The organism is Flavobacterium sp. PL12, from assembly GCF_039123485.1.
Taxonomy (GTDB): Bacteria; Bacteroidota; Bacteroidia; order Flavobacteriales; family Flavobacteriaceae; genus Flavobacterium; species Flavobacterium weaverense.
Genome location: NZ_JBANDI010000003.1, coordinates 57,672 through 115,342 on the forward strand (window position 1 = coordinate 57,672; position 57,671 = coordinate 115,342).

Annotated in this window: 57 protein-coding genes and 1 tRNA gene (2 of these 58 cut by a window edge); 20 read left to right on the forward strand and 38 right to left on the reverse strand. The window is 32.8% G+C overall.

Annotated elements, in window-relative coordinates; translation table 11 throughout:
• The 3 genes in view from RCH19_RS02265 to RCH19_RS02275 are tightly spaced (at most 8 nt apart) and all read right to left on the reverse strand, a layout consistent with a single transcriptional unit that may run on beyond the window.
• Positions 1–77: the beginning of a M56 family metallopeptidase gene (locus RCH19_RS02265; protein WP_343021850.1), read on the reverse strand. It extends 1,453 nt beyond the left edge of the window; the window shows 77 of its 1,530 coding nt (coding positions 1–77); the start codon lies at positions 75–77; its stop codon lies off the left edge, out of view.
• Positions 74–448, reverse strand: coding sequence for a BlaI/MecI/CopY family transcriptional regulator (locus RCH19_RS02270; RefSeq protein WP_343021851.1), 375 nt, complete (start codon positions 446–448; stop codon positions 74–76). The genes RCH19_RS02265 and RCH19_RS02270 overlap by 4 nt, the downstream gene beginning before the upstream one ends.
• A gap of 8 nt (positions 449–456) precedes the next feature.
• On the reverse strand, positions 457–882 hold the full coding sequence (locus RCH19_RS02275) for a hypothetical protein (RefSeq protein WP_343021852.1): 426 nt from the start codon (positions 880–882) through the stop codon (positions 457–459).
• A 403-nt stretch (positions 883–1,285) separates the two neighbouring features.
• Here RCH19_RS02275 and RCH19_RS02280 point away from each other — a divergent pair, with 403 nt between their 5' ends.
• Entirely contained in the window at positions 1,286–1,858 is a 573-nt protein-coding gene (locus tag RCH19_RS02280; RefSeq protein WP_343021853.1) for a hypothetical protein, read from the forward strand.
• A 380-nt stretch (positions 1,859–2,238) separates the two neighbouring features.
• On the opposite strand, the gene RCH19_RS02285 is transcribed toward RCH19_RS02280, so the two are convergent.
• The gene (locus RCH19_RS02285) at positions 2,239–3,627 is read right to left on the reverse strand and encodes a dipeptidase (RefSeq protein ID WP_343021854.1); all 1,389 of its coding nucleotides are present in this window, start codon (positions 3,625–3,627) and stop codon (positions 2,239–2,241) included.
• Positions 3,628–3,733: 106 nt separating this feature from the next.
• Between RCH19_RS02285 and RCH19_RS02290 the strand changes: the two genes are divergently transcribed.
• Positions 3,734–3,815, forward strand: a tRNA-Leu gene (locus tag RCH19_RS02290).
• Positions 3,816–4,054: 239 nt separating this feature from the next.
• On the opposite strand, the gene RCH19_RS02295 is transcribed toward RCH19_RS02290, so the two are convergent.
• The 8 genes from RCH19_RS02295 to RCH19_RS02330 form a co-directional block, all read right to left on the reverse strand.
• Complete coding sequence (locus tag RCH19_RS02295; protein ID WP_343021855.1) at positions 4,055–7,243, reverse strand: type I restriction endonuclease subunit R; 3,189 nt, start codon at positions 7,241–7,243, stop codon at positions 4,055–4,057.
• A 1-nt stretch (position 7,244) separates the two neighbouring features.
• Positions 7,245–8,789, reverse strand: a complete 1,545-nt coding sequence (locus tag RCH19_RS02300; RefSeq protein WP_343021856.1) for an ATP-binding protein — start codon at positions 8,787–8,789, stop codon at positions 7,245–7,247.
• Positions 8,774–9,499: a DUF6088 family protein gene (locus RCH19_RS02305; RefSeq protein WP_343021857.1), complete on the reverse strand. Its 726-nt coding sequence runs from the start codon at positions 9,497–9,499 to the stop codon at positions 8,774–8,776. The genes RCH19_RS02300 and RCH19_RS02305 overlap by 16 nt, the downstream gene beginning before the upstream one ends.
• A 72-nt stretch (positions 9,500–9,571) precedes the next feature.
• Positions 9,572–10,417 carry a DNA damage-inducible protein D gene (dinD, locus tag RCH19_RS02310; protein ID WP_343021858.1) on the reverse strand — a complete coding sequence of 282 codons (846 nt, stop codon included), beginning with the start codon at positions 10,415–10,417 and terminating at the stop codon, positions 9,572–9,574.
• Between the two features lie 28 nt (positions 10,418–10,445).
• Positions 10,446–11,984, reverse strand: a complete 1,539-nt coding sequence (locus tag RCH19_RS02315; protein WP_343021859.1) for an RNA-directed DNA polymerase — start codon at positions 11,982–11,984, stop codon at positions 10,446–10,448.
• On the reverse strand, positions 11,981–13,270 hold the full coding sequence (locus tag RCH19_RS02320) for a restriction endonuclease subunit S (RefSeq protein WP_343021860.1): 1,290 nt from the start codon (positions 13,268–13,270) through the stop codon (positions 11,981–11,983). The genes RCH19_RS02315 and RCH19_RS02320 overlap by 4 nt, the downstream gene beginning before the upstream one ends.
• Positions 13,254–14,822 (reverse strand): class I SAM-dependent DNA methyltransferase, encoded by a 1,569-nt coding sequence (locus RCH19_RS02325; protein WP_343021861.1) that lies wholly within the window; start codon positions 14,820–14,822, stop codon positions 13,254–13,256. The genes RCH19_RS02320 and RCH19_RS02325 overlap by 17 nt, the downstream gene beginning before the upstream one ends.
• Positions 14,823–15,277: 455 nt before the next feature.
• Positions 15,278–17,041, reverse strand: coding sequence for a DUF885 domain-containing protein (locus RCH19_RS02330; RefSeq protein ID WP_343021862.1), 1,764 nt, complete (start codon positions 17,039–17,041; stop codon positions 15,278–15,280).
• A 179-nt stretch (positions 17,042–17,220) separates the two neighbouring features.
• On the opposite strand from RCH19_RS02330, the gene RCH19_RS02335 reads away from it, so the two are divergent.
• Entirely contained in the window at positions 17,221–19,368 is a 2,148-nt protein-coding gene (locus RCH19_RS02335) for a M3 family metallopeptidase (RefSeq protein WP_343021863.1), read from the forward strand.
• 82 nt (positions 19,369–19,450) lie between these two features.
• On the opposite strand, the gene RCH19_RS02340 is transcribed toward RCH19_RS02335, so the two are convergent.
• The 6 genes from RCH19_RS02340 to RCH19_RS02365 form a co-directional block, all read right to left on the reverse strand.
• A complete protein-coding gene (locus tag RCH19_RS02340) occupies positions 19,451–19,813 on the reverse strand; it encodes a nuclear transport factor 2 family protein (protein WP_343021864.1) in 363 nt (120 codons plus the stop codon).
• An 83-nt stretch (positions 19,814–19,896) separates the two neighbouring features.
• Positions 19,897–20,805, reverse strand: coding sequence for a pseudouridine synthase (locus tag RCH19_RS02345; RefSeq protein ID WP_343021865.1), 909 nt, complete (start codon positions 20,803–20,805; stop codon positions 19,897–19,899).
• 271 nt (positions 20,806–21,076) lie between these two features.
• Complete coding sequence (locus RCH19_RS02350) at positions 21,077–22,030, reverse strand: geranylgeranylglycerol-phosphate geranylgeranyltransferase (RefSeq protein ID WP_343021866.1); 954 nt, start codon at positions 22,028–22,030, stop codon at positions 21,077–21,079.
• 112 nt (positions 22,031–22,142) lie between these two features.
• A complete protein-coding gene (locus tag RCH19_RS02355; protein WP_343021867.1) occupies positions 22,143–23,081 on the reverse strand; it encodes a mevalonate kinase in 939 nt (312 codons plus the stop codon).
• A 50-nt stretch (positions 23,082–23,131) separates the two neighbouring features.
• Positions 23,132–23,326: a hypothetical protein gene (locus RCH19_RS02360; protein ID WP_343021868.1), complete on the reverse strand. Its 195-nt coding sequence runs from the start codon at positions 23,324–23,326 to the stop codon at positions 23,132–23,134.
• A gap of 37 nt (positions 23,327–23,363) precedes the next feature.
• On the reverse strand, positions 23,364–24,467 hold the full coding sequence (locus RCH19_RS02365; RefSeq protein WP_343021869.1) for a diphosphomevalonate decarboxylase: 1,104 nt from the start codon (positions 24,465–24,467) through the stop codon (positions 23,364–23,366).
• Between the two features lie 247 nt (positions 24,468–24,714).
• Here RCH19_RS02365 and RCH19_RS02370 point away from each other — a divergent pair, with 247 nt between their 5' ends.
• On the forward strand, positions 24,715–25,194 hold the full coding sequence (locus tag RCH19_RS02370) for a TspO/MBR family protein (protein ID WP_343021870.1): 480 nt from the start codon (positions 24,715–24,717) through the stop codon (positions 25,192–25,194).
• Positions 25,195–25,242: 48 nt separating this feature from the next.
• Here RCH19_RS02370 and RCH19_RS02375 read toward each other — a convergent pair whose 3' ends face one another.
• The 5 genes from RCH19_RS02375 to RCH19_RS02395 form a co-directional block, all read right to left on the reverse strand.
• Positions 25,243–25,974: a carboxypeptidase-like regulatory domain-containing protein gene (locus tag RCH19_RS02375; protein WP_343021871.1), complete on the reverse strand. Its 732-nt coding sequence runs from the start codon at positions 25,972–25,974 to the stop codon at positions 25,243–25,245.
• Between the two features lie 92 nt (positions 25,975–26,066).
• Positions 26,067–27,278 (reverse strand): NAD(P)/FAD-dependent oxidoreductase, encoded by a 1,212-nt coding sequence (locus RCH19_RS02380; protein ID WP_343021872.1) that lies wholly within the window; start codon positions 27,276–27,278, stop codon positions 26,067–26,069.
• Positions 27,275–27,850, reverse strand: coding sequence for a glycerophosphodiester phosphodiesterase family protein (locus RCH19_RS02385; protein ID WP_343021873.1), 576 nt, complete (start codon positions 27,848–27,850; stop codon positions 27,275–27,277). Before RCH19_RS02385 ends, RCH19_RS02380 begins: the two co-directional genes overlap by 4 nt.
• Positions 27,825–27,953, reverse strand: a complete 129-nt coding sequence (locus RCH19_RS02390) for a glycerophosphodiester phosphodiesterase family protein (protein ID WP_343021874.1) — start codon at positions 27,951–27,953, stop codon at positions 27,825–27,827. The genes RCH19_RS02385 and RCH19_RS02390 overlap by 26 nt, the downstream gene beginning before the upstream one ends.
• Before the next feature lie 90 nt (positions 27,954–28,043).
• Complete coding sequence (locus tag RCH19_RS02395) at positions 28,044–28,655, reverse strand: hypothetical protein (RefSeq protein WP_343021875.1); 612 nt, start codon at positions 28,653–28,655, stop codon at positions 28,044–28,046.
• Between RCH19_RS02395 and RCH19_RS02400 the strand changes: the two genes are divergently transcribed.
• Complete coding sequence (locus RCH19_RS02400; protein ID WP_343021876.1) at positions 28,634–28,855, forward strand: T9SS type A sorting domain-containing protein; 222 nt, start codon at positions 28,634–28,636, stop codon at positions 28,853–28,855. The two genes, RCH19_RS02395 and RCH19_RS02400, sit on opposite strands and share 22 nt — an antisense overlap.
• 194 nt (positions 28,856–29,049) lie before the next feature.
• Here the strand turns inward: RCH19_RS02400 and RCH19_RS02405 are convergent, their stop codons facing one another.
• Complete coding sequence (locus RCH19_RS02405; protein ID WP_121923887.1) at positions 29,050–29,481, reverse strand: TerB family tellurite resistance protein; 432 nt, start codon at positions 29,479–29,481, stop codon at positions 29,050–29,052.
• Positions 29,482–29,659: 178 nt separating this feature from the next.
• Between RCH19_RS02405 and RCH19_RS02410 the strand changes: the two genes are divergently transcribed.
• From RCH19_RS02410 to RCH19_RS02420, 3 genes are all read left to right on the forward strand, one after another.
• Complete coding sequence (locus RCH19_RS02410; protein WP_343021877.1) at positions 29,660–30,253, forward strand: HupE/UreJ family protein; 594 nt, start codon at positions 29,660–29,662, stop codon at positions 30,251–30,253.
• Between the two features lie 2 nt (positions 30,254–30,255).
• The gene (locus tag RCH19_RS02415; RefSeq protein WP_343021878.1) at positions 30,256–30,687 is read left to right on the forward strand and encodes a dCMP deaminase family protein; all 432 of its coding nucleotides are present in this window, start codon (positions 30,256–30,258) and stop codon (positions 30,685–30,687) included.
• 70 nt (positions 30,688–30,757) lie between these two features.
• On the forward strand, positions 30,758–32,326 hold the full coding sequence (locus RCH19_RS02420) for a S41 family peptidase (protein ID WP_343021879.1): 1,569 nt from the start codon (positions 30,758–30,760) through the stop codon (positions 32,324–32,326).
• A 229-nt stretch (positions 32,327–32,555) separates the two neighbouring features.
• On the opposite strand, the gene RCH19_RS02425 is transcribed toward RCH19_RS02420, so the two are convergent.
• From RCH19_RS02425 to RCH19_RS02435, 3 genes are all read right to left on the reverse strand, one after another.
• Positions 32,556–33,161, reverse strand: coding sequence for an FAD-dependent oxidoreductase (locus tag RCH19_RS02425; RefSeq protein WP_343021880.1), 606 nt, complete (start codon positions 33,159–33,161; stop codon positions 32,556–32,558).
• Positions 33,162–33,166: 5 nt separating this feature from the next.
• Entirely contained in the window at positions 33,167–33,367 is a 201-nt protein-coding gene (locus RCH19_RS02430; RefSeq protein WP_121923891.1) for a hypothetical protein, read from the reverse strand.
• 117 nt (positions 33,368–33,484) lie between these two features.
• Positions 33,485–34,063: a MarC family protein gene (locus tag RCH19_RS02435; RefSeq protein WP_121923892.1), complete on the reverse strand. Its 579-nt coding sequence runs from the start codon at positions 34,061–34,063 to the stop codon at positions 33,485–33,487.
• 606 nt (positions 34,064–34,669) lie between these two features.
• On the opposite strand from RCH19_RS02435, the gene RCH19_RS02440 reads away from it, so the two are divergent.
• The 5 genes from RCH19_RS02440 to RCH19_RS02460 all read left to right on the forward strand — a co-directional run bounded on the left by RCH19_RS02440 (position 34,670) and on the right by RCH19_RS02460 (position 41,618).
• Positions 34,670–35,242, forward strand: a complete 573-nt coding sequence (locus RCH19_RS02440; RefSeq protein ID WP_343021881.1) for a DUF3109 family protein — start codon at positions 34,670–34,672, stop codon at positions 35,240–35,242.
• A gap of 256 nt (positions 35,243–35,498) precedes the next feature.
• The gene (locus tag RCH19_RS02445; protein ID WP_121923894.1) at positions 35,499–36,476 is read left to right on the forward strand and encodes a ribonucleotide-diphosphate reductase subunit beta; all 978 of its coding nucleotides are present in this window, start codon (positions 35,499–35,501) and stop codon (positions 36,474–36,476) included.
• Between the two features lie 333 nt (positions 36,477–36,809).
• A complete protein-coding gene (locus RCH19_RS02450) occupies positions 36,810–39,224 on the forward strand; it encodes a ribonucleoside-diphosphate reductase subunit alpha (RefSeq protein ID WP_343021882.1) in 2,415 nt (804 codons plus the stop codon).
• Between the two features lie 774 nt (positions 39,225–39,998).
• Positions 39,999–40,700 carry a toll/interleukin-1 receptor domain-containing protein gene (locus RCH19_RS02455; RefSeq protein WP_343021883.1) on the forward strand — a complete coding sequence of 234 codons (702 nt, stop codon included), beginning with the start codon at positions 39,999–40,001 and terminating at the stop codon, positions 40,698–40,700.
• Between the two features lie 171 nt (positions 40,701–40,871).
• Positions 40,872–41,618 carry a hypothetical protein gene (locus RCH19_RS02460; RefSeq protein WP_343021884.1) on the forward strand — a complete coding sequence of 249 codons (747 nt, stop codon included), beginning with the start codon at positions 40,872–40,874 and terminating at the stop codon, positions 41,616–41,618.
• Between the two features lie 76 nt (positions 41,619–41,694).
• Here RCH19_RS02460 and RCH19_RS02465 read toward each other — a convergent pair whose 3' ends face one another.
• The 3 genes from RCH19_RS02465 to RCH19_RS02475 form a co-directional block, all read right to left on the reverse strand.
• Positions 41,695–41,994 carry a type II toxin-antitoxin system RelE/ParE family toxin gene (locus RCH19_RS02465; protein WP_343021885.1) on the reverse strand — a complete coding sequence of 100 codons (300 nt, stop codon included), beginning with the start codon at positions 41,992–41,994 and terminating at the stop codon, positions 41,695–41,697.
• Complete coding sequence (locus RCH19_RS02470; protein WP_343021886.1) at positions 41,994–42,239, reverse strand: type II toxin-antitoxin system ParD family antitoxin; 246 nt, start codon at positions 42,237–42,239, stop codon at positions 41,994–41,996. The genes RCH19_RS02465 and RCH19_RS02470 overlap by 1 nt, the downstream gene beginning before the upstream one ends.
• A 122-nt stretch (positions 42,240–42,361) precedes the next feature.
• A complete protein-coding gene (locus tag RCH19_RS02475; protein ID WP_343021887.1) occupies positions 42,362–43,060 on the reverse strand; it encodes a carbohydrate-binding family 9-like protein in 699 nt (232 codons plus the stop codon).
• Between the two features lie 260 nt (positions 43,061–43,320).
• On the opposite strand from RCH19_RS02475, the gene RCH19_RS02480 reads away from it, so the two are divergent.
• The 3 genes from RCH19_RS02480 (at position 43,321) to dgt (ending at position 45,774) form a co-directional block, all read left to right on the forward strand.
• On the forward strand, positions 43,321–43,668 hold the full coding sequence (locus RCH19_RS02480) for a hypothetical protein (protein WP_343021888.1): 348 nt from the start codon (positions 43,321–43,323) through the stop codon (positions 43,666–43,668).
• A 173-nt stretch (positions 43,669–43,841) separates the two neighbouring features.
• Positions 43,842–44,309: an RDD family protein gene (locus RCH19_RS02485; protein WP_343021889.1), complete on the forward strand. Its 468-nt coding sequence runs from the start codon at positions 43,842–43,844 to the stop codon at positions 44,307–44,309.
• Between the two features lie 121 nt (positions 44,310–44,430).
• Positions 44,431–45,774, forward strand: a complete 1,344-nt coding sequence (gene dgt, locus RCH19_RS02490) for a dGTP triphosphohydrolase (RefSeq protein WP_343021890.1) — start codon at positions 44,431–44,433, stop codon at positions 45,772–45,774.
• A 57-nt stretch (positions 45,775–45,831) separates the two neighbouring features.
• Here the strand turns inward: dgt and RCH19_RS02495 are convergent, their stop codons facing one another.
• Positions 45,832–46,869, reverse strand: coding sequence for a DUF3078 domain-containing protein (locus RCH19_RS02495; protein WP_343021891.1), 1,038 nt, complete (start codon positions 46,867–46,869; stop codon positions 45,832–45,834).
• A gap of 37 nt (positions 46,870–46,906) precedes the next feature.
• On the reverse strand, positions 46,907–48,688 hold the full coding sequence (locus tag RCH19_RS02500) for a 1-deoxy-D-xylulose-5-phosphate synthase (RefSeq protein WP_343021892.1): 1,782 nt from the start codon (positions 48,686–48,688) through the stop codon (positions 46,907–46,909).
• A gap of 144 nt (positions 48,689–48,832) precedes the next feature.
• On the opposite strand from RCH19_RS02500, the gene RCH19_RS02505 reads away from it, so the two are divergent.
• From RCH19_RS02505 to RCH19_RS02515, 3 genes are read left to right on the forward strand one after another with little or no spacing between them, the layout of a single operon-like run.
• On the forward strand, positions 48,833–49,072 hold the full coding sequence (locus RCH19_RS02505) for a hypothetical protein (protein WP_343021893.1): 240 nt from the start codon (positions 48,833–48,835) through the stop codon (positions 49,070–49,072).
• Positions 49,069–49,362, forward strand: a complete 294-nt coding sequence (locus RCH19_RS02510) for a type II toxin-antitoxin system RelE/ParE family toxin (RefSeq protein ID WP_343021894.1) — start codon at positions 49,069–49,071, stop codon at positions 49,360–49,362. The genes RCH19_RS02505 and RCH19_RS02510 overlap by 4 nt, the downstream gene beginning before the upstream one ends.
• 42 nt (positions 49,363–49,404) lie before the next feature.
• Positions 49,405–49,848, forward strand: coding sequence for a nucleoside deaminase (locus tag RCH19_RS02515; RefSeq protein WP_343021895.1), 444 nt, complete (start codon positions 49,405–49,407; stop codon positions 49,846–49,848).
• A 152-nt stretch (positions 49,849–50,000) separates the two neighbouring features.
• Here RCH19_RS02515 and RCH19_RS02520 read toward each other — a convergent pair whose 3' ends face one another.
• The 3 genes from RCH19_RS02520 to ahcY all read right to left on the reverse strand — a co-directional run bounded on the left by RCH19_RS02520 (position 50,001) and on the right by ahcY (position 54,928).
• Positions 50,001–52,769, reverse strand: coding sequence for an outer membrane beta-barrel protein (locus tag RCH19_RS02520; RefSeq protein WP_343021896.1), 2,769 nt, complete (start codon positions 52,767–52,769; stop codon positions 50,001–50,003).
• A gap of 366 nt (positions 52,770–53,135) precedes the next feature.
• Positions 53,136–53,468, reverse strand: coding sequence for an SMR family transporter (locus tag RCH19_RS02525; protein WP_343021897.1), 333 nt, complete (start codon positions 53,466–53,468; stop codon positions 53,136–53,138).
• A 143-nt stretch (positions 53,469–53,611) separates the two neighbouring features.
• Positions 53,612–54,928, reverse strand: coding sequence for an adenosylhomocysteinase (ahcY, locus tag RCH19_RS02530; protein WP_343021898.1), 1,317 nt, complete (start codon positions 54,926–54,928; stop codon positions 53,612–53,614).
• A gap of 252 nt (positions 54,929–55,180) precedes the next feature.
• Between ahcY and RCH19_RS02535 the strand changes: the two genes are divergently transcribed.
• Positions 55,181–55,813: a 4'-phosphopantetheinyl transferase superfamily protein gene (locus tag RCH19_RS02535; RefSeq protein WP_343021899.1), complete on the forward strand. Its 633-nt coding sequence runs from the start codon at positions 55,181–55,183 to the stop codon at positions 55,811–55,813.
• 847 nt (positions 55,814–56,660) lie between these two features.
• Here RCH19_RS02535 and RCH19_RS02540 read toward each other — a convergent pair.
• The 3 genes from RCH19_RS02540 to RCH19_RS02550 all read right to left on the reverse strand — a co-directional run.
• On the reverse strand, positions 56,661–57,050 hold the full coding sequence (locus RCH19_RS02540) for a group III truncated hemoglobin (protein ID WP_343021900.1): 390 nt from the start codon (positions 57,048–57,050) through the stop codon (positions 56,661–56,663).
• Positions 57,050–57,337, reverse strand: a complete 288-nt coding sequence (locus RCH19_RS02545; RefSeq protein WP_343021901.1) for a hypothetical protein — start codon at positions 57,335–57,337, stop codon at positions 57,050–57,052. The genes RCH19_RS02540 and RCH19_RS02545 overlap by 1 nt, the downstream gene beginning before the upstream one ends.
• 162 nt (positions 57,338–57,499) lie before the next feature.
• Positions 57,500–57,671 carry the final stretch of a Crp/Fnr family transcriptional regulator gene (locus RCH19_RS02550; RefSeq protein ID WP_343021902.1) on the reverse strand. 425 nt of this gene lie beyond the right edge of the window, so only the last 172 of its 597 coding nucleotides appear in the window; the start codon falls outside the window, past its right edge — the gene reads right to left on this strand; its stop codon occupies positions 57,500–57,502.

Here is a 57,671-nt window from a genome sequence, read left to right on the forward strand (position 1 = left end):
TCGTTTTCTAATACTAGATGATAAATAACTAGTAAAACGAATAATGATGCGGTTGATTTGATTAGGAAGTCTATCATTTTTTCTTATTTTGGATGGCACGGTCAACTATTTTTTTAAGTTCTTCCAATTCTTTTTCAGATAAATTAGTTTCTGTAGTGAAGAAAGAAGCAAATTGTGAAGCGGAATCATTAAAGAAATTCTTTATTAATCCGTTGACATGTTTAGAGAAATACACCGTTTTTAAAACTAACGGATAGTATTCTCTTGAGTTTCCATATTCAGTGTAAGCGACAAAATTTTTATCAATCATCCGCTTTAATAAAGTGGCGACAGTAGTCGTCTTAGGTCTTGGTTCAGGATAGGCTTCGAGCAAATCTTTCATAAAAGCTTTATCTAGATTCCAAAGATGTTCCATCAATTGTTCTTCGGCGTTAGTCAGTTGTTGCATTGCTGTTTTTATTTTGTGTATATTTCTTCTATTGGCATTCCGTTTTCATAAATCTTTGTTCCAAGCAGAACTCCTTCTGAATCATAAAAAGTCCATTTTCCAGTAGGCAGCCATTCTGCTTTTTTTCCAATCATTACTTTTTGTGAATATCCTATTTGCTGAATTTTTCCTGTATTGTGATATTTTATAATATGACAACTATTTTTTCTAAATTTTTCTTCGGTCACTAATTTTTCTTCGGTATATGATTTCCATTTTCCAGTTTTATTTCCTTTTTGATATCTTCCTACAGTGGAGGACTGAATTGTCATGAAGTTTTTAGTTTCAATCCATTTGCCTTGTTTTATACCATTTCGAGTCTGGTTTATTTTACAACTTGTAAGACTGAGACAAAATATAATAAATACTATTTTGGGTATAATTTTAAATTTCATTTCTACAGATTAAAACATTGCTCTACAAATGTAGAGTTATTTTTTTAATTCACAACTATTTTTTAAATTAATTGATATTTAATGTTTTACAGTTTTAAAATATTAAATAAAGATTTGCTTTTTTAATTTTGATAAAAATGTAAAGAGTATTTGCAATGATTTTATCTTAGCTATTCAGTGTAAATTACTATTTAAGAAGTTTAAATTCTCACTATTTTTTTTCGAAAATTATTTTCACAATTTATTATTTCTGTAATCTTAAATTTTATACTCCGTCACTATCGTAACATATTTAAATAGTCCTAAAGTCTACAGAAATGCCCAATGATATAAATGTCAGAATTGTCTCCAAATGGCATAATTTGTGCTAAATTTGTATGTACTATCAATTAAAAATAATATTATGAAAACAAAAATATTACTTGTTGCTATTGCATTTTTCGGCTTTCAGTTGGGATTTGCTCAAGAAGCCAAACCAGTTGCTAATGATTCTACAGGAGTGCTTCCAGTAGCTATTTCAGCACAAACCATGGTAGAGAAAGACGCTCTTAAAGAAAAAGCTCAAGCAGAAAAGGCGTTAAAAGATGCTGAAAAGGACAGGAAGAAAGCTCATAAAGAGCAAGATAAAGCAGAGAAAAGCCGTAAAAAAGCCGAGAAAGCAAAAAATAAAGAGGAAAAGGCTAGAGATAAAGCACAAAAATCGAGAGATAAAGCTGCTAAAAAAGCAGAAAAGCAAGAGAAGAAAATTGGAAAAGCAGACAATTTAATTGATAAATTAAATAAAAAACTCGACAAGGAAGAAAAGCAACTAAGTAGAATGCAGGATAAATTTGATAAAGCAACTTCCAGAGGAAAAATTTCCGAAGTTAAGTTGGGAAAAGAAAATGTCAAAATTACTAAGCAGCAACTTAAAATTAAAAAGCTAGAAGCTGATCTAGTAGATGCGCAAAGAAAATTAAAGAAATTAGAAAGATAATTTTATAATCCTCAATTCAGGTTGGGGATTTTTTTTGGAGTGCGATGAAAAGGAGTTTAGAATTTTAAAAGTTTATTTTGAAAAATCTTCCATGTTAAGGATCACTTCATGGTGCTTTTATTTTCACAGCAATTAAGAGAACCTCGTTTGGAGCGAAAAGCATTTTTATGAGAAGTTACGAAGCATAAAAAGATTACTTCATGATGATTTTATTTGGGTATTCACTGAATTTCAATTGTAATGAAAAGTCTGACTTTAGTAGTAGCTCAAGTGCAAATTTGGAAATCAATTTTCAGCAATAAAATAATTTCTAATCTTAAATAAAAAGTCCGTTTATTCAGTAGAGAATAAACGGACTTTTAATACATTTTTGAAAAGCTTTATTTGCTCAATTCCACAAAATACTTATAAAACAATGGAATGGTTTCGATTCCTTTCAGGTAATTGAAAATTCCAAAATGTTCGTTTGGTGAGTGAATAGCATCGCTGTCTAATCCAAATCCCATTAATATAGTTTTGCTTTTTAGTTCTTTTTCGAATAAAGCTACAATTGGAATACTTCCTCCAGAACGAACTGGAATCGCAGGAACTCCAAAAGTCTCTGTGTAAGCCATATTTGCGGCTTTGTACCCGATGCTGTCAATAGGTGTTACGTAACCTTGGCCACCGTGATGCGGTTTTACTTTTACGGTAACACCAGCAGGAGCAAGGCTTGTGAAATGTTTTGTAAATAATTCTGTTATATTTTCCCATTCTTGATTTGGGACTAAACGCATTGATATTTTTGCAAATGCTTGACTTGCAATAACTGTTTTAGCACCTTCACCAGTATAACCACCCCATATTCCGTTTACATCAAGAGTTGGACGAATTGAGTTTCTTTCATTAGTCACATATCCTTTTTCGCCATAAATGTCGTTTAAGTCGAGTGCTTTTTTGTAATTATCTAAATTAAATGGTGCTTTTGCCATTTCAGCTCTTTCTTCAAGAGATAACTCTTCAACATTGTCGTAGAATCCAGGAATCGTTATGTGATTGTTTTCATCATGAAGTGAGGCAATCATTTTAGCTAAAATATTGATTGGATTAGCGACAGCTCCGCCATACAGTCCAGAGTGTAAATCACGGTTAGGACCTGTGACTTCAACTTCCACATAACTTAGTCCACGAAGACCAGTTGTTATTGATGGTTGTTGGTTTGAAATCATTCCAGTATCTGAAATTAAAATAACATCGTTTTTTAATTTCTCGTGATTGTTTTCGACAAATGTTTTTAGGTTGACACTTCCTACTTCCTCTTCACCTTCAATCATAAATTTTACGTTACAAGGCAAGGTGTTGGTTTGCATCATTAGCTCAAAAGCTTTTACGTGCATATACATTTGGCCTTTATCATCACAAGCACCACGAGCGAAAATAGCTCCTTCTGGATGAATTTCGGTTTTTTTAATGACTGGTTCGAATGGAGGAGAAGTCCATAACTCGATAGGATCTGGTGGTTGAACGTCATAATGACCGTACACAAGAACGGTAGGTAAGCTTGGGTCAATTATTTTTTCTCCGTAAACAATAGGGTATCCTGCAGTCTCACATATTTCAACATTGTCACATCCTGCTTTTTCTAAACTAGCTTTTACAGCATCGGCTGTATCGATAACATCTTGGCAATAAGCAGTGTCTGCGCTAACAGATGGAATTTTCAATAATTCAATTAATTCATTTATAAAACGATCTTTATGCTGCTGCACATACGATTTAATACTTTCCATTGATTTTTTATTTTAGTCTTTCAAAAGTACAAAAAAGAGAATGAATATTTTTTTAAATATTTCTTTGTAGATTCGAACTTATGTTTATCTTTGCACCCACAATTGCGCGGATATGGTGAAATTGGTAGACATGCCAGACTTAGGATCTGGTGCCGCAAGGCGTGTAGGTTCGAGTCCTATTATCCGCACTGAAACCCTGACTATTATATAGTTAGGGTTTTTTATTTTAGGATTTGCCCGACTATTGCCCGACAATTTCAAAAACACTAAAATTCTGATGGATTTGAAATGGTTCAACACATCATTCAAATAGTGTTTATGATTTACTTAAAGTCGCTTGAGATTATGTAGAAACCTTGAATTTTAGGAATTATAAATATTTAGGATGTAGTTGGTTGAAAAATCAATTATCTTAAAATAAGATTACTTACCTCGCATACTTCTTAAAATTCTCCGCTTGTTCAAAGATCTCCTTATAAATTTCATCTCGATCTACGGGAGGATATCCATTTTCAGCTAGAAGTACTATCAAATCTGCTTTTAGTTCAGCTTTAATATCTTCTCGTTTGCTCCAATCGGTGTATTTAGTTAGGTCATCTACTACATCTTTCACTCTTTGTGCAAGGATGATCAATTTATCTTCTGGGTAACTAAAATCATATTTTTTAGCCAGTGCTTTCAAAATATCATAAAACGCTTTTTCTTCAATGTCTATACCCAAATCTTTGAAAGATTCTTTTTCCTTTTTTAATGCGTAGTACAGATCAATAATTTCATCTGTGAATTCTTCTAACACTTCACTATTTAGTACATCGCTCTCTTTGCGTTCATTGTAACGGTCAACTATTGCTTGCAATCTTTTGGAAAAATCGATTCCTGTGATTTTATTTATTTTCTTGATGTCATCAATTGCTTTTGCCAATAATTTTTGCAGCAATTTAATTTTAGTATTTGGTAATTTGATTTTGTCAATCTTTGCCATATAATCATCTGAAAATATGTCAACTTCCGTTTGATTGTCTTCACCTAATTTAAAAATTTCCTCTACACCATTGCTCTCAATTGCTTCTTGTAGCATTTGGCGAACTTTGTTATTCATTTGAGCAGTATCTGGAGCTTCGCCTTTGGTTAATTTGAACACTATCGAACGAACTGCTAAATAAAAATGTATGCTGTCCCGTTCAGTTTCTTTGAATGCTCCACTGCCACAACAAATATCATAAGCCGACTTTAATCGTTTCACGATGTACATAAATCGTTTTTCTAAATCTTGCGTGAGTTGTACAAACTCAACCGCTTTGTTAAGTGTATGCAATTGTTCTAAAGGAGAACCACTAAAGTATTTTGTTTTGTCAAACTTATGAAACAACTTATTCAATAGATCTAACTGATCTTTAGTAACTACAATAGATTGCTCTATGTCTTCAATGTTGTCGTGATCTGCTTTGCTGTACATCGCTAAAGCTAAATTCAGTTGTTTTTTTATTCCGATATAATCTACTACAAGACCTTTTTCTTTTCCTTCAAATTTTCTATTTACACGGGAAATCGTTTGAATTAGATTATGTCTTTGTATCGGTTTGTCAATGTACATCGTGTCTAAGAAAGGAACATCAAAGCCAGTTAACCACATGTCAACAACAATTGCAATTTTGAAATTTGATTTCTCGTTTTTGAACTGGCGATCCATTTCTTTACGATCGTCTTTTGTTCCTAGTAAATTATACATTTCTTCCTCATCGTCTTTTCCTCTGGTCATGACCATTTTTATACGTTGGGAAGGTTTGATTTTTTTCTTTTCTTTTTCGCTTAGTTCAACTGTACCATCAGATATTTTAATTTCCGCCCAATCAGGTCTTAAAGCGGTAATGTTTTTATAGAGTTCAAACGCAATTGTACGGCTGCTGCAAACAAACATTGCCTTGCCTTTTACTGTTGCGCCTTCTGCAATTCTGTTTTCGTAGTGGTTTACAAAATCTTCAGCAACAGTTTTTAATCGAGCAGGATCACCAATGATGGCATTCATTTGCGTCATGGCCTTTTTGCTCTCTTCAATTTGGTTTTCGTTGCTTCCGTCTTCGGCACATTGATTATAATAATTTTCAATGTCCTGAAGTTTATGATTGTTTAGTAATACTTTGGCTGCACGACCTTCGTAAACGATTCGCACCGTAATTTCATCGGCTACCGATTCTGTCATGGTATAAGCATCAACTATTTCACCAAAAACATCTATCGTAGCATCTATTGGTGTTCCTGTAAAACCAACATAAGTTGCATTTGGCAAGGAATCGTGTAAATATTTGGCAAAGCCAAATGTTTTAGTAACTCCTTTTTCGGTAACTTTTATTTTCTGATCTAAATTAGTTTGACTGCGGTGTGCTTCATCCGAAATACAAATAACATTCGTTCTATCTGTTAGTAGTTTAGTGTCTTCTGTAAATTTGTGAATGGTAGTTAAAAAAACTCCACCACTATTTCTACCCTGCAACAATTCACGTAAATTGGAGCGGCTTTCAACGCTTACAATCGTATCGTCGCCAACAAAACCTTTAGCGTTGGTAAACTGTCCCGATAATTGATCGTCTAAATCGGTTCTATCTGTAATTAAAATAATGGTGGGACTACCAAAATAAGTGCTTTTCATTAGCAAGCGACTTAAAAACAACATGGTGTAACTTTTACCACAACCTGTTGTACCAAAATAAGTTCCGCCTTTTCCGTCACCATCTGGACGTTGGTGTTTTTTTATATTTTCGAATAACTTTGTCGCTGCATAATATTGCGGATAACGACAAACAATTTTTTCGTTTTTCTTGGAACTATCAGGTAAATAAATAAAATTCTGAATGATGTCACGCAATCTTTTGCGGTTAAACATTCCCTGAATAAGTGTAAACATGGCATCAATACCATCGACTTCCTTTACCATTCCTTCAATCTTTCGCCAAGCATAAAAGAATTCATAAGGTGCAAAGAACGAACCTGCTTTGGTATTCACTCCGTCGCTTATTACGCAAAAAGCATTGTACTTAAACAATTCAGGAATGTCTCTTTTATAGCGTGTAGTTAATTGCTTGTATGCATCATGAATTGTAGTATTTTCTTGAATCGCTGTTTTAAATTCAAAAACGACCAATGGCAATCCATTGATGTATAAAATCAAATCAGGAATACGCATTTCATAGCCTTTGATGGCTAATTGGTTTACAATTTTATAGATGTTTTTATCTTCTTCAGAATAATCAATTAGCTGAACATAAAAATCTTTCTGACTACGGTCTTCACGTTTCAATAAAAAACCATCACTCACCATTTTCATGATAACCTTGTTCGTTTCATACAAATCAGAAGACGGGAGACGTTCTAAATCCCTAACTATAGAATCAATTTCATTTTCTGTAATGTTTTGGGCAACATAATTAGTTCTTAAGTAAGATTTTAAATCCTCAATAATTATCACTTTTTCACTTACTATATGTCCATAAACCGTTTCAGGTTCTGAAGCTCCCTGAAATTCTGTTTGACGTACTTCCGCACCAATACGATGAGTCATTTTTTCTTCTTGGAGCAAACTGATAAACGCTTTTTCTAATTGAGATTCAGTAAATTTCATATTATTTTTTTTCCTCTTTAGCAATTAATAAAACTATTTTACCCGAATCTGATGTAAAATATTTTTGTAATGGACTACTTGGTACATTTGGTAGCGTTCTTCTTAAAAGCTGTTGAGTCAATAATGGCTCAATGTATTTTTTAAAATTGTCATTATGCCTCTTTAATTCCAAGAAATCTTCTTGAATTTCTTTATTGGATTTAGGTGTAAGTGCAAAGTTTAGAATACTAATTTCCTGATCACTTAATTCAGATGCTAACGTAGCATATTTAGCATATTGTTTTTGTGTCGGTTTTTTAATTGGAAATAACTCCATGGCTAATTTAACTAAAGAATCGTAACTCTTCTTAATTTTGTCCGTAGTTCCCTCATCAGCTTGGTCGTTAGCTTGGTCGTTAGCTTGGTCGTTAGCTTGGTCGTTAGCAGGATGTTCTTTCTTCTTATAAACAGCAACTAAAATCCCACCATCAAGAGCAGTGATTTGAGGTTCTGGCAAACCCGCTTCGTCGCAAGAATTATAAATTTTTAGCGTTCCACGACCCCAAGAATCGATGTAACCAGCTTTAAAACAAACATCAGCAATTAATGGGTTTCTAGGACGAGAAATATGGTGTCTTTTTAAGCTTTCTAATTCCATACCATCGGGTAATGTGCCTTCGTTCCAAATTGTTAATTTGTCATCATACACCCGCATTTGAATCATCGAACCCATGTAGGAGCGGTGAACTAACGCATTTAATATCATCTCTCGAATCGCAGCAATTGGATATTCATTTTTTTCAATCCTTTGCATACCTTCAAAGTCGATTGCCTTTATAAGAAATTTGGCGTTTAATATTTGAGGTACTTCTTGCAGTAATTCGATAATGTTTCCTTCTAACACTTCGTGAAAACGTAAGTCGGCATCATCACTCCCAAAACGTCCAATTTTTACTTTAATGTTTGGATAGAAATAATTGGGATCTTTACCAAATAAAATAATTCCTGCTCTTTTAATTTTGCCTCCATTAATTAAACGTAGTTTATCCAAAAGATCTCTGTCAGATAATTCTAAAATATCCTCGGACATTCTACCACTTTTGATAGCATCCTTACAAAAAAGCTGTAAACTTTCCGTAGCAATATCGTCTAGTTTTGCTCCTTCTTCTAAAACATCATCCCAGGTTTTTCCTGCTTTTTTTAATAAAAAGTCGTTTAAGGTAACGCCAGTCATTTCCATTTTAGAGCTTCCTGATCGATAATAATACCTTCCCCTAAGTGAAACAGGAACAGTATAGGGATTTACACGAATGGCTATATACTTTTTATCATCTTCATCGTGTAGATTAACATCACAAATGATTCCTAAATTCTCCCGAATCTTATTAGGCAATGATTCCATTAAAGCTCTGTAGTTTTCTAAATGCGTAATCCTACCATCATCATCTTTACCGATAACAATAGTTCCACCAACTGCATTGGCAAAACCACAAATCCATTTGAGATAATCGTCGTGCCACGATTGTTTCCATTCTATATTTTGAGATTCGCTCATAATAAATTCCATTTTTCAGATGCTTTTAAAACGGCAGTAACACCCGATAATTTATATTTTGTAATTGGATTTAAGCTTTTCTGTAGTACGTCTTGGAATTGCATAATTCCTATTTCTTCCAATAAAGCACCCAAAAGTGCTCTTGTGGCGGGTGGATATTTCTGTGATAATCGTACTAAAGTATTTGTTTCCTTTTCGTTTAGGTTTTTCAATAGAGATATAAACCTTAAACAAGCGGACGAAACAGTACTATCGGGAATTTTTTTGATGTAACGAATAGCATCTAATATTTGCAAAAGCGGAATATTCTCTTTGGTAATGGTATTTTTTTGCTTGATGAATTTAATAGTGTAACGATCTCGTTGCAGCACTGGACGAATTTCGTTCCTACCAATCTGAATGGTATTACTTACTTGCGTAGTTAATCCCAATTGATTGTAAATACTATAACCTGTTAGATAACCTATTGTTTTTCCATCGTCTTCAAGTAAATCTTTTACCACTTGAAACTGACTAGGTTCTAAATTTCCAAACGGGGTACTTTCAGGTTTGTAATATTTACCTTTTGCAAGTTTAGCTATCTTACCTGAAACAGCCATTCTATTTAAAGCTTTAATGACTGCCTGCTTCTTATTCACCTCTGTAGTAAAGTCAGCATAGGTGAATACATATCCCTTAGGAAGTCTATCTATAGTAACGGCTATATAATCAGTAGTTTTCATGTCTTTTTTAATTACTACAAATATATACTTTTGTCCAGTTTATTATATAAAAAACTGGACATTGTTAATGAATTATCTTTCACTTAATTTATCTGGATTCTTTAATGCTTTTTTTTCTTCACTAACAAGTCTTCGTTTAATTTTACTAATATCTTCTTCAGGAGATAAATTTTCGGGAACAATACCACGAGAAAGAAGTGTGCTTCTTACCGACTTATTATTTGTAATATGCTCCTTTGAAATTTGCCCTTCTGCTTTCATTTTATGCTGTTTTGCATTATAAATAGTGATCTCAGTAGCAAAATCTTTAGCTTTAAGCAAAATGGTAGGCATGAAATCCGCTAATGGTTTTGTAGTTGGTAAATTCCATTTTGTTTTCATTTGCTGTGTTGTTTTATTAAACAAGGCAGCGTCACCTTTACTACGTATTAAAGCAAAATTTTCATTACCACCAGTTTGTTCAAAAATCACTTGTGATAGTTCTTTTTCGGTAACTTTTAGTTTGTTTCTAGCTTGTACTCTTTCATACTCTAACAGCTGTTGCTCTATTAGCTCTGCTTTTCTGGTTTGAATTGCAAAATAACGTTGCGCAAAAGCAATAGTTTCTTTTCGAGGATCTCCATTTTGTGCAATAAGATAACAAGCATATCTGGTAAGCATCATATCCTGTATCTCTTTCTCAGCACCTTTAGGCATTTGTATCGTTTTCCCGACGTCGGCAAAATGATGCTCAATTGCTTCTCCAGAAATTTCACAAGCTGTTTTTGCTTTAGAAATAACCCCTAGAAAATTATCCCATTTAGTGTAATCTAGTAAATGTTGTACGTCTCTAGCCAACCAAAACTCAATTCCTTCTTCAGTTTGATGGGATTGTGATTCAAAATTTGCGGTTAGCGTATGGATTATTTCTTTTTTCATGTTTTAAAATTTTGTAAACTAGTGTTGATTAAGAGAATAACTTATCATATTCTCCTAATTGATTTATTTCTGCTTTTGAAAAACTAATCTGCAAATCATTGATTTTTCCACTATCAATAATTGGTGCGTTTTCAATAAGTTTTTTAATCTGTGGATTTAACCAATCTGAATTCCAAAGGGAAGCTGAATTATCAATTACTTTTTCACATAATTTGCCAGTATAAATAATATCTACATCAATCTTAAGCGTTAACCTTTGTAGCCAAACATCTAAATAATTTGTATTTGGTAACTGTTTAAACTTGTTGTGAATTTTATAAATTATATCTTTTTGATACTCGATATCCATTATTTTAGTTATCAAGTAACTTATGGAACCAGTTACTAATGGATATAAACGAGGATTATTATATGCCAAATTGATTAGGATACTTATCAATACATCAGAATGATAAATTACTTTTTTTTCTTCCGAATCATTTTCTATTACTGAATCTTCACGTTTTTTAAGCCAATCTAAAAAAAGTTTAACTTCCTTATACAATGTACCTGAATTTGGGAATTTTTCTCCTAAAATATAGATTTGTAATAACCATTTTTGAATATTTTCAGTTTTTCTTTTATTATAAATCCAATGTATTTTGTCTGGTTTAATCGCTCCTAAGACTAAGTCATTATTAGAAACTGTCTTACCATTATTAACTTTAAAATTCAAACTAGAAAGTACCTCAGATAATTCTTTGGCTATAACAGATGATGTTTGTTCACTTTTTGTGAAAATTCGATAGTCATCTCTATACCTAATAATTTTGTAGTCTGTAATTCCTTTTTCATTAAGTCTTTCTGTTAGAAGTAAATCACCATAACCCAAAACTATTTCTGCAATAAAATCCATTAAAACTGAACCTTGAGGTATTCCGTTAGTTTGCCCATTAGACATATCTTGAATGCCCCAATCAATTACGTTACCTATAAACTCTTTTCTATTTCGATTCTCAGGCTTTTTAGCCTCTTCTTTTTCGTGTAATGCCCAAACAATACTATGTGTATATAATGCCCCATAACAATCTGTAATATCTAAATGCAATACATGATTGTACTCTAAAGCCATTAAAATTGATCGCTGTTCCACATTTTGCCACCACTCATAGATCTGGTTTTCTTTGATTGTTTTATCGGTATTTTCGGTTACAGACAAACTATGGCACTCAATATTTGTGTTTTTGGAAAAAAGTTTAAATCGATTAACTATAGTTTGCCAATTATTTTCTTCGGTTATTTTATGGACTAGATTAACATAAATTGCTGGATGAATTAATTGAAAAGGTCTCCATGATAATTTACCGTCTTTATTATTTAGAATTTTATAATTTACATCATCTAAATCTCTAACCTTGATAGCTGTGCCTAAGTCTTTTTTTAAATCTTTATTTAGTAGTTCTTTATCTAAATTTTCTAATAAATATTGAAAAGTAAAGTATTCAGGCAATTCTACGGAAAAATAACTTTCCTCTTTTAAGAAAAATTCTTTAGCTTCATTATTTGATAATTCTATAATTGTTTTCATACAGTTTCCATTCTACTCTCAACCTTAGTCATTCTTGCTAATAACAAGTCCTTCAACTCTTCAAGTTTGTCAATCATTTCCAAACTTTTGAAATTATTAATAGATGACGCTATACTTTCAAACTTTCTCATTAAATTCTCATTAGGAATTAATAATTTTAATTCTCTTATTTGGTTTGGTGATATATTTGCTTGGTTTGCACTACCAGTTGAGCCGTTTAATAATTCAGTTTGAATTTCTTTTGATGAAATGAATTGAAACATCAACTCTTTAAAATAATCTTCTTTTGGTCGTAATTTACATACTCTTTGATTAAGAAGAGAAATTGAATTATAATAGTATTTACCAACTTGACCAACAGCTGAGTTTAGTTGATTAGCTCCTGATCCTGTCATAGATATTAAAACATCTCCTTTTTGGATAACTACTTTTTGTAAATTACTTGATAACTTACTATTGTAATACTGAGTATCTGATTGAATGTATGCATACGGAGCTTTAATGTTTTTTATTTTTATTATTGGATAAATTCCATTTAAACTAAAATCTTCACTTTTGAAAGCGTAACCATTTATTGGTTCAATGATTGAGCCTAAATCTCCAAATTCCCAACCCACAGGAATCTCCTTTTCCAATTCCTCACAAAAAACCATCTCCCCTCCATTACTTTTATAAGATTTACCATCTGCATCAGGCCTGCCCTGAGCGAAGTCGAAGGGAAACTCAAAATCTACAAACCATTGTTTATAAATAGCTTGTGCGGTTTCTTCGAGTTTCGTAATGAGTTGGTTGTTCAATTGAATTCGGTTTTGAATGGTATTGTATTCTTTTACAATCTCGAGTTGTTTTTCGGGAGAAGGGATTGGTAATAAAGTATCTCGCATTTCTGTCCATGAGAAAATCTCTCGAGCACTTCCATGTGACATAAAACGTGCATATCGGTCAAACTCAGGTCTGCGAAACCACATCATCAAATATTCAGGCAATAATTCTTTTTCATCGATAGCTTCAAAAACAGTGTAAGCTTGAGAAACCATGGCGTTATCGTGTTCTTCCAATAAAGCAATAGATATTTTGTCACCATTTCTAGAAGTAACAGAACCATAAGCAAATTGATTTTTTTTAATCAATTTGTAAGTTGACATATCAGTACCAATAATATTAGCAATTGACGGCATTAATACTTTTTTGATACTTACTCCCATCAAAGGAGCTTGAATCAAATCTTTATTTCGAATGTTTACTTCCTGTACATAATCACCTAAACGTTTATAATTCGATTTCATAACCTAATTCTTTGAAAACGGTTAATAAATCATCTTTGGATTTGGTTTCGGCTTGTAATAATTCAGAGAAATCCTTTTGCAAAATTTTCATTTTGTCTTCAAAATCAATATTCTCGTCACGGTTTACAAATTCAATATATTTGCTAGGAACTAATGAAAAATCTTTTGCAATTACTGCATCAATAGAAGCAGAAAAACAAAACTCAGGGACATTTTTATATTTATCCGAATCAGTTTGCCAGTTGTGGTAGGTATCTGTGATTTCGGCAATATTCTCTTCAGAAAATTGAGTGAATTTCTTTTCAAACGGAATTCCTTTTTCACGTAAGTCTAGGAATAAAATTTCGTTTTGACGATCTCTATAGTTTTTAGTAGCATCAGGAAGTTGTACCGTTCTCGCTTTTTTGTTTTTATTCAAAATCCAAAGCGTTACAGAAATATCGGTGGTATAAAACATTGATCTTGGCAAAATAACAATACTTTCCACCACATCATTTTCAATCAGTTTTCTACGTATTTTATATTCTTCACCGCCACCTGAAAGTGCTCCATTCGCTAAAATAAATCCAGCCACTCCATTTTCAGAAAGTTTGCTTACCATATTCAAAATCCAAGCGTAGTTGGCGTTACTTGTTGGTGGAACATCGTAACCTCTCCATCGTGGGTCATCCACTAATTCATCGCTTGCTCTCCAATCTTTTTGGTTAAAAGGAGGATTTGCCATAATAAAATCGGCTTTCAAGTCAGGATGTTGGTCACGGCCAAAAGTATCAGCAGGAACATCGCCTAAATTGGCTGCAATTCCTCTAATGGCCAAGTTCATTTTGGCAAGTTTATAAGTTGTAGCGGTATATTCTTGTCCGTAAATAGAAATTTCTTTTTTGTTTCCGTGGTGGTTTTCAATAAACTTGATGGATTGAACAAACATTCCACCAGAACCACAAGCAGGATCATAGATAACACCTTTGTAAGGTTCAATCATTTCTGCAATTAGGTTTACAATGCTTTTTGGGGTGTAAAATTCCCCTTTTCCTTTTCCTTCGGCAAGTGCAAACTTGCTTAAGAAATATTCATACACACGACCTACAATATCTTGTTGCTTGTCTTTTATCGTGTCAATATTATTGATGGTATCTAATAAGGCTGCGAGTTTACTCACATCCATATTCAATCGAGAAAAGTAATTATCTGGTAATGCGCCTTTTAGAGCAGGATTGTTTTTTTCTACGGTATGTAAAGCGGTGTCAATCTTTAAGGCAATATCGTTTTGTTTGGAATTTTGTATAATAAATGACCAACGAGATTCTTCAGGAAGGAAAAAGATGTTTTTCATGTTGTAAAACTCTTTCATTTCAAGGTATTTCTCTTTTCCTTCAGCAATTAATTCGCTTCGTCGTTCTTCAAATTTATCACTTGCAAATTTGAGAAATATCAAGCCTAAAACAACGTGTTTGTATTCTGAAGACTCAACTGTTCCTCGTAGTTTATTTGCTGAATCCCAAAGGGTTTCTTCAATACTTTTTTCCTTTTTAGGTTTTACTTGTTTTGCCATTATGATATGAGGTGCTGTTCTACTATTATTTTAATTTGATCTACTGGTAAAAATAGGATTTTAAATACAATAAGACGTTCAAATAACTAGTGGCTTGCAAAAAAGTTTTATAATTTTAAATACACTAATTTGAATCAATACTTTATTGCAGGAAGAAAAATAAATTTTGTTATTAGTTTAAGTTTACGGGTTTCCACATTGTAAACGAGAAAATGAAGTAAAAAAAGTGTACTCTTGAAATCCAATAAGTAATTGTTCTAAATGTGCAGATAAGTGGTGCATATTGTGCTATCTCTATGTTAACATATTATTAATAACACTAAAATAAGCAGAGATTTTAGTAGATGGATAGTTGAGAAAAACTAAAAATCAAAAAGTTAGCTACTAGCTATTAAAAAAAGAAGTCGTCTCAAAACTAATTTGAGGCGACTGCTTTTATACCTAAATTTCAAATTCTATTTCTCTTCAATCCAAGCATTAATTTTCATCTCTAATAATGCTAGTGGCATTACACCAGATTCCAATATTTTTTCGTGAAACTTCTTAATATCAAAGTTTTTACCCATTTTAGCTTCTGCTTTTTTACGCAACTCAATTATTTTTAGCTGGCCAATTTTATAGGATAGCGCTTGTCCCGGAATTGCCATATAACGCTCAATTTCTGGAATAATACTCGCTTCACTTTCTGCTTCGTTTTCCAACGAATATTTAATTGCTTGTTCTCTTGTCCATCCTTTCGAATGTAAACCTGTATCTACAACTAAACGGATCGCTCTGTGCATTTCATTACTTAGCATTCCAAAGTATTGATAAGGATCTTTGTACAATCCAAGTTCTTTTCCTAAGCTTTCAGTATACAAAGCCCATCCTTCGCCATAAGCGCCAAACCAATTGAATTTTCTAAAATCTGGAAGGCTACTGTTTTCTTGCTGCAAAGAGATTTGGAAATGATGACCAGGAATAGCTTCGTGTAAAAACAAATCTTCATCTCCATACGTATTATAATTTTTTACATCAGGAATTGGGACGTAAAAAATACCCGGACGAGAACCATCCGCTGCTCCTTGATTGTACTCCGCACTAGCTGTTTTTTCTCTAAAAGCTTCTGTTCTTCTAATTTCGAATTTAGTTTTAGGTTGTAGCGAAAACAATTTGTCGACATTAGGCTTGATACGACTATAAATACTATCAAAATTCGCGATAACTTGTTCTGGTTGTGTGAAAGGTTTAAGTTCTTTTTTATTTCTAACCTCGTCAAAGAATTGTAATAATGTGCCATTAAAGCCAACTTGCTCTTTCACTTTCTCCATTTCTGCGTTCAAGCGCGCCACTTCTTTTAAACCCAATTCGTGAATTTGTTCTGGAGTCATTTCAGTAGTAGTCCACTGTTTTACATAAATTGCATACAAATCCTTTCCAAAAGCTAAACTTCCTATACCGCTTGTTTTTCTGGAGGCGGGAAGATATTCTTTCGTTAAGAAATCTGCCATTTTTTGATATCGAGGAATCAATTTAGTATTTATTGTAGCAGTGTATTTTGCAGTTAAATCTTCCTTCATACTTTCAGGAAATGAAGCTGGCATTAACTTTATCGAAGAGTAGAACAAATGGTCTTCTACTGTTGGAGTTGCCATTTCTGTAAACTGAGGAATCAATTTTAGTGTTAAAGCTTTAGGCAAGACGATACCTTTATCTAATCCTTTTTTCATGTAAACCATAGCCGAATCGATCCATACCGCATATTTGTCCATTCGAGATAAAAAGTTAGTGTAATCTTTTTCAGTTGTAAAAGGTTGCGCACTAGTTCCTCCAGCAAATTGTCCCATAGTTAAATGCGTTCCCCAGAACTGATGTAAAGGAATTAAGTTTGTAGGCTGCTTAAGTAGCGCTTTACCTATTTGAACTTCCCATTTGATAATCTCATAGCTATTTTTTTCTTCTGCATTTAAATCTTCAGGAGCTATTTTCTGCATTGCAGTTTCATATTTATCAAAAAAGTCAGATTGTAATTTTCTATAACCATCTGTCATTTCTAACTGCAGTTGGTCATTATATTCGTTTTGACCATTTTGGGTCGCTGCCAAAGGATCTAAATGGTTTTTTTCGTTGAAGTAATTCTGCGTTATAGTACTAAAATCGTCTTTTTTTTCTTCAGATTTACAATTGAACAGCATTAACGAGGTAGTTACTGTGAATAAAAGAACAGTTATTTTTTTCATGAGTTAATTATATTGATAGATTCAGCTAATTTATTCTTTTTTTTTAGTTTTAATATCGTTATCAGTAATAGGTTTGGCAAGAAGCGCTCTGTTTTTCTTAAATTTTAGTTAATGATTGATTGTTACTTCTATTTTACACTCAATTCATTTATGTTTACGACCTAAATTAATTTACCAAAATGAGAAAAAAATCCTTTTTTATTCTTCTAGTTATCGGAAATATGCTAACAGTTGAAGCCCAAGAAAAAAAAGAAGAGAGCGGAGCAAACCCGTTTTTTCAGCCCTACAATACTCCTTTTAATGTTCCTCCATTTGATTTGATCAAAAACGAACATTTTAAACCTGCTATTTTAGAAGGAATTAATAAGCATGATGCAGAAGTTAAAGCAATTGCAAATTCTAATTCAGTAGCTACTTTTGATAATACAATTCTTGCTATGGAAAACGCAGGTAAATTGTTGTCGAATGTAAACGTAGTTTTTTCCAATTTGAATTCAGCGAATACCAATAAAGAAATTCAAATTATTGCTAAAGAAGTAGCGCCTAACCTATCTGCTCACCGAGATAATATTTATTTAAATGAGAAGTTGTTTGCGAGAGTAAAATCGCTTTGGGACAAAAAAGAAACGCTAGGTTTAAATTTAGAACAAGCAAAAATTCTTGACAACTCCTATAAAAACTTTGTTCGAAGTGGAGCTAATCTGTCAGAATCTGATAAAGGAGTTTTACGTAAAATCAACGGCGACCTTTCATTATTAAGTTTGAAGTACGGCCAAAATTTATTGGCAGAAACTAACAAATATGAGTTAGTGATTTCAGACAAAAAAGAATTAAAAGGTCTGCCTCAAGGTTTAATTGATGCCGCTGCGGTTGATGCTAAAAATAAAGGAAAAGAGGGAAAATGGGTGTTTACACTTTCTAATTCTAGTGTGATGCCATTTTTACAATATAGTGCAAATCGAAAACTGCGTCAAGAAATTTGGAATGCTTACCAAACTCGAGCGAATCATGATGACGAAACTGATAACAAAGAAAACGTAATTCAATTAGCAAATTTACGCGGACAGAGAGCACGTTTATTGGGATTCAAATCACATTCTGATTATGTGTTAGAAGAATCTATGGCTAAAACTCCTGAAAATGTTAATAAACTATTGAATGATTTGTGGAAGCCAGCATTGGAAATTGCGAAGCAAGAAGCTATCGATATTAAAAATATGATGGCTAAGGACGGAATAAAAGGTCCTGTTCAACCGTATGACTGGAGATACTACACAGAAAAAATTAGAAAGCAGCGTTTTAATTTAGACGAAGAGGAGTTAAAACCTTTCTTTAGTTTAGAAAATGTAAGAAATGGTGTTTTTCAAGTAACACAAAAGTTATATGGAGTAACATTTACAGAATTGAATAACGTACCTAAATATCATCAAGATGCGTCAGTGTGGGAAGTAAAAGAAGCGGATGGAAGTCATATCGGAATTATTTATATGGATTTTCATCCGCGTGATTCTAAGCGTGGTGGCGCTTGGATGACGTCGTACAGAACGCAGGAAACAGTTGATGGAAAAAGATTAGCTCCTGTAGTTTCAATTGTATGTAATTTCACGAAACCTTCAGCTAATGCTCCTGCTTTACTAACTTTTGATGAGGTAACTACGTTTTTCCATGAATTCGGCCATGCATTACACGGATTGTTATCTAATGTAACTTATAAAAGTCTTGCTGGAACAAGTGTGCCAAGAGATTTTGTAGAGTTACCATCTCAAATTATGGAAAATTGGGCTGCTGAGCCAGAAGTGCTAAAAATGTATGCAAAGCATTATAAAACGGGAACGGTAATTCCAGAAAGCTTAATTACTAAATTGCAAAACGCCGGTACTTTTGATCAAGGTTTCACGACTACTGAATATTTAGCAGCTTCATTGTTGGATTTAGAATACCATTCGCAAACTAAAGACATAACGACTGATGCGAATGCTTTTGAAAAAGCAACAATGAAAAAAATAGGTTTAATTGATGCAATTATTCCAAGATATCGAAGCACTTATTTCAATCATGTCTTCGCTGGCGGATATTCTTCAGGGTATTACAGTTATATATGGTCTGGAGTTTTAGATACAGATGCATTTGAAGCGTTTAAAACAACTAATTTGTTTAATCCAGAGAAAGCGAAGTCATTCCGTGAGAATGTGCTAGAAAAAGGAGGTACAGAAGATCCTATGGTTTTATACAAACGTTTTAGAGGAGCAGAGCCAAGTATCGAGCCGTTATTAAGAAAGCGCGGATTAGAGAAAAAGCAAGAGACTTTAAAAAAGGTAAAAGGATAATATAAAATCTATTCTATAAACAAGAAACCCTACATCAAATTTTTATGATGTAGGGTTTCTTATTTTATTTATATTGTAATTATTATCCGTGATATACTCTAGAGGCGATTATCTTACCGTCTCTTACATCTAATACTTCAGCGACAAGTAAATCCTGTTCTCCTACAACAGTCCTTGTATACTCCATAAAAACGCGATCTCCATTTGCAGTTAACGATTTCACTTTGTAATTCAAACTCGGTAAGCGCTCAAAGGCATCTTTCCACCATGCTCTCAAAGCTTCTTTACCAATTACAAATCCTTCAGATTCTGGCTTGCAAATTTTCAATTTGGGGCTAAAGTGTACAGCGTCATCATCGTACAAAGACAATAATTTTTCTAATTCTTTATTATTGAAAGTCTCAAACCATTTAAAAGCAATCGACTGTAGTTTTTCAGGTGTCATATAATTTAGATTTGCGTTAAAATAAAAAATCCCATTCCGCATAACGGAAGGGATTTTCGTTTTTTTCTAATTTTCAGTTCGTATTATACGTTCTTCAAATTAATAATTTCTTGATCAGTAAGTAACCTCCAGTTTCCTCTTGGTAAGTTTTTCTTTGTCAATCCAGCAAAAGATACTCGGTCAATTCTCAAAACATCATAATCAAAATGTTCAAAGATGCTACGAACTACCTTCACGTTAGAAGAACGCAATTGTAAACCTATTTCACTTTTAGCTTCACCATCAATGTAACTTACGTCTTCTACAAAAACGCGGTGTCCATCAAGAGTTAAACCTTTATTTATTTTTTCTAAATCTTCGTATTTCAAGTTTTTATCTAAGGAAACTTGGTATATTTTAGATGATTTCTGACTAGGTAAAGTAAACTTACGAATCATATCTGTATCGTTTGTAAACAATAACAAACCGGTCGTATTCTTGTCCATTCTTCCTATAGCACCTATTTTTGCAGTAGTCGAACCTTTAACTAATTCTAATACATTGCGATATTCTTGACCTTCGTCCATCGCAGTTGTAAAGTTTTTTGGCTTGTTTAAAAGAATGTAAACTTTTTTCTCTGGAGTCAATGTAGCTCCATCAAAGTTTACTACATCACCTGGTTTTACCATATATCCCATTTCAGTAACTGGAATTCCGTTTACTTTTACAGTTCCGGATGTAATGTAAATATCTGCATCACGACGCGAACAAGCGCCAGAATTAGCTATGTATTTGTTCAAACGAATTTCGTCTTTAACTTTAGGTCTCTTTGCTACTTGATTCGGTTTCTTTTCTACTTTCTCAGTAACAACCTCTGCAACTTTAGTATTTGTTTTAACCTTTTTTGGCCCTTGTGCCCTTTTTTGCATCGCAGGTTTTGGCTTGTTAGAACTTGGTCTTGAGCTGTTTGCTCTTGGACCACTTCCTTTATTGTTGCCTTGCTTATTATTCATAATATTCCTTAATTTGCGCAAAGGTAGTATTTATATAATTGACAATCAATACTTGAGGAATATAAATAGGTAACTATCTAGCTAATAAGTCAATTAATAATTTGAGTTTAATTTTTTGGAGCTGCTTCCTGCTTTTCACTGTATCTTTTTCTTTCGGCAAAAAAGCCTCTAGAAAAAGGATGCCGTTGCAATCAGGGCTAGGGGAGTTTTACAGTAAAAATCTTCCTGAAATTATAAGAGTTAAAATTTTAAAGGTATTAATTGACAGTATTTAAATCGTCAGCAGCATTCTTTTTCCATGCCACAGCACGCTTGGATCTATCAACACAATACAAAATACCCCAGCTACAATTAAAAATTTCAATACATTATGTAGCAATAGGAATTGTGATTTACTATCTGATTTCCACAAGTATAACAAAAAGAATATCAATATAATAAGACAGGAGTAAAAGTAGATATCCATAAATCCTACATCCGAAATTTCGATTAAAACATAAACGGGTAGAATGATTAGAACAGTTAAAACTGTTATTATTAGTTTCGAAATTCGCTCTCCATATACAATGGGAATTGTCTTATAGCCGTTGGCTAAATCTCCTTTTAGATTTTCTAAATCTTTAATCATTTCGCGAATAAGTAGCAGTACGAATAGGAATGTCGCATGCGAAAAAATTACTGCAAGTTGTCTTTTGTAATTTTCTATATCCTCAAATGGTATGCGCGTGTAAAAATAAAGTAGAATAGCAAAAAATGGTAAAACAGCTAATAAAGCTGCCATCAAGTTTCCAATGATTGGGTATTTTTTTATTTTATGAGAATAAAACCAAATGAAAAATATATATCCAGAAAAGAATAAAAATACACGCCAAGAAACAAATAGAGCCATCAAGGCTACAATGAAATTAAGCGTAAAGTACACACTCAACTTCGTTTTTTGGCTAACTAAACGATCAAGCATCGATTTATGAGGTCGATTTATGAGGTCTTTCTGACTATCGTAAAAATTATTAATGATGTAGCCGGAAGCTATCGTTAGTGACGAAGCAAAAACAAGTATGAATAAATTGAAATCCAGTAGAATGTCTAAGGCTCTCTTTTCAGGAGCAAGAATAAATATGGCAGAAAGATACTGCGCTAAGATAATTATTGGAATGTTATAGCCTCTAACTACAGAGAACAAACTTGCAATTTTCATTATAAGAAGCTTGTCCTTTCTGTTCATTGAAACATCTTTTTAGCCACAAAGCCACAAAGGCGCTAAGTTTTTTATCTGTTAGTTATTAAACTACTATTTTTTGAAATCTAGTGATGCGTGAAGTAAGTAATCATGGTTGTTAAAATTGGTAAACAACTTCCAACTTATAGTCGCTTAAAGATAATCTAGCTTTTTCTAAATCTTCAGTAAAACCTAAGATATATCCGCCACCGCCTGATCCACATAACTTTAAATAATAATCATTGCTGTCAATTCCTTTTTGCCAAATCCCGTGAAATTGTTCTGGAATCATTGGTTTAAAATTATTCAACACCACTTTTGATAATTTTTTAGTATTCATGAATAAGGACTTCATATCTCCACCTAAAAAGTTTTCTACGCAAGCGTCAGTATGTTTTACGAATTGGTTTTTCAACATCGCACGAAAACCTTTGTCTTTTAGATTTTCCATGAAAATATTTACCATTGGCGCAGTCTCACCTACAATTCCTGAATCTAGCAAGAATACAGCTCCTTTACCATCAAAACTTTGTGTTGGAATTCCGGTTGCTTCGATGTTATCTTTAGAATTGATTAAAATAGGAATACTTAAATAGCTATTTAAAGGATCTAATCCTGAACTTTTCCCATGGAAAAAACTTTCCATCCGAGAAAATATATTTTTTAATTGTAGTAATTTTTCGCGAGTTAAATTCTCTAAAACCGTTATTTTATTTTGAGCATATTTATCATAGATAGCTGCTACAAGAGCGCCACTACTTCCTACACCATATCCTTGCGGAATGCTAGAGTCAAAGTACATACCCGTTTCAACATCATCGTTTAAAGTGATTAAGTCAAAATTCACTAATTCTGGTTGCTCTTTTTGCAAGTTTTGTAAATAAATCACAAAACGTTTTAAGTGACCGTTTGATTTTATAGCTTCTTCAGATGGGTTGTCCTCTTTTTTCAAAGCACCATTATAGAAATTATAAGGAATTGACAAACCCTTTGAATCACGGATAATTCCGTATTCTCCAAAGAGTAATATTTTAGAATAAAATAAAGGTCCTTTCATATGAGGTAGGTAATTAGCAACTTGGGATTGTTAATCTAGTTTTATATATTTTAAAAATCAGCTGTATCAGCTTGATTTTCTTTTTGTATTTCGATGTTTATTGCTGCTTGTTGTTCCGGCGATAATTTCCTCCAAGCTTCTTCCTTTTTCTTGTCAAAAATGGTCTGTAAAGCATCGATTATGATTTGGTCATTAGTATCTACTACCAACTTTATCAATTCTAATTTCTGTAATTGAATATCCATAATCTAAATATTGAAGAATAAAGGTATTGAAAAATTTCTAATTCTCAACCGCGCCTTGTCCAATTTCGTCACAAATGTACTGACCATTTTGGCAAAAGTCAACTAATTCGTCCTGAATAAATTGCAATACGATTCCTTTGTCTTTATTTGGGTACAAAACATGCACATTTGCTCCTGCATCCAAGGTAAAGCAAACAGGTATTTTAGTCGCAGTTCTAAACTTCCAAATAGCGTTTATAATTTCTAATGTATTTGGTTTCATCAATATAAAATACGGCATCGACGTCATCATCATTGCGTGCAAAGTCAGGGCTTCACTTTCAACAACTTTGATAAATTCTTCTAAATTTCCGTTTTCGAAAATTTGAATCAATTTATCTAAATTTTCATGAGCCTGTGCAAATCGTTGTTCAGCAAATGGATGATTGTGCATTAGTTCATGACCAACGGTGCTAGAAACTTGTTTTTCGCCTTTATCAACTAATAAAATTGTGTCTTGAAAATTTTTAAAATTCTCATGAACAGCGTGTGGAAATTCTACTCCAAATAAATCTGAACTTCCAGGAATATTTTGGTGATTTCCCCAAACTACTATTTCTCCTTTTATACTTCGGCAAGCGCTTCCAGAGCCTAACCGAGCAAGTATTGATGCCTTCTGGAAAAAATAATCATCCTTCATTGCTGGATTTAATTCTTTTTCTAAACGCATCAAGTTCATTGCTAAAGCTGCCATCCCTGAAGCTGAAGACGCAATTCCTGAACTGTGTGGGAAAGTATTTTCGGTATCAATCGTAAAATGATATTCTTTTAAAAAAGGTAAGTAAATTTCGATTCGCTCTAGAAATTTCTGAATTTTTGGTTTGAAATCTTCTTTTGGTTTCCCTTCAAAAAGTAAATCAAATGAAAAAGTATTGGCTTTTGCATTTTCCGTAAGCGAATTATCTTTTTTGGCGAAAGCCAATTTAGTAACTGTTTTGCAATTATTAAGTGTAAAACTCACAGATGGATTTGCAGGAATCTGATTGTCTTTTTTGCCCCAATATTTCACTAAAGCAATATTGCTAGGAGCGCTCCACTGAAAGTTACCACTTTCTACAGTATGCGTATAGTTTGAAGGAATAAAATCCGTTGCTGTAAACATAATTGATAAATTTTGTGCAAAGATACTCTATTTTTGACTTTAGATTTAGAGATTTTTTGAAGCGGTGAATCATGAAATTTTTTGAACTAAATTGTCGCGTTTCTCCTATTCTAGCATATAAGTAAAATGCTTAGACTTTTTATTTATTTTGAAAACGCTACTTGGAAGTTTTGGAATTGTCCTTTTTTATTTGCTGTAGATATAGATTTGTTTTTTCGTAAATTTGTAGATCTTAATAAATCTCAAAATGAATAATGTTACCAGAATTTTATCTATTGTAGTTGGCTGCCTTGTTATCGGTTATTTTTCAGGAATCGTGACGAGATCTGCTATTACAGATTGGTATCCAACATTGATAAAACCAAGTTTTAATCCGCCAAATTGGATTTTTGCACCGGTTTGGAGTGCTCTTTACATTATGATGGGAGTTGCTGCAGGTTTAGTTTGGAATAAAATAGAATTTCAAAAAGAAGCAGTCAAAAAAGCGCTAATCTTTTTTGCAATACAATTAGGTTTAAATGCACTGTGGTCGTATTTATTTTTTGGACTGCACAATCCTATGCTAGCTGGTTTAGAAATTATTGTTTTGTGGTTGATGATTTATGAAACGTATGTTCAATTCAGTAAAATCAATAAAATTGCAGGCTATTTGTTCTTGCCATACATTGCTTGGGTAAGTTTTGCTGCTGTTTTGAATGCTAGTATTTGGTGGCTCAATAAAGGATAGATTTTAGCGCGTAATTTACATTGTTTAGCGACTAGATAAATGGAAGATTTATAATTTTTTAAATTCTATATTTTTAGTCGCTAAGAAATCCATCATTGATAGAACGTTTACTTCCTTTAAAACCGATTGTGATCTAGTATCTGCATCACAAAATTGTAGAAAAAGTTCTATTTCGCTTGGCTTTAATTTCAAGGTTTGTGTAAAAAATTTTTCTTCGCAAATGTTTAAAGCGACTTCTTTAAAATTAACTTCGACTACTTTTTCAGTTGGACTTTCTTTTACTAAAAGATTGAACAAGGTTTTTCCAATTCTAGCAATATCAAGTCCTTTATCAATCGTAAGATCATCGATTCTTGTATTTTTAAGTCGTCTTTCCGCTTTATCAGCAGCCAGTTCGTCTCTCTTAATTTTTTCGTAATTAGTGTCGAGCTTCCAGTCAATTGCGACTGCTTTTTTAATAATAACTTCGTCTAATTCCTCAGCTCTTTTATTCAATTGAACTGAAATTAGACTGCTTGAAAAATTACTTGTAGTCAGTTTTATTTCTTTTAAAAAATAATCTTTTTTGTAAAAAATTAAAGTGTCGCCCAATTTTGAATTTATTGAAAATAGTCCTTGAGCATTAGTTGTTGTACTTTTTTCAGTGCTTTTATTAATGACATCAACACTTTGCAATGTAAAATTCTCAGATGTTATTTTGCCGCTAATCAACTTCTCTGACTGAGAATAACCAGAATGTAGCACTACGAAAAATAGGACAACGAGTAATTTTACTTTCATAATAGATATTTGGAAGTAAAGTTATCAGTAAAATCTTAAGGTTTTCTTATCGAATGAATAATTTATTGTTAATTGAATAGCTAACTAAAGTGCTACTTAATACTATTCGCCACAATAAAACCGCTCGTCCAAGCATTTTGGAAATTAAAACCACCAGTAATCGCATCAATATTCACAATTTCGCCAGCGAAGTATAGATTTTCATGCAGTTTGCTTTCCATAGTTTTGAAATTGATTTCCTTTAAATCGATTCCGCCTGCAGTTACAAATTCTTCTTTGAAAGTACTTTTACCATTTACTTGAAAAGTTCCATTAATTAACTGATTTACTAAATTTGTTAATTGAATTTTAGATAAATCAGCCCATTTGGTTTCAGATTCAATTCCCGAGGCAAGTACTAAACTTTCCCATAATCTATTGGTTAATTCGAATGGAGATTTTTTAGAAACCGCTTTCTTAGCATGTTCTTGTTTTAAGTCCTTTAATTTCTTCTCTACTTGTTCTTTTTCAGAATCATTTAGCCAATTCACGAAAATTGTAAATTGATAGTTCTTGTCGTGCAAAATTCTTGCCCCCCATGCGGATAGTTTTAAGATTGCTGGACCGCTCATTCCCCAATGTGTAATTAGCAGAGGCCCTGACGAGCTTAGTTTAGTATCTTTAACTTTTACAGTTGCATGAGTAGCAACTCCTGGCAATTCTTTTATTCTCGAATCTTTGATGTTGAAAGTAAATAGAGAAGGAACAGGGCTCACAACTGCATGTCCATAATTTTGCAACATTTCCCAAATTTTTGGATTACTTCCCGTCGCTAAGATTAATTTTTCAGTAATGTAATTTTGTGTTTGAGTTTCTATTTTCCATAGTGTCTCTTGTTTGAAAATTGATTGAACGCTTTGACCAGTTAAAACCGCAATGCCTAGTTTATGAGTGGCTTGAAGAAAGCAGTCAATAATAGTTTGAGAAGAGTTAGAAACAGGAAACATGCGTCCATCTGCTTCAATTTTTAATTCTACACCATGTTTTTCAAACCATTCAATAGTATCTCCTGAGCAAAATTGATGAAAAGGACCTCGCAATTCTTTTTCGCCGCGGGGATAAAACTTTACCAATTCATTTGGTTCAAAACAAGCATGTGTTACATTGCATCTTCCTCCACCAGAAATCCGAACTTTTTGTAATACTTCATTACCACGTTCTAGAATAGCGACTTTTAGTTTTGGATTTTTCTCTACAATATTAATTGCTGAAAAGAAACCTGCTGCACCACCACCAACTATTATTATATCAAAATTTTGGTTCATATTCTATTTGGGAAATCAGTAATGATTCCGTTTACGTTATATCCTTTTATTTTTGCAATGTCCTCTAATTCATTCACTGTCCATGGAAAAACTTGTATTCCTTTTTTTTGAATTTTAGAAACATTATCGTTATTTAACAGATGAAAATGCGGATGAATTGACTTTGCCTGAATAAATTTGGCGAAAGCCAAAGCCAACTCTAAATCGGTTTCTGTTAAAACACCAATTTGAATTTCATCATTCAAAAAACGAACTTGTTGTAGCGCATTCCAATCAAAACTCGAAATTAAAAAATGAGTGTAATTCCAGTTGTTTTCCAAAACATATTCTTCAATTAATTCGACTACTTTATCTGCTGTTTCGTAGGTTTTCAATTCGATGTTGATAAAACAGTTTTGGTTTACCAACTCAAAAACTTCTCTTAACGTTGAAACTTGATACTTCTCATTAATTCTTAAAGCTTTTAGTTCTCGAAAAGATAATGCGTTTACTAAGCCAGTTCCATTTGTAGTTCGGTCAACGGTTTCGTCGTGAATTACTATGATCTCACCGTCGCGGCTTAGATGTAACATCTAATTCAATTCCATCCACTTGCATGTCTAACGCTTTCTGGAATGAAATTAGCGTATTTTGAGGCTCAGAGCCTTTCGCGCCACGATGTCCTATTTTAAGCATTCGGAATTATTTTGGGCAAAGATAGAAATAAAAAAACGCCTTTATTTCTAAAGACGTTTCTGAATTGCACTATTTCAAACTAGTTTAGTTTTACTTTTTTTTAAGTTCTACTAAAACAATGTCAAATGGGGTGTCGATCGCTATTTTACCATCTTGAACCACAACTTCCTTATCAGAGTAGGCTTCATGTAAAGTAGTTCCATTTTCGAAAATGGTTCCAACAGTGATTTTTTTAACTCCAACAGGTAAATCTAAACCTACGATTACTTTATCACTAAAATCATCTTTAGAAAAAATTCTCGAGAATGTATACGGAATTGTAGCAATCTGCTGGTGTATTCCTGCGCCAATCGCGGGATGGTTTTTTCTAAACTGTCCTAATTTTTGCCAATGTAGCAAAGTTGCTTGAGTTTCAGGATTTGTTTGGATTTGGTCCCAATTCATAAAAGATCGTAAGGTAGCATCTCCTTCGATTCCTTCGATTATTAATGATCTTCGACTATCTTCACCATAATATACTTGAGATTGTCTTGGAGAAAGCAGTAATTTAGTTGCTTTTTCTTTGCTTCTCTCGAGTTTAGCATCAAATGAGCTTCCATCATCGTGAGACGATAAATAGTTTAATACGCTGTATCCTTTAAATTCATTGTTTAATTTCTCCGAATATTTAGAAAATATAAATGCAGCTGTATCCAAATCCAACTTCCGATTATTTTAAGCTAGACATCGCAACTTCTAAAGTCGAAATTTATTCGATAAGCGGAAAGTTGGTTAGCAGTTTTGATAAAAATCAAGAAGTAGGATTTCAATTTTCAGTAAATAATTTAGAAAATGGACTCTATCTTATAAAGGTTAGCGGTCGAAATGAAGAACAAAAGGTTTTTAAACTTTTTAAAAATTAAGATTGATGTGATCGATTAAAAAGCCGTCTGTAAAGGATGGCTTTTTTTATGTGAAACTAATAGAGAATAGAAACATGATTTATAAACTATAGAATAAAAAAAAATAGCGATTACACAAAAAATAATTTTGTGTAATCGCTATAATTAAAAGTTTTAATAAGCAGCATTTCATAGCGCTACTATTTAAAATATTTTTATTTATTCATGTTTTGCATTTCGAATAAAAAAGTCTCTAAATCAACTTCTTTATCAGCTAATTTCAATGATTTGTTTACTATGTAGTCAACGTTATCAATGTTAAAGCCTAACGCAACACAAATTTTTCTAAGTAGAAATTCTTGTTTGTCTCCTAAGTGATGGTCAACATGAACCATACGCACTAAATCATATAAACGCTCTAATCTTTGCTCGTGTGAATAAGGTGCATTGATTGGATAATTTAAAGGATTTTCTAAAATCTCTACATATTCTGCAGAAGAAATTTCTAATTTTATTGCTAGTTTGTCTAAAAATGCTTTTTCTTCTGGAGAAACTTTTCCGTCAGTAAGTGCCACACGAACAATAGCTGAAAAATGACCTTTATTTCTTATTTTAAATCCGCTATCAAATAAATCTGAAAATGACATAGTTTTTGTTTTTTAACTGACAAAGATAAATCTATTTTTAAATTTATTGATTTTAAATTTTTAAATTTTTTACTAGCAATATCTTCCCTTTTGAATCATACTAATTTAGATAATCAAATCATTCTTTTTCAAAATTAATCGTAAGTTTACATCCCTTTATCAACTTAATAAAATACTGATGTCAGAATTTTGGATTTACTTTCAAATAGGTTTAAAACATGTGTTAGATATAAATGCCTATGATCACGTTTTATTTCTAATTGCGCTTGCTGTACCATTTTCTTTTAACGATTGGAAACGAGTGATTTTGCTAGTTACGCTGTTCACAATTGGTCATACAATGGCTTTAATGCTTTCGGTTTTTGGGATTGTGACTATTAAAGTTGATGTTGTAGAATTTCTAATTCCAATAACGATTTTGTTAACGGCGCTATTTAATCTTTTTACTGCAGGGAAATCCAGCAAAAAAGAAAGTATAAATTTAGTTTTTTTTATTACACTATTCTTTGGGATCATTCACGGCTTAGGATTTTCAAATTATTTTAAGTCAATTTTAGGAGGGACTGCAAGTTCGAAAGTACTACCTTTAAGTGAATTTGCATTAGGCATCGAAGCAGCTCAGATTGTCGTTGTTTTTGTTGTATTAGTACTATCTTATATTGTACAAACCATCTTTAGATTTTCTAAGAGAGATTGGACATTAGTCATGTCTGCTTTTGTTATCGGAATTGTGGTGCCAATGATTATAGAAAGTGAAATTTGGAATAAATAAAAATGAGCGAAAAAAAATTAAATAAATACGATAAAGCATATCTTCGAATTGCTAAAGAATGGAGTCTTTTATCGTACTGTAAGCGCAAGCAAGTAGGCGCAATTATTGTTCGTGATCGAATGATAATATCAGATGGTTATAATGGAACACCTTCTGGTTTCGAAAACTGTTGTGAGGATGAAGAAGGTTTAACGCGTTGGGATGTCTTGCATGCAGAAGCTAATGCTATATTAAAAGTGGCAAAATCAACACAATCATGTGAAGGAGCAACTTTATATATCACACTTTCGCCTTGCAAAGAATGTAGTAAATTGATTCATCAATCTGGTATAAAAAGAGTGGTATATCATAACGGATATCGCGATGATTCAGGAATTCAATTCTTGATCAAAGCGGGAGTAGAAGTAGAGCATATTCCTGTATTGGAGGAATAAAAGCAATCGTGAGTTTTGACTTTTTAAACGAACTTTTATTCGCACAGCATAAAAAAAATTAGACCCTTAAATGAAATTTAACAATAAATACTTTCCTATTCTTCTTTTTTCAGCACTTGCTTTGGGTGTTGTGTTAGGTGGTATGTTGAAATTCCCAAATACGTCAGAATACTTAGTAAAAAATAATTCTAAGAGTAAACTCAACAAGCTTATCGATTTTATTGACAAGGAATACGTTGATAATGTCAATACAGATTCTATTGTAAATTTAACTGTCGATAATATTCTGGCAAAGCTGGATCCACATTCTGTTTACATGCCTGCCAGCGAACAACTTCAAGTCGCAGAAAGTATGAAGGGGAATTTTGTTGGGATTGGAGTTAATTTTTATATGTATAAAGATTCTGTTGCGGTTATAAAACCAGTTGCTAATGGCCCTTCGGCGAAAGCAGGAATCGAGTCTGGTGACCGAATATTATACGCAGATAAAACTAAATTATTCGGACGAAAATTACCTAGCGACAGTTTATTTTCTAAGTTGAAAGGAACAATTGGTTCAGATATCGAACTTACTATTTATAGAAAATCTGAGGATAAAAAATTAAAAATTAAAATTAGAAGAGATGTCATTCCTATAAAGAGTGTGGATGTTGCATTGCTTTTAAATCAAAATACAGGTTATATAAAAATTAATCGTTTTGCAGAAACTACTTATAAGGAGTTTATGGAAGGTTTAATAAAATTAAAAAAAGAGGGTGCAAAATCACTTGTGATTGATGTTCGTGATAATGGCGGTGGCTACATGGAGGAAGCAATTGCTATTGCTGATGAATTATTACCAAACAAGCAATTAATAGTTTTTACCAAAAATAAAAATGGCAATGTAGATAAAACATTTGCTACTGAAAAAGGCAGTTTTGAAAAAGGAAATGTGTTTGTTTTAGTGAATGAGAACAGCGCTTCGGCTAGTGAAATTTTAGCAGGAGCAATTCAAGATAACGATCGAGGAACTATTGTTGGTCGTCGTTCTTTTGGAAAAGGATTAGTACAACGCGAAATGGATTTTGCAGATGGTTCAGCCGTGCGATTGACTATTGCGAGATATTACACACCAACTGGTCGTTCGATTCAAAAACCGTATGCCAAAGGGAATGAAGCTTATTTTAAAGAATCAGATTCTCGTTTTACTAACGGCGAACTCTATGAAAAAGACAGCATTAAAGTTGAAGATAATATAAAATTCAAAACTAAAAAAGGTAAAATCGTCTATGGCGGTGGCGGGATTGTACCGGACGTATTTGTTCCACTTGAATTAGAGCATGGAAATGAAGGCACGGCTTACTTGCTACAATCAGGAATTGTTGGGAATTTTGCTTTCGAACAATTGGATAAAAATAGAAAGGTGTTTAAAGGATTAACTTTCGAACAGTTTCAAGAAAAAATGGCAGCGACTGATGTTTATTTTAATGCTTTCCAGAAATTCATTTTTGGCAATGGACTGGACTTGAATTTTGGAAAAAGCAAAGCAGTTGTAAAGCGTTTCCTTACCGCAGAGTTTGCGAGACAACTTTATGGAGAATCATACTATTACGACATCATATTAAAGGAGGACGCGATGATAAAAGCAGTTTTGAAGTAAATTCAAGTTGACTACTCCATGAAAAGTAAGTATCTAGGGATGACTGTCAGTGAACGTCTTTAACTAAGTGAATTAATGACTTATCTTGATTTTTATTTAAAAATAAAAAGACGTTGAAGAAATTATAAATATCTCACTAAAAATCGAATTATAGGAAAGTTCAATTTCAGAACGTGTGAATAGTTTAATTCTTTTGATTCGAAGTTAAGTTTGTTTAAATAAATAGAAACTATCGAATACTATCATGAGCATGGGTTTGTACACCGTTGTTCCACAAAGTAAGAATGTCAGTTGCAACAGCTGCTCCACTTCCGGCTGCAATCGCTAATTGACTTCTCCAGCCTGCTAAAGTTCCCATCACATAAATGCCTTCTGCCATTTTATGGTCGTTGTTTCTCAGCTGAATTCTATTTTTCTCAGGAAGTGATTTTTGATGTGGTTCGATATACTGCATTAAACCTTCGATTGCAAAAGTGTTAGCGGCGCCAATACCTATTACAACTATTTTAGTTTTGTAAATGCATTTATTTGTAGTGACAGTAAATTCTGGAAATTCTCCTTCGATTTTAAATACTTTTTCTTGAGGGATTTGAGTAATGTGCGGATAGCTTGTAGAAAGTTGAGATACGCTTTCTCCTAGTAATTCAGAACCTAATTTACCAGCGGGAATTCCGTATGCATTATTGAATATTGCTTCTTGTAATGAAGATATTTTTTGATGGGTGAATATGCCAATTATCTTGTCAGATACAAAGGCTTTCTTTTTTGCGGATCCCAAAACTAAAGCGCATGACATTCCTGAAACACCACCACCAATGATTAAGACATCAAACATAACGATTACTTTCCGTTAGTTTTCTCTTCGATTCTTTTAGAAACTTTAAAAATCAGTAAAATCATTACTGCGCAAAAAGAAGCTGCTATTCCAATAAAAGCAACAACGCTATCTCCTTGAAATGGATTTCTAAAGTCAAGTAAAGTAACATTAAATATGATTAAAGCGATTGCTAAAAGCACCAATATGTTAATAAAAATTTTCATAATATGTTATTATTTTAAAAGTAACAGATAACTGATTTTATACTCAAATTAGAAGTCTAAGAAAGTCTAAATTGTTTTATTGTATAACATTAGGGAGTAAATTTAGGTAAATTTATTTTAGACAAACAAACCTTTAACATTCGCAGCGAATAATTTAACAGCTATGGCAAGCAATACAACTCCAAAAGTCTTTCTGATGACTCCAAGTCCGTTTTTTCCTAGCATTCTTTCAATTTTCGAAGAGGATTTAAGGACCACATATACCAATATAATGTTTAGAATAATAGCTATAACAATATTTGCAGTGTGGAATTGAGAACGCAGTGACAGTAATGTTGTCATTGTTCCTGCACCTGCAATAAGTGGAAATGCGATAGGTACAATCGATGCTGAACTAGCTTCTTCATCTCTGTAAATTCGGATTCCCAAAATCATTTCCAATGCTAAAAAGAATAAAACAAAAGAACCTGCAACAGCAAATGAATTGACATCAATTCCTATTACTTTTAAAAGCTCTTCCCCTACAAACAGGAAAGTAATCATAATTACTGCAGAAACTATAGATGCTTTTTCAGATTCTATAATCCCGAATTTAGCTCTTAATCCAATGATAATTGGAATAGATCCAATGATATCAATTACGGCAAAAAGCACCATTCCTACAGTAATAATTTCTTTGATGTCTAATCCTAACATAGCTTTTAATTTTTTGCAAAAGTATTGAATTAAGTTTGGTTGTGGGCTATGTTAGTTTTTAATTTCTGTTGAAATTTCCTATTACGCTTCAAGTAGCATTTTTACTTGCATTTAAGTCTAACTACATGATGGTCAAGCAGTAGATTTGATTATTGATGTAAATTTCAAAGTAGGTAAAGAGATAGCGGGCGTTTTAGCAATAGTGTTTTTGTTTCTACTTGCTATAAATGTATAAGCATAGATCTAAAATGAATTGTCTAGAAAAATTTAGGAAAAAAGTGCTTTAAAAATGATTTCTTTCTTACGCTGTTAAAAGATTCATTTTTAGATTTATTAATTTCGAATTAAAAAAGAATACGGATAAAAGTGTTTGAAAATATTTAGAGTTATAGTGCAAATTTTGAAAAAGAAGTATAAAATGAACGATTAAAAAATAGAAGTTGGATTAATGACTGCGCAGTAATTAAAATTGATAAAAAGTATAAATTCATTTATTAAATCCCATGATCAATTCATGTAGTTTGGTTATCAATGGATTCTGTTTTTGTTTTGGAATTTATGATTTGCTGAGGTGCTTCATTGGATAACTTTGAATACCTTTGCAGAATGTTTCAACTAGGAAAAACCATCGTCTCAGAAGACTTACTCGAAAAAGATTTTGTATGCAATTTGACCGCTTGTAAAGGTGCTTGCTGTGTAGACGGCGACGCTGGAGCGCCTTTAAGTCTTGAGGAAACTCTAATCCTCGAATCTATTTATCCAAAAGTAAAACCATTCTTACGCAAAGAGGGAATTGCTGCTATAGAAGCGCAAGGAACTTGGGTAACAGGTGTAGATGGCGAACTTGAAACACCACTTATTGACGATAAGGATTGTGCTTATGTTATGTTTGATGGTAAAACTGCTTTGTGCGGTATTGAACAAGCCTACAATCAGGGAATCATTGACTGGAAAAAACCAGTTTCTTGTCATTTATATCCTGTACGTGTAAAAGATTTCACTGAGTTTGCTGCCGTTAATTATGACAAATGGGATATTTGTGATCCTGCTTGTTCTTTAGGTCAAGAACTCGAAGTTCCAGTTTACAAGTTTGTTAAAGAAGCACTAATTCGTAAATTCGGTGAAGACTGGTATATGGAATTAGAACAAGTTGCCGAAGACTTGAAAAACCAAAAATAAAAATAAACTTTACTGTGTTATTTTAAATCTCAAAATTCTATATTTTGCGGTGCTTCACACTTGCGAATCTATTTTAAGTAATTGATAATCAGTATCTTAAAAAACATAAGAAAAATATTTGTAATTCTGTCCTTTGTTCAAAACTAGGGCTGATTGTGGATAAGTTTGGCTTTTAATTATGGCAATATTTCACAACCTTTGTAAAGCTGAAAAAGTAATAATTTTCATTAAACGCATAAAAAAATAAACACTCACAATGACACATCTAGAGCCAATCTTACAAGAGAATAAAAATCGTTTCGTAATTTTCCCTATCAAACATCATGATATTTGGGAGTTTTATAAATCAATGGAAGCTAGTTTTTGGACTGCTGAGGAAATTGATTTGTCTCAGGATTTAAATGACTGGAATAATAAATTGAATGATGACGAAAGGTATTTCATAAAACATATTCTTGCATTTTTTGCTGCTTCTGATGGAATTGTGAATGAGAATTTAGCTGAAAATTTCGTGAATGAAGTGCAATATGCTGAAGCTAAATTTTTCTATGGTTTCCAAATCATGATGGAGAACATTCATAGTGAGACCTATTCTCTATTAATTGACACTTATGTGAAAGATGAAGCAGAGAAAGATGATTTATTTAATGCTTTAGAAGTTTTTCCAGCGATTAGAAAAAAAGCAGATTGGGCTTTAAAATGGATCGAGTCGGATTCGTTTGCTGAACGTTTAATTGCTTTTGCAGCGGTTGAAGGAATTTTCTTTTCGGGAGCATTTTGTTCTATTTTCTGGTTGAAAAAACGTGGATTAATGCCAGGATTAACTTTCTCTAACGAGTTAATTTCTCGTGATGAAGGTGTTCACTGTGACTTTGCAGTGCATTTACACAACCACCACTTAGTCAATAAAGTTCCAAAAGAAAGAATTAGAAGTATCATTGTTGACGCTTTGAATATTGAAAGAGAATTTATCACCGAATCACTTCCTGCGAGTTTGATAGGAATGAATGCGGTATTGATGACTCAATATTTAGAGTTTGTTGCTGATAGATTATTAGTGGAACTAGGTTGTGAAAGAGAATACAATACTTCAAACCCATTTGATTTCATGGATATGATTTCTCTTCAAGGAAAAACAAACTTCTTTGAAAAGAAAGTTGCTGAATATCAAAAATCGGGTGTGATGAACACTGATGTTGATGCTCAAAAAATATCTTTTGACGCTGACTTTTAGTCGATAGCCACAAAGACGCTAAGCCGCAAAGAAAAGAATTGTATTTTTCTAAATTTTTTATAGTTAAAACATTCATTTCCAAAGGTTAAATCTTGATTTTAGACTGAATTTCTCCCTGCTACTGAAGCTTTAGCCCAGATAGTCCCGATGCTTCGGGAGGAAATCCCACGCCTTTTGGCGTGGATTGCAACGTCCCGAGGCTTCGGTAGCGGGAAATAGCTCCAAAAAATGAGGAAATGAACCAATAAAAGATATTGATTTACTCCTCGAAATGATTCACAAACAAACAAAAATAGCAAAGGGATTTGTTGTTTTAAAAAAACCAAAAAAATTATGTACGTAGTAAAAAGAGACGGTCGCAAAGAGCCTGTAATGTTTGACAAAATCACAGATAGAATTAAAAAGCTATGCTATGGTTTGAATGATTTGGTAGATGCTGTAAAGGTAGCCATGCGAGTGATTGAAGGACTTTATGACGGAGTTTCTACGTCGGAATTAGATAATTTAGCAGCTGAAACTGCAGCTTCGATGACGATTGCGCATCCTGATTATGCACAATTAGCAGCGAGAATAGCAATTTCGAATTTGCATTCGAATACAAAAAAGGCTTTCTCGGAAACAATGAACGATATGTTTCATTATGTAAATCCAAGAAATGGTCAAGACGCTCCTTTATTATCAGAGGAAGTGCATAAAGTGATTATGGATAATGCGGAATTTTTAGATTCGCATATTATATACAATAGAGATTTCAATTACGATTATTTTGGTTTTAAAACACTAGAGCGTTCGTATTTGCTTAAAATAAACGGTAAAATCGTAGAGCGTCCGCAGCATATGTTGATGCGTGTATCGGTGGGAATTCACTTAAACGATTTGGATTCAGTGATTGAAACGTATGACTTAATGTCTAAAAAATTCTTCACGCACGCTACACCAACATTATTCAACGCAGGAACTCCAAAACCTCAAATGTCTTCTTGCTTTCTTTTAGCAATGCAAGATGATAGTATTGATGGAATTTACGATACGTTGAAACAAACCGCTAAAATCTCGCAATCAGCGGGTGGAGTTGGTTTGTCGATTCACAACGTGCGTGCAACTGGATCTTACATTCGTGGAACTAATGGAACTTCAAACGGGATTGTTCCTATGTTGAGAGTTTTTAATGACACGGCAAGATATGTAGATCAAGGTGGTGGAAAACGTAAAGGTAGTTTTGCGATTTACATCGAAACGTGGCATGCTGATATTTTCGAATTTTTAGATCTGAAAAAGAACACTGGAAAAGAAGAAATGCGTGCTAGAGATTTGTTCTTTGCGATGTGGACTTCTGATTTATTCATGAAACGTGTGCAAGATGACAGTTACTGGACTTTGATGTGTCCTAACGAATGCCCTGGTTTATATGATGTACACGGTGAGGAATTTGAAGCAATGTACATCGGTTATGAAAAAGCGGGGAAAGGTAGAAAAACCATCAAAGCGCATGAATTGTGGGAGAAAATTCTAGAATCGCAAATCGAAACTGGAACGCCATACATGTTGTATAAAGATGCAGTCAACAGAAAATCGAATCAGAAAAATCTAGGTACTATTCGTTCATCGAATTTATGTACAGAGATTATGGAGTTTACTTCTAAAGATGAAATCGCAGTTTGTAACTTAGCATCTCTTTCTTTACCAATGTTTGTAGATGGTAAGAAATTCGATCACGACATGTTGTACACAGTTACAAAACGTGTAACTAGAAACTTAAATAAAGTAATTGATAGAAATTATTATCCTGTAATTGAAGGAGAAAATTCTAATAAGCGCCACAGACCTATTGGTCTTGGAGTACAAGGATTAGCAGATGCATTTATTATGCTGCGTTTGCCTTTTACCTCTGACGTAGCTAAAAAGCTGAATCAAGAAATTTTTGAAACGCTTTATTTTGCTGCTGTAACCGCTTCTATGGAAATGGCAAAAGAAGAAGGTCCATATTCTACTTTTGAAGGATCGCCAATGTCTAAAGGGGAATTCCAGTACAATATGTGGGGAATGAAAGATGAGGATTTATCAGGTCGTTGGGATTGGGCTTCTTTAAGAAAAGAAGTGATGGAACACGGTGTGCGTAACTCGTTATTAGTAGCGCCTATGCCAACAGCCTCAACGTCTCAAATCTTGGGTAACAACGAAGCATTTGAACCATACACTTCAAATGTATATACACGAAGAGTACTTTCAGGCGAGTTTATCGTGGTAAACAAGCATTTATTGCATGATTTAGTAGAGCGTGGCTTGTGGAACGAAACTTTGAAACAAGAATTAATGCGTAATAACGGATCGGTTCAAGATTTGAATATTCCGCAAGACTTGAAAGAATTGTACAAAACAGTTTGGGAAATGTCAATGAAAGATATTATTGATATGTCACGTCAACGTGGGTATTTTGTAGATCAATCACAATCATTGAACTTGTTTATGCAAAACGCAAATTACTCTAAATTGACTTCGATGCATTTCTATGCATGGCAATCTGGACTAAAAACAGGAATGTATTATTTAAGAACAAAATCAGCTGTTGATGCGATCAAATTTACATTGAACAACGATAAGAAATCGGAACCAATTCAAGAAGAACCAAAAGCTATTCAAGTAGCGGTTCCTGCTGCTCAAGTAGAAATGAGTTCTGAAGAATACAGAACCATGATCGAAATGGCCAGAAACTCTGATCCAGACGATTGCGAAATGTGTGGATCTTAAATTTTATATTAAATTGAAAAAGGCTTCTTATTTGAAGCCTTTTATAAGAATAACTTAAATCTATTTGCCGAGGTAAAGAAAATCAAACGCATAAAAAAAGGGAAATCTTTCGAAATCCCTAACTTGGAAACTTAAAATTAAAACGGCCGGCAAGCTTTTAAAAAATTAAGTTATAAAGAGGATGAGGTTACCTCACCTGCTTATTTTATACTTCAAAAGTATATAATTCGAATCTTCTTTCCAAAGTTATTTTTTCAAGATAATGTCAATGTTGATATTATTAATTTAGAGCTCTTATGCCATAAGGTTTTGTAAGAGTTATTAACAAAACAAATAATATGGAAAATTCATTAAACAATGATTTTTATTACATTTTCAGAAAATGTATTACAACAAGAAATGGAAGAAGAATTTGTAAAACTGACGGAAGTTGTTTTAAAATTCGAATAAAAAAAAGTATTTAGTTTTAAAAGCGGCTATCATATTCGGTAGCTGTTTTTTTTAAGAAGCTATTTGCCGCTATGCGATATAATCTACAAGTAAGATCGCAGGATTTTCGCTACTGTATCAGCGACAGTATAGAGCTCTGAAATTAATCTCAATTTATTAAGTCTTGTAAAAGTAAATTAACGAACATTTTTTGTTTTAATCGTAATGGTTGTGTTCTTGATAATTTATGCAGACTAAATCTGAGATATTTAAAAGTCAAAAAAATAAATAAAGGTACTATGCTCATAGTAAAAACAATTAACTGTCAAATAACTTATAGAAATTATGGCACAATGTACAGCACCAAGAAATGGTCATAGAACTGCAAGTGCAGCGGCAAACTGCCCTGCTTGCAGTGGTCGATATGGTAGAGGTTACAGTTCTTATTCTAACTACTCACAATCTTATTCACCACCCTCAGGTAGTTATGGAAAAAGTTTTGGAACAGGAGGGAAATCTAAAACGAAAGCTCGTTGGTCTTCGCCTAATTCTAGTATTTTTTATACTGTTGAAGAAATTAGAACTCTTACGCCTGTTAGGGCGAATTTTGAAAAACGTTCTGATAAAATGGATTTACGAGATGTATTTCTTTGTCACGCTTGGGATGACCGAAAGGGAGCTGCTAAAGAATTACACGATATTCTTGAATCAAAAGGTGTTTCAGTTTGGTTTAGCGAAAAGGATGTTCTATTAGGTACATCTTTACTTCGTGAAATCGACAAAGGATTAGTTAAGTCAAGAGTCGGAATAGTGTTAGTTACACCATTATTTCTTAAACGCATTAAAGGAGAAGGTATCGCTGACAAAGAACTATCTGCACTTTTAGCTCGTGATTTACTTGTTCCTATTCTTCATAACGCAACTTTTGATGATTTACGTGAGGTCAGTCCTTTACTTGGTTCGCGTAGTGGTTTAAGTACACTGGAAGATTCATTGGAAGAAGTAGGCGCGAAATTAGCAGAACTAGTAATTCCTGAAATTGATTGAATAAAAAATATTTATTCGTTAACGCAAATATTCCGCATTTGTTAACAAACAAAATCATCATACAAACAAAAAAGAAAGTCCCTAAAAGACTTTCTTTTTGCTTTATAATATTTTCAGCAATAATGAAAGAATTTACTTAACTTTACTCACAACTTTTTTAAAACTTCTTAAATGAAAATAAACAAACTACTTATTATAGCGTTAATAATTTCTAATCTTTGCATGGCGCAGCAATATGATGGAGTTAAAATAGAAAAAAGCAAAGTAGATAAAAATAATGTTATTTATCAAATTGGTAAAACATTTATGTATTCCTATTCTATTCAAAAGAATGAAAACAAATATTTTCTCGTCAATAACACAAAAGACAGTTTAACTACTAATGAAGTGGATAAAAATAAAATTGATGCCATTAAAATGTCCGTTATAAAACCAAAGATGTTTCAACGGATAAACAAAAATCAAACTGAAATCCGCTATAATTTTGAACCCAATCCTAAATTTTTTAGTTCAACTGGAGTAGTCGAAAATAAAGAGAATGTTTGGATTCATCCTCCCAGAATGGGATTTTTGAATGCATTAGAAACCTGTCCCTTTCCTTATATTAAATTAAATAAGCCTGTTGGTTACACTTGGACTGACAAGATGAGCATTGGCGATCATTGGTCAAACAAACAATGGGGAGAATGGAAAGGTAGACTTCTTTTAGATTACACTTATGAAATTGTCGGGAAAGAAGCAATCAAAACTAGTCTTGGAAGTTTAGATTGTTATAAAATTAATTCAACTGCAAAATCTAATATCGGCGAAGGTAAACTGGTAGCTTTTTATAACGATAAATATGGTTTCGTTAAATTAGAATATACCTTAATGAACGGAATTCAAATCGATATTAATTTAGTTGAAGTTAGTGAATAATCGTAGTTGCTGAAAAGTTTCATTATTACCTGCATGTAGCGTTTTTTTATGTAAAATAAAATAGGATATGAAATGCTTATTCTATTAATCTAATTTCAATCTCCATTCTTTCGTGCAAGACCCTAACGACTTCAATTTCGTTCATTTTATCTATTTTGAAGAAAATTAAATGTGATTTTACTTTAGAACATTTATAGGATTTTCGAATTTTACCAAAGTCACGAGCCATATCAAAATTGTTAGCTATGTATTCAATCTCGTCAAAAATTAAGTTATAATATCTGTCTGCTTGTGCAACAGACCAATTTTCAGCCGTGTAAATCCAGATGTTATTAATATCTTCTACTGCCTTTTCACTAATTACATAAAGTGACATTATTTTTGAAAATTAGCTTTAAGCACTTCAAGATTTTTGTCGCGATCAAAATTTTTAATTTTAGGACTCTTTTCTCCCATTTTTAGTTCGTGGATTAGCGATTTTGTTTTATTTTCTTCTTGCTCGAAAACTCTTAATGCAGTTCTAACCACTTCACTTACTGAACTATATTTTCCTGTAGAGATTTGTTCATTAATGAAATTTTCAAAATAATCTCCTAATAATATTGAGGTATTTCGTGCCATGATTTTTTTTATCAAAGATACCAATAATTGGTATTAAATTCACATTCCTTCCTTTTTTTGAAAAGCTGATAGATAGAAATTATTTTAATCACTGCATCACTAACATCAATTTTTTATTACAATCACTTCACAAATATTAATTCTGCAAATTCGGCAGGTTGATGAAAACCATGTTTTTTACTTTGATACGGTTTTAACGATTGGTACTCTTTAGTTGGTCCATAGTCGATTCGGAATAAATTTCCTTTCCAAGTGGTTCCGATTTTTGGTGTTTTAAAATTGCCATTTGTAATTTCGTTTAAACTCGAAAATGGAATGGCAATTTCAACGGTGTAACCAAATTCAGTGATTTTAGAAGCTGTTTGCAATCCTCTTATACTAATTGATAAATCAGATTTCCGTCCTCCACATTCCTTTGAAGTGCATTGAATAAGAACATCGTAATTGGTATTAAAAGCATTAACGCCAATTTCAATATAACTTTTAACTTCCACATCTGGACTAATAAAAATCTCTACTAAATCATCAGTTTCAAACAGAGGAGAATCTTGCTTCCTTTCTTTACCTATAATTTCAGAATCCGTACACTTGTAAGCGATATATAAAAAGTTTTTATCCCAAGAAAGAGACGCAACGGTTGATTGTTTTGCTTTTTCTCCAGAGTTATGAATTACAAATTCCTTTGAGAAAGGGCTGGGCCAGTCGGATAAATCACCATCAATAACTATAGGCTGCTTCGTCTTATGAATTAGAAGAGCTTGTGATTTAATTTGCTGCACTGTGCAAATTAATAGGAAGAAAACAATACTATTAAATTTCATTTTTATTGAAGTAGGTTAATCTGATAAGAGCTTTTCAAACATGGAGCTTCTGCGCTATTTTCGGCAGTTCAAATATATCTGTTTTCTGTAGAAGTAATGTATTTAAGTTTAAAAGAGTTGTTATACTTAAGGCATTTTATTTTTTTGGATAGCAAGTATTATAGTCTTACTCATATTTGAATTTCATAAATCTCTATTAAAATAGTGTAAGCGTAAAGCGCTCAACCTGAGATATATTTGTAACATCAAAGGATGTGATTATGAAAGCAATTCAATATACTACAAAAGTAAGCACGAATATTTTACGTTTATTTTATTCAACTTGTACCAATGATTTAGTTATAAATTCGAAACAAGCAAGTGTGATCGAGGATTTCTTGTTGGCATTTTGCATAGAATTTAATCGTTTGTTTATTGCGGATAGTCTTGTGATGAATCTTTTGCAAAAGCATTGTATTGCAAAAGCAAAGGTGTGTATTGATAACACCAAACAGGTTTGTAAAGATAATTTTCTAGAAGATAGAAATGCTGTTCTTGAATTTTTCAGTGCAAATGAAAATCATTGTATTTTAAATAAAATGCGATTATTTGAAAAAACGAATGCTTAAATCATCGTTTTATTAAAGTGTCTTTTTACACTTCATAAAAATAAAATTGTTTAAATTTTAAGCATATTTACATTAAGAATACTAACTCCTTTTCTTACTAATCCCATATTTAATCACTATATTTGAGAAAGTCGCATCATATAATAGAGGCTTTTCTAAACTAAAAAACAAAAATGGAAACTAAAGAATTTATGATTACCGACGATTTATTAGCTTCTAAAGGACAACGGTTCCTAAACATGATTATCGATTTATTTATTGTTTATGTTTTGACAATGGGTATTGGCGCAGCCATAAATATACTAGGAGAAGTAACTGGAAATTTCAAATTATCAGAGTGGATTATCTCTTTAACGCTAGTTGAGAATATACTTTTTGGATTGGTAGTTTTGTTCTTTTACTATTTAATTATGGAAACGTATTTGTCTAGAACATTTGGAAAATATTTTACTAAAACAATTGTAGTCAAGCATAATGGTACGAAACCAAAGGTAAAAAGTACTGTGATTCGAACTTTAGTTCGTTTAATTCCCATCGAGGCATTCACTTTTCTTAATGATGATGCAAGAGGATGGCACGATACTTTATCAGTAACCTATGTTGTAAATAAACATGAGTTTATGGAAAAAAGGAAAGTATAGTAAAACTATTCTAAAATTTAAGATCTACAGCTGTCATTTTTTGGCAGCTTTTTTTATTTCTACTGCTTACTTTTTCTTTATATTCGCTCCTTATAAATTTAGAATAATACAACTTATAAAAATGAACTGGGAACAACTTTTATCACTAAGAAGACAAGGCGACAAAGGCAAAAGATTACGTGTAGAGCAAGATGATACGCGTCTTGGTTTTGAAGTAGATTACGATCGTATCGTTTTTTCGGCAGCATTTAGAAGTTTACAGGACAAAACACAGGTGATTCCACTCTCTAAAACTGACTTTGTGCATACGCGTTTGACGCACAGTTTAGAAGTTTCAGTTGTGGGACGTTCTTTAGGACGATTAGTGGGTAAAAAAATCATTGAAAAATATCCACATCTCAAAGAAGTTCACGGTTTTCACATGAATGACTTTGGAGCAATTGTAGCTGCTGCTTCCTTAGCACATGACATTGGAAATCCACCTTTTGGGCATTCTGGTGAAAAAGCGATTGGTGAATATTTCTCGATTGGGAATGGACAAAAATATAAAGGCCAAGTTTCTGATAAAGAGTGGCAAGATTTAGTAGATTTTGAAGGAAATGCGAATGGCTTTTCTGTTTTAACAGCGAGTCGTCCTGGAATTGAAGGTGGTCTCCGCATTTCATATGCGACCTTAGGAGCTTTTATGAAATACCCAAAAGAAAGTTTGCCTAAAAAACCAACCAGAAATATTGCAGATAAAAAGTATGGCTTTTTTCAAACGGATAAAAATTTCTTTGAAGAAGTAGCTGCCGATATGGGTTTAATTCCAAATAAGTCTGGAAATGATATTGGTTTTGAAAGACATCCTTTAGCTTATTTAGTTGAAGCTGCCGATGATATTTGCTACACAATCATTGATTTTGAAGATGGAATAAATTTAGGATTAGTGTCTGAAGATTTTGCGTTAGAATACTTGATAAAATTAGTTAAAGATAGCATAGACACATCAAAATATAAAACGCTAACTACTAAGGAAGATAGAATTAGTTATCTGCGTGCTTTAGCAATTGGAAGTTTAATTAATGATGCTGTTAGCGTTTTTGTAGCTAATGAAGAAGCAATCCTAAATGGTAAATTCCCTCATTCTTTGACAGATAAGAGTAAGTATAAAGTTCAAATGGACGATATAATTAGCATCAGCGTTAATAATATTTATCAAAGTAGGGAAGTGATTGAAAAAGAGATTGTAGGTTATCAAATTATCCAGACACTTTTAGATAAATTCATCACGGCTTACAATAATAAATATGATGGAAACGAATCTAATTATGATTCTTTGATCCTCAAATTATTACCAGAGAAACATCATTTAGAGAAAGAGACTTTGTACGAGCGCTTGCTGCATATTTGTCATTTTATTTCTATGCTTACAGATGGAAATGCTTTATTATTTTATAAAACGATTACTGCAGTTAAGAATTAAGACAATTTATACAAGACAAAAAAAAGGCCTGAAAATATTTTTTCAGGCCTTTTTTTATTAGAAAACGTATTCTAATCCAACTCCGATTGCTTGTCTTACTTGCGTCTTCGGACCTTCAGTCACTTGGACACCTGCGATTTCTCTTTTTGATTTAATATCATCATCATAGATAATGTGAGCGCCAATATTTGCCTTCACATATTGATTAACAATAAGTTCTAATTGTAAGTCACAATTTACGTCAATGTTACCAAAACGATTGATATAATCTGAATACAAGCTAATGCGATTTTCTAAATTGATGTTTTTAAGAATCTCTTTTTTAAATTTATTTGTGATAAGGAAACCTAATTCCATTTTAGATTTTTTACCTTCTTCAATGATGTTTTTGTCGGCATCATAAATTGCTTTTGGAACACCAAAAGCACCTTGATTTGCTAATGTTTGATCTAAAACTAAAGTTGTTTTAAATGTAAAAGGAGAAACATAAAAGGTTCTATTTTTTTCTTTATTGATGTTTTCAGCACCCATTCCTAGAAAGATGTATGCTGGCGCAAATGTTTTAGAAATAGCCTTGCTAGTATTTGGATACGCGTAACCATTTGTAAATTGTGTGTTGAAATTAAATTTCACAGAGTGGTACCAGTTTGATTTTGGATTATGTCTGTAACCAAAAGACGAGTTGATTTGTAATGCATCATCAGTTTTCTTAATCGATTGTCCGTCTTGCTTATTAACGCCGTACCTAAATATTAATTCATTTGACCAGTTAGAATTAAGACTACTATAATTTCTTAAAAATTTCCCTTTTAATAATCCTGAAATCGAACTCGTTCCTCCCGCATTCCAGTTTACAAATGCCACTTCAGAAATATCAAAACCTAAAGTGTTTTTTTGACTCCAATGAGAAAAAGGAAGATAATGTGTTTTTGTTCTTATTTTAAAGGCTGGAACCCGTGGCTGCGCAACAACGAATTTTTTAGTTGCAGGTACTAACGAGTCATATAAATAGGTGGTTGTTTTTGTTTCTTGAGCAAAAGAATTAAAGCTGATTGTAAAAGCAAGAAGAAAGAATGTGTAGGTTAATGATTTCATTTTGGCGTAGTTATATTTAAAGGGCAAAATAATTATTTTAATAGGTTGAAAAAAGTATTTCAAGACTTTTAACGTCAATTTTACAGTATTGTTGTAATTCGGTTACCGTTCCGTGCTCGATAAATTCATCTGGTATTCCCAGTACTTTAATTTTTGAGGTATAATTGTGGGCGGCGGCAAATTCAGTTATAGCATTTCCAAATCCACCTTTTATAACTCCATCTTCAATTGTAATAATATTTTTAAAGGTTTTAAAAATAGAATGTAATTGGTTTTCGTCTAATGGTTTCACAAAAGGAAAATCGTAATGCGCAATATTATCTGGATTTGTTATTTTGGCTACAGCCAAAGAAACATTGTTGGAAATCGTGCCGTTGGACAAAACAGCAACATTTGAACCGGTTTTTATTTCGATACTTTTTCCGATTTCTATTTTTTTGTATTTACTAAAATGCTCTGTCTGCCAATTGGCAATTACTCCTCTTCCACGTGGATAACGGATAGCGATAGGATGTTGCAATCCTAATTGAGCGGTATATAGTATGTTTTGTAGTTCGATTTCATTTCTTGGCGCATAGACAATCAGATTAGGAATACAACGCAAATAAGCGATGTCAAAAACGCCGTGATGTGTCGATCCATCTTCTCCAACTAATCCAGCTCTATCAAGGCAAAAAATAACAGGTAAATTTTGTAAAGCGACATCGTGAATTACTTGGTCGTATGCTCTTTGTAAAAAAGTAGAGTAAATTGTGCAATATACAATCATTCCTTGAGTGGCCATTCCTGCTGCTAGAGTTACGGCATGTTGTTCAGCAATTCCAACATCAAAGGCACGCGCTGGGAATTCATTCATCATGAAATTCAACGAACTTCCAGAAGGCATAGCTGGAGTTATTCCTATTATTTTTTCGTTTTTTCGAGCTAAGTCCAAAACGGTTAAGCCAAAAACATCTTGGTATTTTGGAGGAAGGTTTTCCTCTATTTTTTTGTGAATTTCGCCAGTACTTGCATCAAATTTTCCAGGTGCATGGTATTTCACCTGATCTTCTTCTGCTTGTTTTAATCCTTTTCCTTTTGTAGTTGTGATATGAAGGAATTTTGGACCTTTTATTTTTTGTAAACGCTTTAATTCTTTAATGACTGCAAAAATATCATGACCATCAATAGGACCTGAATAATCAAAATTCAAAGACTTAATCATATTGTTCTGTCTCGGATTTTTTCCTTCTTTAACAGCAGTAAGGTACTTTTTAAGCGCTCCTACGCTTGGATCAATTCCTATGGCGTTGTCATTTAAAATCACTAATAAATTAGCTTCAGTAACTCCCGCGTGGTTCAATCCTTCAAAAGCCATTCCTGACGCTATCGAAGCATCACCAATCACTGCAATATGTTGTTTCTCAAAGTCTCCTTTCAAATTAGAAGCAATTGCCATTCCTAATGCTGCTGAAATCGAAGTAGAGGAGTGTCCGACGCCAAAGGTATCGTAATTACTTTCACTTCTTTTTGGAAAACCAGAAATACCTCCCAATTGTCTGTTAGTGTGAAAATTGTCTCTTCGGCCAGTTAGGATTTTATGTCCGTATGCTTGATGTCCTACATCCCAAACTAATAAATCATTTGGCGTGTCAAAAACATAATGTAGCGCAATGGTAAGTTCGATTACGCCTAAGCTAGCGCCTAAATGTCCTTCTTTTACTGAAATTATATCAATTATAAAATCACGCAATTCCTTGGCTACCAATGGAAGTTGGTCTTCACTCAGCAAGCGTAAATCTTTCGGACTGTTTATATTTTGAAGTAATTTGCTTTTCATTTCTTTTGTAAAAAGCAAATTTAGGGTTTTAAATAATAAATAACGCAAATTGTAAATTTACATTCTGTATTTGCAACTGCATTCGATTTTTCTATCCGTTTATTAACGGATTTTTTTTATAACTTTGAAATAAATTCAGTTACTATGAATGTAGAAATCCAACGCAGAAATATTGTGCACAGAATATTAGATATTGAAAATGTACAGTTATTAAATAAAATAGAAGATTTACTAAATAATGATATTTATGCTTATTCTACAAGTGGAGAATCGTTAACCACAAATCAATATAAAAGTCACTTAAGTGAAATTATGAAGCTTTCGGATGCAGGAGAAGCAGGGTATTCATCTGAGGAAGCTCGAAAAAAAATCATTAAAAAGTGAAGCCGGTTATTTGGTCTCCAAATGCAATAGAATCTATTCAAAATAGTTATAACTATATCTACACTAAAAGCCCGCAAAACGCGGATTTAGTTGTAGAAACCTTATTTGATTTAGGTGATAAGCTAAATTTATTCCCTGAAAAAAATCCAATAGAACCATTATTTAATTCACAAGCAATTCGCTTTTTCCCGAAATGGAATTTCAAAATAGTGTACCGAATTGAAGAACATAGAATTTATATTCTAGATGTTTTTTCTACCTCACAAAATCCAAAAAACGACAATATATAGTTTAGAAAGTTATCGCTTATATTATACTATGAATTAAATACTATGATAAACCCCTTCACCGACGAATATTTCATGAAAAAAGCTTTGCAAGAAGCCGAAGCTGCTTTTGATAAAGGCGAAATTCCTGTTGGTGCTATTATTGTAATTGATAATAAAATAATTGCTCGAAGTCATAACTTAACGGAGCTATTAAATGATGTAACGGCTCATGCTGAAATGCAATCTATTACTGCTGCCGCTAATTTTCTAGGAGGTAAATATCTAATAGGATGTACGCTTTATGTTACGCTTGAACCTTGTCAAATGTGTGCTGGCGCGTTGTACTGGAGTCAGATTTCAAAAATTGTTTATGGTGCAACAGACGATAATCGTGGCTATGTAAAAATGGGAACACAATTACATCCTAAAACTAAAGTTGTGTGTGGTATTCTAGCCGCTGAAGCTGCTGACTTAATGAAGCGATTTTTTGCAGAAAAAAGAAAGTAGATTTTATCAATGGAGAAACTCCTAAAGTAAATTACCTGAAAAGTGATTGTCATCTCTAAATATTTGACCTAATTGAATTGTAAAGACTAAATTTATAAATCAAAGCCCTTTCTACTGCTAGTAAGGGCTTTGTTTCAAATTGTTTTAAATTCTTAATCGATCGACATTCTTCTATTTCCTCTATTGTTTTTACCGCCTGGAGGATTTTTCATTCCGGAGAAGTCCTGAATTTTATAAGTTAATGAGAAAATAGCGTAACGTTTTAAGATTGTGTTTTCGTCATCCCGAATTGTCGTTGCAGTAATAGTTCGGGTTGCACTCTGGTTTTGATTTAGTAAATCGTAGACTTTCACCTTAGCAATAATATTATTTTCGAAAAAACTATAGGATAAACTCGTATTCCATAAGTAGAAATCCTTCTTGAAATCAGATGAAAGTTTTGAATTATAAGTGTATCCAAAATCATTTCCCCATGTCCAGTTTTTTGGCCAATAACTAGTGGTTTGTATGTTCAGTCTGTGAACGACATTAGAACTTGATTTAGTTAAATAATTGTCATACTTCGTCTCGTTATAAGAGAAACTATACGATGGAGCGACTGTAAAAAACGCTCCGTAATCGTAATTTAAATAGATATTAGGTCTTATTCCAGCTGAAGTAGCGTCAAATAAAACACCATCAGTAAAACCTTTTGATGTGGAGAGATTTGTATTTAGTGACAAGCCGTAACGCAGTAAATTTGATTCTTGTTTTACTGATTTATTCCAGCCTCCGCCTCCAGTAATGGAATACGTTCCGGAAATGTTTTCGTAAGTTGTTGTTGCTTTCCGACTATCGTCATAAATCGAGGAAGCAATAATTTCGCTAGAATAAAAATCACTATTCACATAGAAAGTATAACCGGAACGAGTACGGAAATCAAAGTTTCTATAATTGATATTAGCGCTATGTTTTTCGTTTGGTCTTAAATTTGGGTTTCCAATAATTGTATTTAAAGGATTTGCTAAATTTGTGACAGGCAATAGCTGATTAGAAGAAGGTAAAGAAACGGAGTAATTGTATCTAGCTGTAAGCGATTTAGAACGATCAATACGATAGCGAATTTGAGCTCGTAAATTTGGTAAAATATATTTTTTATTTAAATCAGTTGATTGATTTAGATAATCGGAGTGATTGTCATACTGTACAATTGCAGTTGAGGAATTTATATCAACCACAAATTTATTTTTCTCAAAACGAAATCCTGCCGATGGTGAAAAACTGCTTTGAGTGGAGGAAGTATAATTCGATTGTAAAATATTTAAATTCGAATACAATTGATCGCTTGGATTAAAATTAAATGTTTTATTATCATTTATTGAGTTTTTGTAATTGTACTCAGCGCCTATTTTGAAACGTATAGAATCAGTGATTGGTTCTGTATATTCAATTTCAGCAGAATAAGAGTCGCTCGTATTTTCATTGTTATTTTTTTGATCTCGGCTATCAGTTGTTTGTGTTGAAAAATAGTTTGTTTCTGATTTTGTAAGTCCATTTGAACTCGACTTAGTGTTGTTGTTATTTATTACTACACTTAAATTCCGAGCTCTTTTTTCGAAAGATTTATTGAAATTAATGGAGTTTCCAAAACTATTATTTTCATTTTGATTGTTTGATTTCGAATTCGAAGCATTTTTTAAAGTACCATTTTCTTCACGAGAACTGCTTTCCGCCTCAGAGAAATTATTCGATTTTGTATTTGAAAATTTTGGAGAAGCAAAAATTCTAATACTTGGAATTGCTTTGTACTCTAGTTCCACACCCGCTTTATTACTTGTAGTTTCTCTACTGGTTTTGGATTGCGATTCAGTATTGAAATTTCCTGTTGGCAAGAAATTAATGGTTTTTGATTTGTAGAGATTATCTGTTTCTGTATTTGAAAAATTATAATTTCCAGATGCTTGTAACCCTTTTAACCACTCGTCAGAGTAATTGAGGCCAATCAAATTTGATTTGGTTATTCCCTTCGAATTATTATTTGTGCTTCCACCGCGATTGTTTCGTCCACCACCCATATTGTCAAAAATCTCATCCATAGAAAAACCGGGAGCATTGATGTTGTTTGAAGATCCTAAAAGACTTATCTTTCTATTGTTATTAAACAAATTGACGATAAAACTAGATTCATAGCGATCATCAGTGCCATAACCACCCAAGAATTTACCAAAATATCCTTTGTTTTTTTCTTTATCGATGGTAAAGTTGATGCTAGAATTGTCAGAAGTTGACTCTGACTTAGAATACTCTTCTTTTTTAGTTTTATAATCTGAAACTTGAACTTTATTAATTATATCAGCGGGTAAGTTTTTTAAAGCCATCACGCCATCTCTATCAAAAAAGGGTTTTCCGTTCACTAAAACTTGGTTTACTTCTTTGCCATTCACAGTGATTTTTCCGTCGCTGTCGACTTCAAAACCGGGCAATTGTTTTAGTAGTGTCTCTACATTTGAATCAGGGCGAACTTTAAACAGAGAAGCTTTGAACTCGATAGTATCATTTTTAACTCTTATCGGTGGTTCTTCCGTAATAATTGTCACGCCAGAGAGCATGTTTGCTGATTCAATAAGCGAAATAATTTTAAAATCTTTATTACTATCGATTTCCTGAACTACCTCTTTATGAGTTTCAAAACCCATATAAGTCACTTTTAAAAAAACGGGTTTTTCTTGCTTTTTTGCGGCAAATATAAAATCTCCGTTTTTATCAGTTAGTGTGTATTCTAGCATCACTGAATCTTTTGCCGTTGTCAAATAAACAGTAGCTGATTCTAAAGGGAAATTGTCATTAGCGCCTATTACTTTACCTTTTATGGTGAATTTTTCCTGAGCGTTTGTGCATAAAGAGCAAATTAAAAAAAATAAAATAAAATGGTATTTTGACATGCTGAATGGAGTTGATTCCTTGTTAGATGTCAAATGCTTAGAAAGGTTTAACCATGCGTATAATAATTTGTTGCGCTTTTATTTTATTTAGGGTAGTTTTTTCACAAAGAAAGTGTATTATTTAGTTGCTCAGGAAGGACGAGTCGATTACACAATGACAAATAAAAGGGTGTAATTTATAGATAAGTTGGATGTTTCTTGGCTGATTCTTTATGAAGCATGAGGGATAGCAGTGGCATCCTTTTGTGAAGCTTTAGCGGAACAAAAGATACAGCGAATAGCCCGACCCGCAGTTTTTACGTAGGGTCATGCCCAAAAAAAATTCAATCGATATGAATCTTCAACTTACTAACAAGACATTTACAATCAATGTCCTGTAGTTTTTGAAAAAACATTGATTACGGTTACGCCAATTAAAATTAACGATAATCCAATAATTGCGGGTAAGTCTGGAATTTGTTTAAAAAAAATAGCACCAATTATAGTAATTAAAACAATTCCAACACCAGACCAGATTGCGTAAGCAATTCCAATTGGAATGGTTCTTACAGCAAAACTCAAAAAGTAAAATGCACCACAATAACCAACAATTGTAATTATACTTGGAATCAACTTAGTGAATTCTTCCGATTTTTTTAATGCTGAGGTTGCAATAATTTCAAAGATAATAGCAATACCTAAAAATAAAAAGTTTTTCATAAAATCCGCTTTTATATGTTGTTACGATTTGTTTCTGTAGTCCTAAAAATATAAACCCTCACAATCAAACTGAATTTAAGTCAATTTAATGTAAGGGTTTAAATCTAAAATGAGATTCCTACTTGTCGGAATGACAAATCGGACTAGTATCTGTAATATTCTGGTTTGTAAGGACCTGAAACTTCTACACCAATATAAGCTGCTTGATCGTCACGTAATGTTTCTAATTCAACGCCTAATTTAGCTAAGTGTAAGAAAGCAACTTTTTCATCTAAATGTTTAGGTAACATATACACGTCATTGTTATATGCCGCGCTATTTTTCCATAATTCGATTTGAGCTAAAGTTTGGTTTGTAAATGAGTTACTCATTACAAAACTTGGGTGACCTGTAGCGCAACCTAAGTTTACTAAACGTCCTTCAGCAAGGATAAGAATATCTTTTCCAGCAATAGTATATTTGTCAACTTGTGGTTTAATTTCAACTTTAGACGCACCGTGGTTTTTATTCAACCAAGCCATATCAATTTCGTTATCAAAGTGTCCAATGTTACAAACGATAGTTTTATCTTTCATTTGCTCAAAGTGCGAACCTAAAACGATATCTTTATTTCCAGTTGTAGTGATTACAATATCAGCATTCCCAACAACAGTATTTAATTGTTTTACTTCAAAACCGTCCATTGCAGCTTGTAAAGCACAAATTGGGTCAATTTCAGTAACTGTTACAATAGATCCTGCACCTCTAAAAGAAGCAGCAGTTCCTTTTCCTACGTCACCGTATCCACAAACAACAACTCTTTTTCCAGCAAGCATAATGTCTGTTGCTCTTCTTACAGCATCAACAGCACTTTCTTTACAACCGTATTTGTTGTCAAATTTCGATTTAGTAACCGAGTCATTAACATTGATTGCAGGCATTGGAAGTGTTCCCGCTTTTACTCTTTCGTAAAGTCTGTGAACACCAGTTGTAGTTTCTTCAGACAATCCTTTGATTCCAGCAACTAATTCTGGGTAACGGTCGATAACCATGTTCGTTAAATCTCCACCGTCATCAAGAATCATGTTCAATGGTTTTCTATCTTCACCAAAGAATAATGTTTGCTCGATACACCAGTCAAAATCTTCTTCGTTCAAACCTTTCCAAGCGTAAACTTGAATTCCAGCAGCAGCAATAGCAGCAGCAGCTTGATCTTGAGTAGAGAAAATGTTACAAGAAGACCAAGTAACCTCAGCTCCAAGAGCAATTAATGTCTCGATTAAAACTGCAGTTTGAATCGTCATGTGCAAACATCCTGCAATACGAGAACCTGCAAGAGGTTGTTCGTCTTTATATTCAGCACGAAGTGCCATTAAACCTGGCATTTCAGCTTCAGCTAGTTCAATTTCTTTTCTTCCCCAAGCCGCTAGAGAAATGTCTTTTACTTTGAAAGCCACAAAAGGCATAGTTGTAGTACTCATTTATAGTATATTTGTATTGTAAATTTTTTGCAAAATTACGTAATAAAGTTATGATTTTGAAAGGATTCCTAAATATTTATGAATTGTTTAATTTTGTAATCTTTTAAAAATCAGTAAAATAATTTTTTTAAACTGAATTATTTTTAGTTTAAGGAGCTATTTCCCGCTATCCGCTACAATCTTTTTTTCATCGCAAGGGCGACTCAAAAAAGGATTTCCACTATTATCGGGGCTAGAGATCACGATACTAACATGCCATTATTCAAGACCATACAATTCAACGCCACCACACAAATTCTAGTTTGGAAGATCACTGAATCTTATGAAGACTTATATGAAACGGTAGTTTTAAACGAAAAAAATAGCATCCGAATTTCTGGAATGAAATCTGAGTTGCATCAACGTGCCTTTCTTAGCGTACGTAAATTGTTTTACTTGGCCGGTTATACAGATTTTGATTTGTATTACGATGACTTTGGAAAACCGCATCTCAAGGATGGAAAGCATATTTCTATAACTCATTCACATAATTTTTCAGCTATTATTATAAGTGATGAAACGGTGGGAATCGACATTGAACTGCAACGAGAGAAAATCATCAAAATCGCCGATAAATTTTGCGATTCGGAGTTTGAATTTTTAAATGATAATAAAGAGTATATCCGAAAGCTTACAGTGATTTGGGGCGCAAAGGAGGCTATTTTTAAAATTAGGAATGAAAAAGGAATTAGTTTTAAAAATCATATTAGAGTCAATGCTTTTGACTTAGAAACTCAAGAGACTACTTCAGAATTACATTTTGATAGCTTAGTCAAAAGTTTTAAAATCTATTTTGAAGAAATTGAAGGTTTTACTTTAGTTTATGCTTTTCAAGAAAGTGTTTAAAATAGTTATGTAGCGTTTTTTGCCGCAAAGGCACAAAGGCACAATTTTTTTTCCACCAACTCAATCACATCTAATTGTCACGCTGGAATTGTCTCGTCTTTAAAAACTTTTTTAATAGACGCTTCCAGCGTGACAAAGTAACACTAAAATGTACTAATTTATTTTTGTAAGAAATAAGTAAAAGCTTAGTGTCTTTGATACTTCGTAGCGTTTTCTTTAAGTTTTAGATATTTTAAAGAGTATAATGATTTCTCCATTTTTTTTTACCAACTCAATCACCGCTAGTTGTCACGCTGGAAGCGTCTCACATTTTAGAGTTTTGGTAAAAGACGCTTCCAGCGAGACATAGTAATACTAAAGTATAATAATTTACTTATATAAAGAAATAAGTAAAAGCTTAGTGCATTTGAGACTTCGTGGCTTTTTTTGCTGCAAAAACACTAGGGCACATTTTTTTTACCAACTCAATCACCGCTAGTTGTCACGCTGGAAGCGTCTCACCTTTTAGAGTTTTGGTAACAGACGCTTCCAGAGTGACAAAGTAATACGAAAGTGTAATAATTTATTTATTTAAAGAAATAAGCAAAAGCTTAGTGTCTTTGACATTTCGTGGCTTTTTCCGCCGCAAAGGCACAAAGGCACCAATTTTTTTCCACCAACTCAATCACCGCTAGTTGTCACGCTGGAAGCGTCTCATCTCCTAATACTATATATAGGAGACGCTTCCAGCGTGACAAAGCAATACTAAAGCGTGATAATTTATCTATTAAAAGAAATAAGCAAAAGCTTATTACCTTTGAGACTTCGTGGCAATATTTCTTCTCAAGTAATCGATAGCTGAAAGCACTTAAACTTTCCCTCGGCTTTCAAAAATATTCATAAATAGAAAAGTACTCATTTTTTGAGCTCTTCGTTTTAAAATTTCTGCATTTTCACCTTCAAAAAGTTCGTCGATTGTAGCAAACCAGTGATTCAACCAAATTCCAAAAATATTTGAAGTGATTTGTTGATCAAATTTCTTGTCTACTGCATTGTGAGCGATAATTGGATTTCCTTGATAATTTTTTGTGCCAAAAATATTCATATCCCAGAAGTCGGTTAACTTTTCTAAATGTTCTTCCCAGTCGGTGATCGTTTCATTAAAGAAAAAACCTATTTCCTGATCTGCTCTAATCTTAGCGTAAAAGGTCCTAACTAAAAGTTGTAGATCGGAACGGTTTTCAATTTGCTTTTTCATTAGATGATAATCTTGTTTATAAATATTAGGGAAATACTTAAAATTACACTTAAAATAGTAAGGTTAAAAATTACCTTATGTTTCATTTGAGCTAAAATGGAAGTGTTAACTAGCATGCAAATTAGAACAATTATTCCTAATTGAAACATTTGTATTAAACTTGTTCCGTTGCGAAGGATATTCATTGCAGCAGCTGAACCTAAACAGCTTTGTCCAATAATGATTAATGTAGCAAATCCAATAAAATTGTTGTTGAAGTCAGTAAGGGTTTTGTTATATAGTGTCATGATAGTTGAGATTTTTGTTATTACAAATTTACAGCCTCTTCAATTCAACTTTTTATGACCTATATCATAATGACCCCAAAGGGATAATTATGTTTTTAATTTTTTGAGAATTTGTTATCTGATGTTTTTAGTGCTGTCAGATATCCCAAAGATTTTCTACGCTTAACGATATACTTTTCTATTGACAATTTTTACTTCTGATTTTTTTTCCAATGTTTTGATAGTTCTAATTACTGTCTCGACACGAAGTCCCGTCAAGTCTCCCATTTGTTGCCGAGTCAAATCAATATGAAAACCTTCTTGCTCCTTTTTAAAATTAAAGTAGGTGATTGAA

Excerpts from the sequence above, each read along its gene's own strand:
- RCH19_RS02270 (WP_343021851.1), bottom strand. The coding sequence starts at position 448 with ATGCAACAACTGACTAACGCCGAAGAACAATTGATGGAACATCTTTGG.
- RCH19_RS02275 (WP_343021852.1), bottom strand. The coding sequence starts at position 882 with ATGAAATTTAAAATTATACCCAAAATAGTATTTATTATATTTTGTCTC.
- RCH19_RS02280 (WP_343021853.1), top strand. The coding sequence starts at position 1,286 with ATGAAAACAAAAATATTACTTGTTGCTATTGCATTTTTCGGCTTTCAG.
- RCH19_RS02285 (WP_343021854.1), bottom strand. The coding sequence starts at position 3,627 with ATGGAAAGTATTAAATCGTATGTGCAGCAGCATAAAGATCGTTTTATA.
- RCH19_RS02295 (WP_343021855.1), bottom strand. The coding sequence starts at position 7,243 with ATGAAATTTACTGAATCTCAATTAGAAAAAGCGTTTATCAGTTTGCTC.
- RCH19_RS02300 (WP_343021856.1), bottom strand. The coding sequence starts at position 8,789 with ATGGAATTTATTATGAGCGAATCTCAAAATATAGAATGGAAACAATCG.
- RCH19_RS02305 (WP_343021857.1), bottom strand. The coding sequence starts at position 9,499 with ATGAAAACTACTGATTATATAGCCGTTACTATAGATAGACTTCCTAAG.
- dinD (WP_343021858.1), bottom strand. The coding sequence starts at position 10,417 with ATGAAAAAAGAAATAATCCATACGCTAACCGCAAATTTTGAATCACAA.
- RCH19_RS02315 (WP_343021859.1), bottom strand. The coding sequence starts at position 11,984 with ATGAAAACAATTATAGAATTATCAAATAATGAAGCTAAAGAATTTTTC.
- RCH19_RS02320 (WP_343021860.1), bottom strand. The coding sequence starts at position 13,270 with ATGAAATCGAATTATAAACGTTTAGGTGATTATGTACAGGAAGTAAAC.
- RCH19_RS02325 (WP_343021861.1), bottom strand. The coding sequence starts at position 14,822 with ATGGCAAAACAAGTAAAACCTAAAAAGGAAAAAAGTATTGAAGAAACC.
- RCH19_RS02330 (WP_343021862.1), bottom strand. The coding sequence starts at position 17,041 with ATGAAAAAAATAACTGTTCTTTTATTCACAGTAACTACCTCGTTAATG.
- RCH19_RS02335 (WP_343021863.1), top strand. The coding sequence starts at position 17,221 with ATGAGAAAAAAATCCTTTTTTATTCTTCTAGTTATCGGAAATATGCTA.
- RCH19_RS02340 (WP_343021864.1), bottom strand. The coding sequence starts at position 19,813 with ATGACACCTGAAAAACTACAGTCGATTGCTTTTAAATGGTTTGAGACT.
- RCH19_RS02345 (WP_343021865.1), bottom strand. The coding sequence starts at position 20,805 with ATGAATAATAAGCAAGGCAACAATAAAGGAAGTGGTCCAAGAGCAAAC.
- RCH19_RS02350 (WP_343021866.1), bottom strand. The coding sequence starts at position 22,030 with ATGAACAGAAAGGACAAGCTTCTTATAATGAAAATTGCAAGTTTGTTC.
- RCH19_RS02355 (WP_343021867.1), bottom strand. The coding sequence starts at position 23,081 with ATGAAAGGACCTTTATTTTATTCTAAAATATTACTCTTTGGAGAATAC.
- RCH19_RS02360 (WP_343021868.1), bottom strand. The coding sequence starts at position 23,326 with ATGGATATTCAATTACAGAAATTAGAATTGATAAAGTTGGTAGTAGAT.
- RCH19_RS02365 (WP_343021869.1), bottom strand. The coding sequence starts at position 24,467 with ATGTTTACAGCAACGGATTTTATTCCTTCAAACTATACGCATACTGTA.
- RCH19_RS02370 (WP_343021870.1), top strand. The coding sequence starts at position 24,715 with ATGAATAATGTTACCAGAATTTTATCTATTGTAGTTGGCTGCCTTGTT.
- RCH19_RS02375 (WP_343021871.1), bottom strand. The coding sequence starts at position 25,974 with ATGAAAGTAAAATTACTCGTTGTCCTATTTTTCGTAGTGCTACATTCT.
- RCH19_RS02380 (WP_343021872.1), bottom strand. The coding sequence starts at position 27,278 with ATGAACCAAAATTTTGATATAATAATAGTTGGTGGTGGTGCAGCAGGT.
- RCH19_RS02385 (WP_343021873.1), bottom strand. The coding sequence starts at position 27,850 with ATGTTACATCTAAGCCGCGACGGTGAGATCATAGTAATTCACGACGAA.
- RCH19_RS02390 (WP_343021874.1), bottom strand. The coding sequence starts at position 27,953 with ATGCTTAAAATAGGACATCGTGGCGCGAAAGGCTCTGAGCCTCAAAAT.
- RCH19_RS02400 (WP_343021876.1), top strand. The coding sequence starts at position 28,634 with ATGCAGCTGTATCCAAATCCAACTTCCGATTATTTTAAGCTAGACATC.
- RCH19_RS02405 (WP_121923887.1), bottom strand. The coding sequence starts at position 29,481 with ATGTCATTTTCAGATTTATTTGATAGCGGATTTAAAATAAGAAATAAA.
- RCH19_RS02410 (WP_343021877.1), top strand. The coding sequence starts at position 29,660 with ATGTCAGAATTTTGGATTTACTTTCAAATAGGTTTAAAACATGTGTTA.
- RCH19_RS02415 (WP_343021878.1), top strand. The coding sequence starts at position 30,256 with ATGAGCGAAAAAAAATTAAATAAATACGATAAAGCATATCTTCGAATT.
- RCH19_RS02420 (WP_343021879.1), top strand. The coding sequence starts at position 30,758 with ATGAAATTTAACAATAAATACTTTCCTATTCTTCTTTTTTCAGCACTT.
- RCH19_RS02425 (WP_343021880.1), bottom strand. The coding sequence starts at position 33,161 with ATGTTTGATGTCTTAATCATTGGTGGTGGTGTTTCAGGAATGTCATGC.
- RCH19_RS02430 (WP_121923891.1), bottom strand. The coding sequence starts at position 33,367 with ATGAAAATTTTTATTAACATATTGGTGCTTTTAGCAATCGCTTTAATC.
- RCH19_RS02435 (WP_121923892.1), bottom strand. The coding sequence starts at position 34,063 with ATGTTAGGATTAGACATCAAAGAAATTATTACTGTAGGAATGGTGCTT.
- RCH19_RS02440 (WP_343021881.1), top strand. The coding sequence starts at position 34,670 with ATGTTTCAACTAGGAAAAACCATCGTCTCAGAAGACTTACTCGAAAAA.
- RCH19_RS02445 (WP_121923894.1), top strand. The coding sequence starts at position 35,499 with ATGACACATCTAGAGCCAATCTTACAAGAGAATAAAAATCGTTTCGTA.
- RCH19_RS02450 (WP_343021882.1), top strand. The coding sequence starts at position 36,810 with ATGTACGTAGTAAAAAGAGACGGTCGCAAAGAGCCTGTAATGTTTGAC.
- RCH19_RS02455 (WP_343021883.1), top strand. The coding sequence starts at position 39,999 with ATGGCACAATGTACAGCACCAAGAAATGGTCATAGAACTGCAAGTGCA.
- RCH19_RS02460 (WP_343021884.1), top strand. The coding sequence starts at position 40,872 with ATGAAAATAAACAAACTACTTATTATAGCGTTAATAATTTCTAATCTT.
- RCH19_RS02465 (WP_343021885.1), bottom strand. The coding sequence starts at position 41,994 with ATGTCACTTTATGTAATTAGTGAAAAGGCAGTAGAAGATATTAATAAC.
- RCH19_RS02470 (WP_343021886.1), bottom strand. The coding sequence starts at position 42,239 with ATGGCACGAAATACCTCAATATTATTAGGAGATTATTTTGAAAATTTC.
- RCH19_RS02475 (WP_343021887.1), bottom strand. The coding sequence starts at position 43,060 with ATGAAATTTAATAGTATTGTTTTCTTCCTATTAATTTGCACAGTGCAG.
- RCH19_RS02480 (WP_343021888.1), top strand. The coding sequence starts at position 43,321 with ATGAAAGCAATTCAATATACTACAAAAGTAAGCACGAATATTTTACGT.
- RCH19_RS02485 (WP_343021889.1), top strand. The coding sequence starts at position 43,842 with ATGGAAACTAAAGAATTTATGATTACCGACGATTTATTAGCTTCTAAA.
- dgt (WP_343021890.1), top strand. The coding sequence starts at position 44,431 with ATGAACTGGGAACAACTTTTATCACTAAGAAGACAAGGCGACAAAGGC.
- RCH19_RS02495 (WP_343021891.1), bottom strand. The coding sequence starts at position 46,869 with ATGAAATCATTAACCTACACATTCTTTCTTCTTGCTTTTACAATCAGC.
- RCH19_RS02500 (WP_343021892.1), bottom strand. The coding sequence starts at position 48,688 with ATGAAAAGCAAATTACTTCAAAATATAAACAGTCCGAAAGATTTACGC.
- RCH19_RS02505 (WP_343021893.1), top strand. The coding sequence starts at position 48,833 with ATGAATGTAGAAATCCAACGCAGAAATATTGTGCACAGAATATTAGAT.
- RCH19_RS02515 (WP_343021895.1), top strand. The coding sequence starts at position 49,405 with ATGATAAACCCCTTCACCGACGAATATTTCATGAAAAAAGCTTTGCAA.
- RCH19_RS02520 (WP_343021896.1), bottom strand. The coding sequence starts at position 52,769 with ATGTCAAAATACCATTTTATTTTATTTTTTTTAATTTGCTCTTTATGC.
- RCH19_RS02525 (WP_343021897.1), bottom strand. The coding sequence starts at position 53,468 with ATGAAAAACTTTTTATTTTTAGGTATTGCTATTATCTTTGAAATTATT.
- ahcY (WP_343021898.1), bottom strand. The coding sequence starts at position 54,928 with ATGAGTACTACAACTATGCCTTTTGTGGCTTTCAAAGTAAAAGACATT.
- RCH19_RS02535 (WP_343021899.1), top strand. The coding sequence starts at position 55,181 with ATGCCATTATTCAAGACCATACAATTCAACGCCACCACACAAATTCTA.
- RCH19_RS02540 (WP_343021900.1), bottom strand. The coding sequence starts at position 57,050 with ATGAAAAAGCAAATTGAAAACCGTTCCGATCTACAACTTTTAGTTAGG.
- RCH19_RS02545 (WP_343021901.1), bottom strand. The coding sequence starts at position 57,337 with ATGACACTATATAACAAAACCCTTACTGACTTCAACAACAATTTTATT.